General features: G+C 33.3%; 59 protein-coding genes, 1 tRNA gene and 1 pseudogene (1 of these 61 running past the window's edge). 44 read left to right on the forward strand and 17 right to left on the reverse strand.

All coding sequences use genetic code 11. The annotated features are described in order from the left end of the window. Both FC72_RS00890 and FC72_RS00895 read right to left on the reverse strand, forming a co-directional pair. Nucleotides 1-402, reverse strand: the 5' portion of a protein-coding gene (locus FC72_RS00890) for a MogA/MoaB family molybdenum cofactor biosynthesis protein (RefSeq protein ID WP_057763805.1). Its footprint begins 66 nt before the window's first position; 402 of the gene's 468 nt are visible here — the first part of the coding sequence; it begins with the start codon at nucleotides 400-402; the stop codon falls past the left edge of the window. Further along, nucleotides 399-1,115: a HesA/MoeB/ThiF family protein gene (locus tag FC72_RS00895; RefSeq protein ID WP_057763807.1), complete on the reverse strand. Its 717-nt coding sequence runs from the start codon at nucleotides 1,113-1,115 to the stop codon at nucleotides 399-401. Before FC72_RS00895 ends, FC72_RS00890 begins: the two co-directional genes overlap by 4 nt. A 113-nt stretch (nucleotides 1,116-1,228) precedes the next feature. On the opposite strand from FC72_RS00895, the gene FC72_RS00900 reads away from it, so the two are divergent. The 13 genes from FC72_RS00900 (at nucleotide 1,229) to FC72_RS00960 (ending at nucleotide 14,146) form a co-directional block, all read left to right on the forward strand. Further along, complete coding sequence (locus FC72_RS00900; RefSeq protein WP_057763809.1) at nucleotides 1,229-4,897, forward strand: nitrate reductase subunit alpha; 3,669 nt, start codon at nucleotides 1,229-1,231, stop codon at nucleotides 4,895-4,897. Beyond that, nucleotides 4,887-6,446 (forward strand): nitrate reductase subunit beta, encoded by a 1,560-nt coding sequence (gene narH, locus FC72_RS00905; protein ID WP_057763811.1) that lies wholly within the window; start codon nucleotides 4,887-4,889, stop codon nucleotides 6,444-6,446. Before FC72_RS00900 ends, narH begins: the two co-directional genes overlap by 11 nt. Further along, complete coding sequence (gene narJ, locus FC72_RS00910) at nucleotides 6,439-7,029, forward strand: nitrate reductase molybdenum cofactor assembly chaperone (RefSeq protein WP_057763812.1); 591 nt, start codon at nucleotides 6,439-6,441, stop codon at nucleotides 7,027-7,029. Before narH ends, narJ begins: the two co-directional genes overlap by 8 nt. Continuing rightward, the gene (gene narI, locus FC72_RS00915) at nucleotides 7,022-7,726 is read left to right on the forward strand and encodes a respiratory nitrate reductase subunit gamma (protein ID WP_057763814.1); all 705 of its coding nucleotides are present in this window, start codon (nucleotides 7,022-7,024) and stop codon (nucleotides 7,724-7,726) included. The genes narJ and narI overlap by 8 nt, the downstream gene beginning before the upstream one ends. Nucleotides 7,727-7,764: 38 nt before the next feature. Next, entirely contained in the window at nucleotides 7,765-8,718 is a 954-nt protein-coding gene (locus FC72_RS00920) for a FecCD family ABC transporter permease (protein ID WP_057763816.1), read from the forward strand. After that, on the forward strand, nucleotides 8,711-9,487 hold the full coding sequence (locus FC72_RS00925; RefSeq protein WP_057763818.1) for an ABC transporter ATP-binding protein: 777 nt from the start codon (nucleotides 8,711-8,713) through the stop codon (nucleotides 9,485-9,487). Before FC72_RS00920 ends, FC72_RS00925 begins: the two co-directional genes overlap by 8 nt. Before the next feature lie 2 nt (nucleotides 9,488-9,489). Next, nucleotides 9,490-10,521, forward strand: coding sequence for an ABC transporter substrate-binding protein (locus tag FC72_RS00930; protein WP_057763821.1), 1,032 nt, complete (start codon nucleotides 9,490-9,492; stop codon nucleotides 10,519-10,521). After that, nucleotides 10,518-10,928: a molybdenum cofactor biosynthesis protein MoaE gene (locus FC72_RS00935; RefSeq protein ID WP_057763823.1), complete on the forward strand. Its 411-nt coding sequence runs from the start codon at nucleotides 10,518-10,520 to the stop codon at nucleotides 10,926-10,928. Before FC72_RS00930 ends, FC72_RS00935 begins: the two co-directional genes overlap by 4 nt. After that, complete coding sequence (locus FC72_RS00940) at nucleotides 10,925-11,164, forward strand: MoaD/ThiS family protein (RefSeq protein ID WP_057763825.1); 240 nt, start codon at nucleotides 10,925-10,927, stop codon at nucleotides 11,162-11,164. The genes FC72_RS00935 and FC72_RS00940 overlap by 4 nt, the downstream gene beginning before the upstream one ends. A 28-nt stretch (nucleotides 11,165-11,192) precedes the next feature. Then, nucleotides 11,193-12,368, forward strand: coding sequence for a nitrate/nitrite transporter (locus FC72_RS00945; RefSeq protein ID WP_057763827.1), 1,176 nt, complete (start codon nucleotides 11,193-11,195; stop codon nucleotides 12,366-12,368). A 12-nt stretch (nucleotides 12,369-12,380) separates the two neighbouring features. Next, nucleotides 12,381-12,716: a metal-sulfur cluster assembly factor gene (locus FC72_RS00950; protein WP_057763830.1), complete on the forward strand. Its 336-nt coding sequence runs from the start codon at nucleotides 12,381-12,383 to the stop codon at nucleotides 12,714-12,716. A gap of 65 nt (nucleotides 12,717-12,781) precedes the next feature. Further along, nucleotides 12,782-13,207 (forward strand): GNAT family N-acetyltransferase, encoded by a 426-nt coding sequence (locus FC72_RS00955; RefSeq protein WP_057763832.1) that lies wholly within the window; start codon nucleotides 12,782-12,784, stop codon nucleotides 13,205-13,207. A 78-nt stretch (nucleotides 13,208-13,285) separates the two neighbouring features. Continuing rightward, nucleotides 13,286-14,146 (forward strand): aldo/keto reductase, encoded by an 861-nt coding sequence (locus FC72_RS00960; RefSeq protein WP_057763834.1) that lies wholly within the window; start codon nucleotides 13,286-13,288, stop codon nucleotides 14,144-14,146. A gap of 197 nt (nucleotides 14,147-14,343) precedes the next feature. On the opposite strand, the gene FC72_RS00965 is transcribed toward FC72_RS00960, so the two are convergent. Beyond that, the gene (locus tag FC72_RS00965; RefSeq protein WP_057763836.1) at nucleotides 14,344-15,474 is read right to left on the reverse strand and encodes an AI-2E family transporter; all 1,131 of its coding nucleotides are present in this window, start codon (nucleotides 15,472-15,474) and stop codon (nucleotides 14,344-14,346) included. Between the two features lie 143 nt (nucleotides 15,475-15,617). Next, nucleotides 15,618-16,610, reverse strand: coding sequence for a UDP-glucose 4-epimerase GalE (gene galE / locus FC72_RS00970; RefSeq protein ID WP_057763838.1), 993 nt, complete (start codon nucleotides 16,608-16,610; stop codon nucleotides 15,618-15,620). A 167-nt stretch (nucleotides 16,611-16,777) separates the two neighbouring features. Between galE and FC72_RS00975 the strand changes: the two genes are divergently transcribed. The 4 genes from FC72_RS00975 to FC72_RS00990 all read left to right on the forward strand — a co-directional run bounded on the left by FC72_RS00975 (nucleotide 16,778) and on the right by FC72_RS00990 (nucleotide 20,460). After that, complete coding sequence (locus tag FC72_RS00975) at nucleotides 16,778-17,440, forward strand: class A sortase (RefSeq protein WP_083480709.1); 663 nt, start codon at nucleotides 16,778-16,780, stop codon at nucleotides 17,438-17,440. Nucleotides 17,441-17,500: 60 nt separating this feature from the next. After that, the gene (recJ, locus tag FC72_RS00980) at nucleotides 17,501-19,810 is read left to right on the forward strand and encodes a single-stranded-DNA-specific exonuclease RecJ (protein ID WP_057763839.1); all 2,310 of its coding nucleotides are present in this window, start codon (nucleotides 17,501-17,503) and stop codon (nucleotides 19,808-19,810) included. Nucleotides 19,811-19,830: 20 nt separating this feature from the next. Then, the gene (locus tag FC72_RS00985; RefSeq protein WP_057763841.1) at nucleotides 19,831-20,349 is read left to right on the forward strand and encodes an adenine phosphoribosyltransferase; all 519 of its coding nucleotides are present in this window, start codon (nucleotides 19,831-19,833) and stop codon (nucleotides 20,347-20,349) included. 23 nt (nucleotides 20,350-20,372) lie between these two features. Continuing rightward, nucleotides 20,373-20,460 (forward strand) — tRNA-Ser (locus FC72_RS00990). A 163-nt stretch (nucleotides 20,461-20,623) separates the two neighbouring features. On the opposite strand, the gene FC72_RS00995 is transcribed toward FC72_RS00990, so the two are convergent. Then, a complete protein-coding gene (locus FC72_RS00995; RefSeq protein ID WP_057763842.1) occupies nucleotides 20,624-21,247 on the reverse strand; it encodes a hypothetical protein in 624 nt (207 codons plus the stop codon). Nucleotides 21,248-21,509: 262 nt separating this feature from the next. Then, nucleotides 21,510-22,133, reverse strand: a complete 624-nt coding sequence (locus FC72_RS01000; RefSeq protein WP_057763844.1) for a hypothetical protein — start codon at nucleotides 22,131-22,133, stop codon at nucleotides 21,510-21,512. A gap of 380 nt (nucleotides 22,134-22,513) precedes the next feature. On the opposite strand from FC72_RS01000, the gene FC72_RS01005 reads away from it, so the two are divergent. The 3 genes from FC72_RS01005 (at nucleotide 22,514) to FC72_RS01015 (ending at nucleotide 24,874) form a co-directional block, all read left to right on the forward strand. Beyond that, entirely contained in the window at nucleotides 22,514-23,125 is a 612-nt protein-coding gene (locus FC72_RS01005) for a GNAT family N-acetyltransferase (RefSeq protein ID WP_057763846.1), read from the forward strand. 14 nt (nucleotides 23,126-23,139) lie between these two features. Next, nucleotides 23,140-23,922 carry a type I methionyl aminopeptidase gene (gene map / locus FC72_RS01010; RefSeq protein WP_057763848.1) on the forward strand — a complete coding sequence of 261 codons (783 nt, stop codon included), beginning with the start codon at nucleotides 23,140-23,142 and terminating at the stop codon, nucleotides 23,920-23,922. 94 nt (nucleotides 23,923-24,016) lie between these two features. Further along, nucleotides 24,017-24,874 (forward strand): SDR family oxidoreductase, encoded by an 858-nt coding sequence (locus tag FC72_RS01015; RefSeq protein ID WP_057763850.1) that lies wholly within the window; start codon nucleotides 24,017-24,019, stop codon nucleotides 24,872-24,874. A 48-nt stretch (nucleotides 24,875-24,922) separates the two neighbouring features. Here FC72_RS01015 and FC72_RS01020 read toward each other — a convergent pair whose 3' ends face one another. Next, a complete protein-coding gene (locus FC72_RS01020) occupies nucleotides 24,923-25,666 on the reverse strand; it encodes a sulfite exporter TauE/SafE family protein (protein ID WP_057763852.1) in 744 nt (247 codons plus the stop codon). 73 nt (nucleotides 25,667-25,739) lie between these two features. On the opposite strand from FC72_RS01020, the gene FC72_RS01025 reads away from it, so the two are divergent. The 3 genes from FC72_RS01025 to FC72_RS01035 all read left to right on the forward strand — a co-directional run bounded on the left by FC72_RS01025 (nucleotide 25,740) and on the right by FC72_RS01035 (nucleotide 27,557). Continuing rightward, the gene (locus FC72_RS01025) at nucleotides 25,740-26,291 is read left to right on the forward strand and encodes a TetR/AcrR family transcriptional regulator (protein ID WP_057763854.1); all 552 of its coding nucleotides are present in this window, start codon (nucleotides 25,740-25,742) and stop codon (nucleotides 26,289-26,291) included. A 124-nt stretch (nucleotides 26,292-26,415) separates the two neighbouring features. Further along, on the forward strand, nucleotides 26,416-26,970 hold the full coding sequence (locus FC72_RS01030) for a M15 family metallopeptidase (RefSeq protein WP_057763856.1): 555 nt from the start codon (nucleotides 26,416-26,418) through the stop codon (nucleotides 26,968-26,970). A gap of 86 nt (nucleotides 26,971-27,056) precedes the next feature. Continuing rightward, on the forward strand, nucleotides 27,057-27,557 hold the full coding sequence (locus FC72_RS01035; RefSeq protein WP_057763858.1) for an acyl-CoA thioesterase: 501 nt from the start codon (nucleotides 27,057-27,059) through the stop codon (nucleotides 27,555-27,557). Here the strand turns inward: FC72_RS01035 and FC72_RS01040 are convergent, their stop codons facing one another. Beyond that, entirely contained in the window at nucleotides 27,558-28,127 is a 570-nt protein-coding gene (locus FC72_RS01040; RefSeq protein WP_057763860.1) for a TMEM175 family protein, read from the reverse strand. 138 nt (nucleotides 28,128-28,265) lie between these two features. Here FC72_RS01040 and FC72_RS01045 point away from each other — a divergent pair, with 138 nt between their 5' ends. Next, on the forward strand, nucleotides 28,266-28,694 hold the full coding sequence (locus FC72_RS01045; RefSeq protein WP_057763863.1) for a universal stress protein: 429 nt from the start codon (nucleotides 28,266-28,268) through the stop codon (nucleotides 28,692-28,694). Between the two features lie 225 nt (nucleotides 28,695-28,919). On the opposite strand, the gene FC72_RS01050 is transcribed toward FC72_RS01045, so the two are convergent. Further along, on the reverse strand, nucleotides 28,920-29,447 hold the full coding sequence (locus tag FC72_RS01050) for a phosphatidylglycerophosphatase A family protein (protein WP_057763865.1): 528 nt from the start codon (nucleotides 29,445-29,447) through the stop codon (nucleotides 28,920-28,922). Between the two features lie 20 nt (nucleotides 29,448-29,467). After that, a complete protein-coding gene (locus FC72_RS01055; RefSeq protein ID WP_057763867.1) occupies nucleotides 29,468-30,124 on the reverse strand; it encodes an HD domain-containing protein in 657 nt (218 codons plus the stop codon). A gap of 109 nt (nucleotides 30,125-30,233) precedes the next feature. Between FC72_RS01055 and FC72_RS01060 the strand changes: the two genes are divergently transcribed. The 3 genes from FC72_RS01060 (at nucleotide 30,234) to FC72_RS01070 (ending at nucleotide 32,925) form a co-directional block, all read left to right on the forward strand. Next, nucleotides 30,234-30,797, forward strand: coding sequence for a peroxiredoxin (locus tag FC72_RS01060; protein WP_057763869.1), 564 nt, complete (start codon nucleotides 30,234-30,236; stop codon nucleotides 30,795-30,797). A 352-nt stretch (nucleotides 30,798-31,149) separates the two neighbouring features. Continuing rightward, a complete protein-coding gene (gene pnuC / locus FC72_RS01065; RefSeq protein ID WP_057763871.1) occupies nucleotides 31,150-31,911 on the forward strand; it encodes a nicotinamide riboside transporter PnuC in 762 nt (253 codons plus the stop codon). 105 nt (nucleotides 31,912-32,016) lie between these two features. Next, a complete protein-coding gene (locus tag FC72_RS01070; protein WP_057763873.1) occupies nucleotides 32,017-32,925 on the forward strand; it encodes an alpha/beta hydrolase in 909 nt (302 codons plus the stop codon). 28 nt (nucleotides 32,926-32,953) lie between these two features. Here FC72_RS01070 and FC72_RS01075 read toward each other — a convergent pair whose 3' ends face one another. Next, a complete protein-coding gene (locus FC72_RS01075; RefSeq protein ID WP_057763876.1) occupies nucleotides 32,954-33,331 on the reverse strand; it encodes a hypothetical protein in 378 nt (125 codons plus the stop codon). 106 nt (nucleotides 33,332-33,437) lie between these two features. On the opposite strand from FC72_RS01075, the gene FC72_RS01080 reads away from it, so the two are divergent. Beyond that, entirely contained in the window at nucleotides 33,438-34,184 is a 747-nt protein-coding gene (locus FC72_RS01080; RefSeq protein WP_057763878.1) for a TraX family protein, read from the forward strand. Between the two features lie 37 nt (nucleotides 34,185-34,221). Here the strand turns inward: FC72_RS01080 and FC72_RS01085 are convergent, their stop codons facing one another. After that, nucleotides 34,222-35,400, reverse strand: coding sequence for a cation:proton antiporter (locus FC72_RS01085; protein WP_057763880.1), 1,179 nt, complete (start codon nucleotides 35,398-35,400; stop codon nucleotides 34,222-34,224). Between the two features lie 78 nt (nucleotides 35,401-35,478). On the opposite strand from FC72_RS01085, the gene FC72_RS01090 reads away from it, so the two are divergent. The 14 genes and pseudogenes from FC72_RS01090 to FC72_RS01160 all read left to right on the forward strand — a co-directional run bounded on the left by FC72_RS01090 (nucleotide 35,479) and on the right by FC72_RS01160 (nucleotide 49,980). Further along, entirely contained in the window at nucleotides 35,479-36,237 is a 759-nt protein-coding gene (locus FC72_RS01090) for a formate/nitrite transporter family protein (RefSeq protein ID WP_057763882.1), read from the forward strand. Between the two features lie 70 nt (nucleotides 36,238-36,307). Continuing rightward, the gene (locus tag FC72_RS01095) at nucleotides 36,308-36,913 is read left to right on the forward strand and encodes a pentapeptide repeat-containing protein (RefSeq protein WP_057763884.1); all 606 of its coding nucleotides are present in this window, start codon (nucleotides 36,308-36,310) and stop codon (nucleotides 36,911-36,913) included. 66 nt (nucleotides 36,914-36,979) lie between these two features. Next, nucleotides 36,980-37,441: a GAF domain-containing protein gene (locus FC72_RS01100; protein ID WP_057763886.1), complete on the forward strand. Its 462-nt coding sequence runs from the start codon at nucleotides 36,980-36,982 to the stop codon at nucleotides 37,439-37,441. Nucleotides 37,442-37,581: 140 nt separating this feature from the next. Further along, entirely contained in the window at nucleotides 37,582-38,535 is a 954-nt protein-coding gene (locus FC72_RS01105) for a quinone oxidoreductase family protein (RefSeq protein WP_057763888.1), read from the forward strand. A gap of 2 nt (nucleotides 38,536-38,537) precedes the next feature. Then, a complete protein-coding gene (locus FC72_RS01110) occupies nucleotides 38,538-38,987 on the forward strand; it encodes a MarR family winged helix-turn-helix transcriptional regulator (RefSeq protein ID WP_057763890.1) in 450 nt (149 codons plus the stop codon). 77 nt (nucleotides 38,988-39,064) lie between these two features. Then, nucleotides 39,065-39,607, forward strand: a complete 543-nt coding sequence (locus FC72_RS01115) for a 5-formyltetrahydrofolate cyclo-ligase (protein ID WP_057763892.1) — start codon at nucleotides 39,065-39,067, stop codon at nucleotides 39,605-39,607. Between the two features lie 393 nt (nucleotides 39,608-40,000). Next, nucleotides 40,001-41,293: pseudogene (locus FC72_RS01120) on the forward strand (C40 family peptidase). Between the two features lie 327 nt (nucleotides 41,294-41,620). Beyond that, nucleotides 41,621-42,616, forward strand: a complete 996-nt coding sequence (locus tag FC72_RS01130) for a tRNA dihydrouridine synthase (RefSeq protein WP_057763898.1) — start codon at nucleotides 41,621-41,623, stop codon at nucleotides 42,614-42,616. 95 nt (nucleotides 42,617-42,711) lie between these two features. Continuing rightward, nucleotides 42,712-43,692: a LacI family DNA-binding transcriptional regulator gene (locus tag FC72_RS01135; RefSeq protein ID WP_057763904.1), complete on the forward strand. Its 981-nt coding sequence runs from the start codon at nucleotides 42,712-42,714 to the stop codon at nucleotides 43,690-43,692. A 130-nt stretch (nucleotides 43,693-43,822) separates the two neighbouring features. Continuing rightward, on the forward strand, nucleotides 43,823-45,175 hold the full coding sequence (locus FC72_RS01140) for an SLC45 family MFS transporter (protein ID WP_057763910.1): 1,353 nt from the start codon (nucleotides 43,823-43,825) through the stop codon (nucleotides 45,173-45,175). A 15-nt stretch (nucleotides 45,176-45,190) separates the two neighbouring features. Further along, complete coding sequence (locus FC72_RS01145; RefSeq protein ID WP_057763911.1) at nucleotides 45,191-47,434, forward strand: glycoside hydrolase family 65 protein; 2,244 nt, start codon at nucleotides 45,191-45,193, stop codon at nucleotides 47,432-47,434. Nucleotides 47,435-47,512: 78 nt separating this feature from the next. Next, entirely contained in the window at nucleotides 47,513-48,184 is a 672-nt protein-coding gene (gene pgmB, locus FC72_RS01150; protein ID WP_057763913.1) for a beta-phosphoglucomutase, read from the forward strand. A 5-nt stretch (nucleotides 48,185-48,189) separates the two neighbouring features. Next, nucleotides 48,190-49,185 (forward strand): aldose epimerase family protein, encoded by a 996-nt coding sequence (locus tag FC72_RS01155; protein WP_057763915.1) that lies wholly within the window; start codon nucleotides 48,190-48,192, stop codon nucleotides 49,183-49,185. A 12-nt stretch (nucleotides 49,186-49,197) separates the two neighbouring features. Then, nucleotides 49,198-49,980, forward strand: a complete 783-nt coding sequence (locus FC72_RS01160; RefSeq protein ID WP_083480707.1) for a Cof-type HAD-IIB family hydrolase — start codon at nucleotides 49,198-49,200, stop codon at nucleotides 49,978-49,980. 205 nt (nucleotides 49,981-50,185) lie between these two features. Here the strand turns inward: FC72_RS01160 and FC72_RS01165 are convergent, their stop codons facing one another. After that, entirely contained in the window at nucleotides 50,186-51,181 is a 996-nt protein-coding gene (locus FC72_RS01165; protein WP_057763917.1) for an aldo/keto reductase, read from the reverse strand. 91 nt (nucleotides 51,182-51,272) lie between these two features. Further along, the gene (locus FC72_RS01170; protein ID WP_057763919.1) at nucleotides 51,273-52,493 is read right to left on the reverse strand and encodes a M20/M25/M40 family metallo-hydrolase; all 1,221 of its coding nucleotides are present in this window, start codon (nucleotides 52,491-52,493) and stop codon (nucleotides 51,273-51,275) included. A 102-nt stretch (nucleotides 52,494-52,595) separates the two neighbouring features. On the opposite strand from FC72_RS01170, the gene FC72_RS01175 reads away from it, so the two are divergent. Continuing rightward, a complete protein-coding gene (locus FC72_RS01175) occupies nucleotides 52,596-52,790 on the forward strand; it encodes a hypothetical protein (protein WP_057763920.1) in 195 nt (64 codons plus the stop codon). 35 nt (nucleotides 52,791-52,825) lie between these two features. On the opposite strand, the gene FC72_RS01180 is transcribed toward FC72_RS01175, so the two are convergent. Further along, entirely contained in the window at nucleotides 52,826-53,008 is a 183-nt protein-coding gene (locus tag FC72_RS01180) for a hypothetical protein (RefSeq protein ID WP_057763921.1), read from the reverse strand. Between the two features lie 170 nt (nucleotides 53,009-53,178). Between FC72_RS01180 and FC72_RS11050 the strand changes: the two genes are divergently transcribed. Continuing rightward, the gene (locus FC72_RS11050) at nucleotides 53,179-53,310 is read left to right on the forward strand and encodes a hypothetical protein (protein ID WP_263852837.1); all 132 of its coding nucleotides are present in this window, start codon (nucleotides 53,179-53,181) and stop codon (nucleotides 53,308-53,310) included. Nucleotides 53,311-53,371: 61 nt separating this feature from the next. On the opposite strand, the gene FC72_RS01185 is transcribed toward FC72_RS11050, so the two are convergent. Together FC72_RS01185 and FC72_RS01190 are read right to left on the reverse strand one after the other, a co-directional pair. Next, the gene (locus tag FC72_RS01185; protein WP_057763922.1) at nucleotides 53,372-53,869 is read right to left on the reverse strand and encodes a hypothetical protein; all 498 of its coding nucleotides are present in this window, start codon (nucleotides 53,867-53,869) and stop codon (nucleotides 53,372-53,374) included. After that, on the reverse strand, nucleotides 53,853-54,491 hold the full coding sequence (locus FC72_RS01190; RefSeq protein ID WP_057763923.1) for an ATP-binding cassette domain-containing protein: 639 nt from the start codon (nucleotides 54,489-54,491) through the stop codon (nucleotides 53,853-53,855). The genes FC72_RS01185 and FC72_RS01190 overlap by 17 nt, the downstream gene beginning before the upstream one ends. Nucleotides 54,492-54,870 lie beyond the last annotated feature (379 nt).

Raw genomic sequence — 54,870 nt, forward strand, 5'->3', positions numbered from 1 at the left:
GCAAGCGTTTGTGGATCCTGGAAGTAGGTAACAAATTTGGTCACTGTCAGTTATTCCAGCAGTGGCACCTGAAACTAAAGCTTTTAAACCAATATCAGCTATACTTATTTGACGAAAATATTCGCCAAATCCTGGAATGACTTTGATAAATTTTGGCTCAAGCGTATCAATTGTGACGTCACGACGAGCGATACCTGTTCCGCCATTTACCAAAATCAATTTACAGGATGTTACTAATAGTTTGTTATAAGCAGAAGTTATTTGTTCGGCGTCATCTTTAACAATATATTTTTTAATAAAGTTATTACCGGCGTCTGACATAGCTTCTTGAATATAAAGACCTGATTTATCAGTATCTTCAGTGCGAGTGTCACTTACTGTGATAATTCCAAAATCAATCATTTATTTACCTCCAGGGCAATCTTTTCTTTTTTAACTTGAATCTTTCTAAAGTCAAAATTCCAATTATCTACTACTATAAGAGTACCGGCGTTGACTTTTTTTGGAGCAGTTAGATATTTAAGAGCCATTGATGCTTGCAAACTACCAGTAATAGCGACGATCATTGGGTTTGTTCCAATATTTTTACTTAGGCCAAGTTGCGCAACATCCTCTTTTGGGTATAGGCATTCAAGACAAGCTGAATCTTTATCAATAAACATGACTTGACCTTGATTAGCTGCACAAGTTCCAAAGATATGTTTGATACCTTCTTTTTGGCAATCTTCATTAATTTGATACTTAACCGGAAAATTGTCAGTACAGTCAATTACTAAATCATATTCCTTTGATAATATATCGGAGGAATATTTTTTATTTATAATATTAATTTTAACATTACTATTTGCTTCTTGAAGATGTTTTCTAATTGCTACTAACTTATTAATTCCGACATCACTTTCAATGTAGAGATTTTGTCTATGTAAATTTGTTAGTTCCACATCGTCAAAATCTAAGAGTGTGATTTCTCCAATACCAGCCTTTACCAATTCCGATGAAACAAAACTTCCAAGTCCGCCAACTCCAATTGCCAATACATGAGAGTTTTCTAATCTTTTTTGACCAACTGTACCAATTTGTTTGATTTTTAGTTGTCGATCGTATCTATTTGTCATATTGATCACCTGCCTGTACAAAATGTTAGGGAAAATCCTAATCAAAATCAATTAGGATAAGTGCTAGATTTATAGTTAGAACAAAGTATGTAGAACTAGGTGGGAATTTACATATGCTAAAATCGAGATTTTTTAAAAAAGTAGAAAAGTTCAATGGTAACTTTACTCAACTAGAAGAAGATTCACGTCGTTGGGAAAAGCTATACAAAGAACGTTGGTCGCACGATAAGGTAGTTAGAACTACTCACGGTGTAAACTGTACCGGATCATGTAGTTGGAATGTTTACGTTAAACAAGGAATTGTTACGTGGGAACATCAATCAACTGACTATCCATCTTGTGGACCTAATATGCCAGAATTTGAGCCTCGTGGATGTCCTCGTGGTGCTAGTTTCTCATGGTATGAATACAGTCCTTTGAGAATCAAGTATCCATATATTCGTGAACGCTTATGGAAGATGTGGCAAGATGCCAAGGATAAATTCGATAGTCCTATCGATGCTTGGGAATCAATTGTTACTGATCCAGAAAAGACTAAGGCTTATAAGAGCGTTCGTGGACATGGTGGGTTGATCCGTGTTAAATGGGATGACGCTACTGAATTAATTTCAGCCATGCTGTTATATACGATCAAGAAATACGGTCCTGATCGAATTGCTGGATTCTCTCCAATTCCAGCTATGTCAATGCTAAGTTACGCTTCAGGTGCAAGATTCATGTCATTAATTGGTGGAGAAATGTTGAGTTTCTATGATTGGTATGCCGATCTACCACCAGCATCACCACAAGTTTGGGGTGAACAAACTGACGTACCAGAATCAAGTGATTGGTATAACAGTCAATATCTAATGATGTGGGGCTCAAATGTTCCATTAACTAGAACACCAGATGCTCACTTCATGGTAGAAGCTAGATATAAAGGTACAAAAGTTGTTTCTATTAGTCCTGACTATGCTGAAAACGTTAAGTTTGCGGATAATTGGTTAGCTCCAAATCCAGGATCAGATGCTGCATTAGCCCAAGGATTTACTCACGTTATCTTAAATGAGTATTACAACAATCAACAAGTTCCATACTTTACAGATTATGTTAAGAAATTTACTGACTTGCCATTTGTCATTATGCTTGATCAAAGTGAAAAGAATGATGAGCATGTTGTTTCTGGCCGTTTCTTAAGAATTTCTGATTTAAAGGATACTAATGAAGCTAATCCTGAATGGAAACCAATGTTAGTTGATGAACCAACAGATAAATTGGTAGTACCAAATGGAACTATTGGTCAAAGATGGGATAAGAGTGAAAAATGGAATCTTGATTTGACTTCAGAATTTGGACGAGAAATCAGTCCTAAACTTTCATTCTTAGGTGAAGATTACAAAGTAATTGATATGCCAAACTTTGATAGTGAAGGTAATTCAATTTACAGTAGAACTATTCCTTGTCGTGAGATCACTTTGAAGGATGGCTCTAAGAAATTTATCACTACTGTATTTGATTTAGTTATGGCTCAATATGGTATCAAACGTAAGAAAATTGATATTTATGCAGCTAAAGGATATGACGATGCTGATAGTCTTTTCACACCAGCTTGGCAAGAAAAAATTACTGGTGTAAGAGCAGATTTGGTAGTTCAAATAGCTCGTGAATTTGCACAAAATGCTGCTGATACAAAAGGTAAGTCGATGATTATTGTTGGTGCTGGTATCAACCACTGGTTCAACAGTGATATGACATATCGTGCCATCATTAATATGTTGATGTTAACAGGATGTATTGGTGTTCAAGGTGGCGGCTGGGCTCACTATGTTGGACAAGAAAAACTACGTCCGGCTGAAGGTTGGGCTAATATTGCTTTTGCTAATGATTGGCAACCAGGTGGAGCACGTCAACAACAAGGAACATCATTCTTCTATTTTGCTAGTGATCAATGGAAATACGATGAGCTAGATAATGAAGGTATGAAGTCACCAATCAAGACTATTAAAGATGGATACAAACACCCAGCCGATTATAATCAAATGGCCATCAGATTAGGTTGGATGCCATCATATCCACAATTTGATCGTAATAATTTGAACTTTGTTAAAGATTATAAGACCACTGATATCAAGGAAATTTCTAAGAAAGTCGTTCAGGAATTAAAAGAGGGTAGTTTGCATTTTGCCGCCGAAGCTCCTGATAAAGATATTAATCAACCAAAAGCACTATTTATTTGGCGTTCTAACTTATTCTCATCATCTGGTAAGGGTCAAGAGTATTTTATGAAACACATTTTGGGATCTGAAAATGGTCTTTTGGCTAAGCAGAGTGAAAACTTTAAGCCAGTTGATATGGAATGGGATGAAAAGAGTGTTACAGGTAAATTGGATCTGGCAGTTGCCTTTGATTTTAGAATGGTAACTACACCACTTTATTCAGATATTGTGTTACCAGCAGCAACTTGGTATGAAAAAGAAGATCTTTCAAGTACTGATATGCATCCATTTATCCATCCATTCAACAAAGCTGTTGATCCACTTTGGGAATCACAAAGTGATTGGCAAGCATTCAAGCATATTTCTAAACGTTTCTCAGAAATGGCTAAGAAATACTATAGTGAACCACAATATGACTTGAAGACTCAACCACTTGGACATGATTCAATGGGTGAAATCTCACAACCATACGGTAAGATCAAAGACTGGAAACGTGGAGAAATCGAACCAATTCCTGGTAAGACTATGCCAAGTCTTTCATTAGTAAAACGTGATTATACAGCCGTTTATAATAAATATATTGCCCTTGGACCAAATGCCGGTGGTAAAGTTGGATCAAATGGCTACAGTTATAGTGTTGCTGATGAATACAACGAATTGAAAGATATTATTGGAACTTATACTGATGGTGTCGATAAAGGTTATCCAAAACTTGATGAAGATAAGAATGTTGCAGAGTCGATTCTTCACTTATCAAGTGCTTCAAATGGACATGTTGCCAAAAAGGCTTGGGAAGATGCGGAACAAGTTACTGGTAAAAAGCTAACTGATATTTCTGCTGGTTTAACTGAAAAGCAAATGACTTTTGCTAATATAACTGCTCAACCTAAGGAAGCAATTCCAACTCCAATATTCTCAAGTGCTAAACATGATGGTGACAGATATTCACCATTCTCAGTAAATATTGAAAGAAATGTTCCATTTAGAACTTTGACTGGTCGCCAACAATTCTATTTAGATCACGAAATATTCCAAGAATATGGTGAAGAATTAGCAACTTACAAGCCAACTCTTCCACCACATGTCTTAGGACCAGCTGATACAAAGGTTGCGCCAGCAGATAAAGAATTAACACTTCGTTATTTGACACCGCATGGTAAGTGGAATATTCATACAACTTACCAAGATAATTTGTACATGTTGACCTTATTTAGAGGTGGTCCAACAGTTTGGTTAAGTTTGGATGATGCTAAGAAGATCGATATTAAAGATAATGATTGGGTCGAGTTATACAACAAGAATGGTGTCGTTACTGCGAGAGCAGTTGTTTCACAACGTATGCCTGATGGAACAATGTATATGTATCATGCTCAAGATATGGAAATTGAAGAACCATTATCAACAATTACAGGTAACCGTGGTGGTAGTCATAATGCCCCAACTCAAATTCATGTTAAACCAACCCAAATGGTTGGTGGATATGCTCAATTGAGTTATGGATTCAACTACTATGGACCTATTGGTAATCAAAGAGATTTATATGTAAATGTTAGAAAATTAAAGGAGGTCAAGTGGCATGAAAGTTAAAGCACAAATTTCCATGGTATTAAATTTGGATAAGTGTATCGGCTGTCATACTTGTTCAGTAACATGTAAACAAACTTGGACAAATCGACCAGGTGCTGAGTACATGTGGTTTAACAACGTCGAAACAAGACCTGGTGTTGGTTATCCTAAAAAATGGGAAGATGAAAGTCACTACAAAGGTGGCTGGAAACTAAATCGTAAAGGTAAATTAGAGTTACGTGCTGGTAGCAAATTGAATAAAGTTGCTCTAGCTAAGATTTTCTATAATCCTGATATGCCTAATCTTGACGATTATTACGAACCATGGACTTATGATTATCAAACACTTTTTGGAAAAGAATCAAAGCATCAACCAGTTGCCCGTGCAAAGTCACAAATAACTGGTGAATATATGGACTTAACTAATGGTCCTAACTGGGATGATGATTTGGCTGGATCAGATCGTAGTTTTGGTGAAGATCCTAATATGCAAAATATTGAATCAGATATCAAAGGTAACTTTGAAAGAACATTTATGATGTATCTTCCAAGACTTTGTGAACATTGTCTAAATGCAGCTTGTGTTGCATCATGTCCAAGTGGTGCCATGTATAAACGTGATGAAGATGGTATTGTTTTGGTCGATCAAGAACGTTGTCGTGGTTGGAGATTTTGTATGACAGGTTGTCCATACAAGAAGGTTTACTTCAATTGGAATACCAACAAAGCTGAAAAATGTACTTTCTGTTATCCAAGAATCGAAGAAGGATTACCAACAGTTTGTTCTGAAACATGTGTTGGTAGAATTAGATATATTGGTGTAATTCTTTATGATGCTGATAGAGTTGCAGAGGCTTGTGAAGAACCAGATGATACTAAACTTTATGAAGCTCAATTAGGATTGTTCCTTGATCCTAATGATCCAGAAGTTGTTGAACAAGCTTTGGCTGATGGTGTTGATATGGAGACAATCAGATGTGCTCAAAAGTCACCTATCTATAAGATGGCAGTCGAACAAAAAATTGCTTTCCCATTGCATCCTGAATACCGCACAATGCCAATGGTTTGGTATGTGCCACCATTGTCACCAATTATGAATTATTTTGAGGGGAAAAATTCTATTAAATATCCAGAAATGATTTTCCCTGCAATTAATGAAATGCGTATCCCAGTTGAATATTTGGCAAATCTTTTGTCAGGTGGAAATACTGAGGTAATTAAGAATGCATTATACAAATTAGCTATGATGAGATTGTATATGAGAGCTAAGACAAGCGGAAAAGACTTTGATCCTGCAAAACTTGATCGTGTCGGCTTAACTGAAGATTCTGCAACATCACTTTATCGTTTACTTGCTATTGCAAAATATGAAGATAGATTTGTTATTCCAAAGAGTAAGAAAGAAAAAGTTGCTCCTGTCGCTGAAGACCAGGGTGGATTAGGCTTTGAACAATGTAATGGTTGTGCTTTGGCACCGGTTCATGGAAGCATGCTTCGTAAAGCAAAAGCCGGAGAATCAACAAAAGATATTTACGCAGAAAGCTTCTACGGAGGAATTTGGCGTGATTAATATTGAAAAGTTGAACTCCCTAAAACAAGGTTTTGTCTATCTTTCTAGATTATTGGATTACCCGCAACAATCTATCTTAACTGATGATTTTGTAAACGAATTTAAAGCTGATTATGCTGAAACACCATCTAAAGATAAATTGCTAAATATAATTTATAAAATGCAAAGATATTCTTTAGAAGAATTAAAAACTCATTACGTTTCACTTTTTGAACTAAATAACCGTTATACTTTATATATGAGTTATTATAAAATGACGGATTCAAGAGAACGAGGACAACTATTAGCTAAGCTAAAGATGCTTTATGAAATGTTCGGGGTAAGAATAAATGGAACTGAAATGTCTGATTACTTACCTTTGATGCTTGAATTTTTAGCTTTTAGTGATTGGAGAAATGATGACCGTCAACAAGATCTAAAATTACTATTTTCTGTAATTGAAGATGGTACTTATAACTTGTTAGAAAATTCTAAAGTACAGTCTGAGGATATATACTTTGAAATTATTAAGGTTGTTAGAGCTGAGTTTAAGTCTTGTCTTGAAGAAGATTCTGTTCAAGAGGGGGAAATGAGTAATGGATAATGTTTGGGGTTATATCTTATGGGTAATATTCCCTTATGTAGCTTTAGGATCATTCTTCTTTGGAACGATAATTCGTTTGGCACTTTATGGCGGTAATATTACTGCCAAATCAAGTGAATTGTTGGAAAAGAAGCAATTGATGATAGGGAGTATCTTATTCCATATTGGTATTATCTTTGTATTTTTTGGACATGTGGTCGGCATCTTTATTCCTAAATCATTTACGGATTTTTTAGGAATTCCTAATGAGGTTTATCATATAGGAGCACTAGTTATGGGAGGGACCGCTGGATTTATGGCTTTAGCCGGGATGATAATTTTGTCTTATCGTCGCTTTTCCAATAAGCGTGTCTTCAAAACTAGTTCATTCAGTGATTTAGTAGTCAATGTTTCCTTTTTGATAGTAATTGTTTTGGGATTAAGTGCTTCATTGATCGAAGGAACTGTTTTTCACCCAGAATTTAATTACCGTTTAAATCTTTCAGTTTGGGCTCGACAATTATTTTATTTCCACCCAAACTATCATTTGATGTTGCAAGTACCAATCGTGTTTAGAATACATGTTATATGTGGATTATTGATCTTTGCCTTTTTCCCATATACAAGATTAGTTCATGCTTTAACATTGCCTTGGCAATATATCTTTAGACGTCCTATCGTTTACAGAAAAAAGGGATTAAGAGGGAGATCAAAATAGTAATCAGAAAACATCGAAATAAAATTTTAATTACACTCATGTTTGTCTTACTTATAATTCTAATATTTTGTTCGATGATGATTGGACGATACAACTTGTCGATGACCGAAGTTTCTAGATTCTTTTTGGGACGTGCTAATAGTGCTACCAAATTAATTTTGGATCTTAGATTTATTCGAATTATTGCTGTGATTTTAGTTGGCGCTGGTCTGTCTATGGCTGGCGCCACTTTTCAATCTGTCTTTAATAATGGACTTGCTTCACCTAATATATTAGGTGTTTCAACAGGTGCTAGTGTTGGTGCAGCAATTGCTATCCTAAATAATGCACCAATATATGTGATTGAATTGGCTGCTTTTATTATGGGAATAGTAACAGTTGTGTTGACGATCGTTATAGATAGTTTTATGCATAGTAAATCTAGTATTGGATTGATTTTGTCGGGTATTATTATGTCTGGTCTTATGCAATCAATATTAGGATCAATGAAATATATTGCAGACCCAGAGGACCAATTACAAAGTATTGTTTATTGGGAAATGGGTAGCTTTATGAAAGTCGACAAACAAGCCTTATATTCAGTGGGACCAATCATTCTTGTAGGGATAATATTTCTACTAATAACTAGATGGAGATTGAATGCACTTACGTTAGATTTGGCCACTGTTAAAACAATAGGTATCAATCCTAAGCTGAATCGAAATATTATGATAGCTTTTGCTACCTTGTTAACGGCCGCTGCAGTTTGTCTGTGTGGCGTCATTGGGTGGATAGGTCTAGTTGTTCCACATATTAGTCGTCAATTAGTTGGCGATGATAATAGGTATGCGTTACCAATGTCCGCAGGTGTTGGTGCGGTTTTATTAGTAATAGCCGATACATTGGCTAGAAGTGTTTCTGTTAATGACATACCATTGAGTATTGTTACTGGATTTATTGGAGTTCCAATATTTATATTTATCTTGATAAAAGGAAGGAATATCGGTGTTTAGTTTAGTAACTGATAATTTATCGTTTGCGTACAAAGATTCAAATACTATTGATAACGTCAATCTAAAAGTAGAATCAGGCCAGGTATTGGTTATTTTAGGTCCTAACGGTATCGGTAAAAGTACACTTATAAATTGTTTGAGTGGTGTTTTTTCCAAATACAAAGGTAGTATAAAGTTAGACAATGACGAATTAAAAAAGATAGATAGTAAGAAATTATCACATAAACTTGCATTGGTTAGTCAAGGAGTCAATATCAATACAAATTTAAGTTTGTTTGATTATTTATTGCTTGGCAGAAGTTCATTTCATTCTATTTTTAGTCAGCCGAATAAAAACGATGAGATTTTAGTAGATTCAATCATTACTAAAATAGGCCTAGAAAGTTTGAAATTCACTAGTATGCAAAATATGAGTGGTGGTCAAAAGCAATTAGCTAATATTGGCCGTGCATTGGTTCAAGAACCAAAATTGTTGATCATGGATGAGCCTACATCTGCTTTAGACTATAAGAATCAGGTCAAGGTTTTGAAGTTGGTCAAATCTTTATCAAAGCAAGGAATAGCAATAGTTATGAGTACTCATGATCCTAATCAAGCAACCATGGTTGCAGATAGTGTTGGATTATTAATGAGTAATAAAACATATAATCAAGGATCAACAAATGTCATATTAAATGATCAATCTTTATCTAAGTTGTATCAAACACCGATTATTTCAACATTTAGTGATGATTTACAAAGAAATGTTTTTGGGATAGAAATGGGGTAATCATGAAAAAGTTAAATACAATAATAGTTTTGACCATTTCGATACTTTTCTTATTTGTAGGCGGATCAAAAGTACAAGCAGCTTCAACAAGAACAGTCGTCGATAATACTGGTAAAAAAGTTAAAATACCTAAAAAAGTAAAACGCGTGGCTGATTTATGGCACGCTAACAACCCTATTTTTTTGATGCTTGGTGGTGAAGATAAATTAGTAGCTACCACGAAATTGATTCACGATAATGCATTATTGACGGATTTGTATCCTAGTGTAAAAAAACAAGCAGTGCCATTTAACGGTGAGAGTTTTCAAATGGAGGAACTTATTAAACAAAAGCCTGATGTAGTTATTAGTTCAGATCCCGCACAGATTGAAACTATCAAAAAGGCTGATATTCCAGCAGTTAATTCAATGTTTCAAGATTTCTCTGGATTAAAGAAAACGGTTGCATTAACTGGTGCTATAATAGGTGGAAGAGCCAATAAAAAGGCCAAAACTTATAACGCACAATTAAATAGCGATATCAAAGAGGTTAAACATAGAGTTTCTAAAGCTAAAAGTAAACCCAGTGTTTTACATATTGTAGACAAGACTGATTTAACTAAAGTTGATGGTAAGAAAACAATTGTGGATCAATGGATTAGTACTGCAGGTGGTAAAAATGCAATTAAAACAAAGGGAAATATGATTCAAATCTCTGCCGAAGAAATTATTAAATCTAATCCGGATATTATTATTATAGGTGGAACTACTAATAAAAAAGCTTTAAAGCTTCTAAAAAAAGATTCCCGATTTTCATCATTAAAGGCTGTAAAGAATAAAAAAGTATACGGTAATCCAACCGGAATCTTTGCATTAGATAGATATAGTGCAGAAGAGGATCTACAAATATGGTGGGCTGCCAAATTGTTCCATCCCAAACAAATGAAAGATGTAAATCTAAAAAAGAAATTCAGTAATTTTTATGTGAAATATTTCGATCATAAGTTTACTGACAAACAACTGGATAAAATTTTATCCGGGGAGGTCATTAAATGAGTTTAATTAAGATAACCGACCAACCAATCAATACAGATGAACTTACTAAGAGTTTGATTCATCCGGAATTTGGTGGGGTAGATATTTTTATCGGAAATATTCGTAAATTTACTGATGAAATAGAAACCGAGAAGATCGAGTATACTACCTATAAAAAAATGGCGGAAAAAGAAATGCAAAAATTAGCTGATAAAGTTTTAGCTAAAGGGATGGATGTAGTCATGGTTCATCGAGTTGGTGAATTAAAATTAGCTGATGTTGCTGTGTTTATTGGTGTTGCCGCTCCTCATCGAGCGGAGGCGTTTGAGAATTGCCAGTTTTTAATAGATCAATTGAAAGAAACTGTGCCAATTTGGAAGAAAGAATACGATAAAGACAAAATACGTTGGGGAGGTTTAGGCGAATGAAAGTAAAGCTATTTTCAATTTTGGCTGAAGAGATCGGTTCAACCGTTGATCTGAATTTGAGCGATAGTTTTTACGCTAAAGATGTTAAAGATGACATTAAAAAGCTATATCCAGATTTTTCAGAAATTTTAGATCAATCCTTAGTTGCTGTTAATGAGGAATATGCCGATGATGAGGCTTTTAAATTAGCTGACGTAACAGAGATAGCAATTATTCCACCCGTTAGTGGGGGCTAGAATTTTATAACGAATGGAGATATTTATTATGGGAAGTAGTAAATCCAGATCTTATTTTGCTTTGGCAATGGGAACGTTAGCGATGATGGTGTGCTTTATGGTATGGCTTAGTTTAGCACCTATGATCGATATAATTCTAAAGAATGCAGGTGTACAAGTTTCAGAGTTACAAAGATCTTTGCTCTTAGCGACACCTATTTTGCTTGGTTCTATTATGAGAATTCCAATGGGAATTATGAGTGATAGATTTGGTGGTAAAAAGACTTATATAATTTTAATGCTATTTTTAATTATTCCAGTCTTGATGATCCCAAGAGTTCATTCATATGGGATGTTAGTATTTACCGCTTTACTATTAGGTATGAGTGGTACATCATTTGCCATTGGTGTCTCTTATGTAACAAGATTTTTCCCACCAGAAAAGCAAGGACTAGTATTGGGTATTGCTGGTGTAGGTAATATTGGTACAGCATTTTCATCATTCTTTTTCCCAAGATGGGTTAAAGTTATTGATCTAAATGGAGTGTTTTATGTTTTGATTGGACTATTGGTCTTGTTTATTATTTTATTGCTCTTTAGTCCTGAGTCAGAAACAAATAAGAACGCAAGTATAGTAGCATCATTATCTGTTGCTAAAGAACGTGACACTTGGTTATTAGCATTATTTTATTTCTTAACATTTGGTATGTTTATGTCGATGACTAATTTATTATCAACATTTATGGTTGGTTTGTTTAATGATAGTTTAGTCGATGCTGGACTATGGGCTGCATTGTTTGCCGTAATTGGTACTTTAGTACGTCCAGTCGGTGGTTATTTATCAGATAAAATCAGACCTATGTCATTACTTCGTTATGATTTTATTTTAATTATCATTGCTGCTGTAGTTTTGGGTATTTTCCTAGAAACAAAGGGAATATTTACAACGATTATTGTTGCTTTAGCCGTTTTAGTTGGTTTAGGAAATGGAATTATCTTCAAGATGGTACCATTCGTATCGTCGGGTAATACTGGTGCTGTTACAGGATTTGTTGGCGCAATGGGTGGACTTGGAGGTTATTTCCCACCAATTATTCTCGGATTGATTAAACAAATGACCGGAAGTTATAAAATTGGAATATATCTGATAGCTATTTTTGGTATAATATGTTTAGTATTACTACAGAAGATATATATTTCTGGTAGTAGAAGAATCGTTAGCTAAAGGAGTCCAATTATGAGTGAAGAACAAGCACAAGATCCAAAGGTTCAAGCAGAAACAGAACAAGTAATGGAAGCATTGGAGAGCGTTATTGATCCAGAATTGGGAATCGATATTGTAAACCTTGGTTTAATTTATGGAATTGACATCAAGGGAGATCATTGTACAGTTACAATGACCTTAACAACTATGGGTTGTCCTTTAAGCGATATGATCAATGATGATATCAATAAAGCGGTTAAATCCGTCGATGGTCTAGAAACTTGTGAAATCAATCTTGTTTGGTATCCAATTTGGGATATGAGCAAGATGAGTCGTTTCGCACAAATTGCATTAGGAATTCATGGATAAAAGATACAAAAGTTGTAATCAATTGATTGCAACTTTTTTTATATTAATGTAATAAAGGGGAAAATATGTTAACTTACTTTCCAGCTAGTGAAAAAGATTATTCAGTTTTAACAAATATTTGGAGCAGATCTGTATTAGCCACGCATAATTTTTTGAAGGCCGAAGATAAAAATGAAATTCAAAAAATGCTTCCTGAATATTTCAAGCAAGTAGATTTGCTCAAGTGGCAATTGGATGAATCTATTGTTGGTTTTTCCGGTACGGCAAATCAAGAATTAGTCATGTTATTTTTAGATCCAAAATATTTTCGTAAAGGCTATGGACATCAAATTCTTCAAAAACTTATTGACGATGGAATCAATAAGGTAAGTGTTAACGAACAAAATGTTGGTGCATTTAACTTCTATAAGAAGAATGGATTCAAAATGGTTTCTCGTTCAGACTTAGATGGTGATGATCGACCTTATCCCATTTTGAATTTACAATTGTAAAATGGTCGAGTCCTTTTAGAAGAGTTTAAAAAAGAAAAGTTGTAACATGGTAGTTATTGGGATTGAAAGGAGTCGGAAATGACTAAAATTAGTAGTTTAACAGATACATATACATTGAGTAATGGTGTAAAAATTCCTATCGTTGGATTTGGAACTTGGCAAACACCAGACGGAGAAGTTGCTAAAGAGAGTGTTAAATCAGCAATTGAAGCTGGCTATCGTCATATTGATACAGCCGCTGCATATGGTAATGAGGACAGTGTTGGTGAAGGTATCAAAGCATCAGGTATCAAACGTGAGGATCTATTCTTAACAACTAAATTGTGGAATGATGACCATGGTTATGAATCAACTAAAAAGGCCATGGATAAATCCTTATCAGAATTAGGTGTCGATTATGTTGATCTATATTTAATTCACTGGCCAAATCCAGTTAAGTTCCGTGATAATTGGAAGGAAGTTAATGCTGAAACATGGCGTGCAATGGAAGAGTTGTTAAAAGAGGGTAAGACTCGTGCCATTGGTATTTCTAACTTCCGTCAACATCATATGGACGAACTTTTAAAGACAGCTAAAGTTACCCCAATGGTTAACCAAATCTTCTTAAATCCAAGTGAGTTACAACCAGAAGTTGTTGCTTATAATGATGCTCATAATATTTTGAGTGAGGCTTATAGTCCACTTGGAACAGGAAAGATATTTGAGGTTTCAGAATTAAAAGACATGGCTGCAAAATGTGGTAAGACAGTTGCTCAACTAGTATTACGTTGGTCACTACAACATGGTTTCTTACCACTTCCAAAGTCAGTTCATGCTGATAGAATTAAGGAAAATACTGATATTTTTGATTTTGAAGTTTCAGATGCAGATATGAAGACAATTGATGGTCTTCATGGATTAGCAGGAGAAGTTCAAGACCCCGATAAAGTTGATTTTTAGGTATTAAAAAGGAGGCTGTGACATATGTCATAGTCTCCTTTTTCATTTCTGAACCTTTTGTTCCACTCTTGTTCATATTATTTGATTATTTATCATAAATGGTCGTAAACTAACGGTGAGGAAGAGATAGCTTTCTTCCTTATGAGATCCGTGTTTACCAAGCGATAGAAGCGATATTTCATATAGATGCCGACTCATCAATCCTGAGTCGGTATTTTTTTATGTTCTTTTTTAAGAGTGGCGTTTCTAACTAGTTGATATATTGTTGCCACGATAGGAACGCTCAATAACATTCCTACAATTCCTGCTAATCCTCCACCAACGGTAATAGCAACAAGGACTAGAATTCCAGGTAATCCAATAGATCCGCCGACAACACGTGGATAAATTAAGTTGCCTTCTAATTGTTGTAAAACAATTATATAAATAACAAATAAGATACCTTGAATGGGTGAGGTAACGGCAATCAATACAAATCCAACAACTCCACCGATCCAAGCACCGATCATTGGAATTAATGCTGTCATACCGACTAAAGCACCAATAGATAAGGCATTTGGAAAACGAAAGATCCACATACCTAAAGCACAAAGTGTTCCTAGGATAAAAGCTTCAGTTACTTGACCAGCAATAAAACTTGAAAAAGATTTATCGGCTATATGTAAAACATATCTAGTTTTTCTCATTATTTTTTGAGATACAAAGGCATCAAAAACTCGATTCAATCTTGAACCAATTACTTCCTTGCCACTAACCAAATATATGGCAAATGTTAAGGCAAGTATAAAGTTAAATATACCTTTTGATAAACTTCCAAAAATTGAAATTGTTGAAGAGAATACACCAGATAAGCCTGAAGATATAAATTTCATTATCTTTGATTGAATTGTATTCCAGTCTATTTTAGTAGTTTCAAGTTGTGAAGTAATGGCACTGGCCTGATTAGAATTATTTAACCATTTATTCAATTGGTCGATAACATCAGGTAAACTTGAAAAGAAACTACTGATAGCTGTTATAAATTGTGGTAATACTAGCCTTAATACCCAAGCAATGATTGCAATTATCAAACAAAGTGAAATGAGTAAGGCGATTGGACGTCTAGAATTTTTTGCTAGTTTGTTTTTAGATTTGGGCCAAAACCATTTTTCCAGTTTTGAGGATAACAAATTGATACAATATGCTAGTGCTGCTCCGATTATTAATGGAAAAGAGGCACTGTATAACACTTTAAAAATATTAAATATTTGTGCAGGATAAACTATTAAGATTAAAAAAATAGCGATAACAAGACCGTATCGTATAAACTCGTGTTTTGTAAGCTTCATAAATAATCTCCTCAAGTTGAAGTCATTAATACTTAACATTTTAACATTAGTTTCAGTTATGCCGACTATTCAATTGTTTAGTTTTAAAATAAAACAAGGTGATAATCAGGAAAATTTTTCTTCCTATTATCACCTTGCTTATTTTAATTTTCTTTATATCCATTTAAATGTTTTTTCTTAAAATTCCAAGCATCTTCAATTATTTTGTGAACGTTATCATATTTTGGAGACCATTTTAAGATTTTACGAGCCTTTGTCGAGTCGGCAATCAATGTACTTGGATCACCAGCACGTCTAGGTCCGATTTCGGCAGGTATCTCTTTACCAGTGACTTCACGAGCAGATTTGAGAATTTCTTTATTGGAAAATCCAGTCGATGAACCTAGATTGAAAATATCACTGTCATTTCCAGCACGTAGATACTCCATTGCCAGACGGTGGGCCTCAGCTAAATCTTCAACGTGAACATAGTCACGGATGTTTGTTCCATCTTCTGTATCATAGTCGTCGCCAAAAATTGTGAGTTTATCTCTTTGACCAGCTGCTACTTCAAGGACAACAGGAATCAAGTGAGTTTCAGGATTATGATCTTCACCAATTGAACCGTCAGGTTTTGCTCCAGCAACATTGAAGTATCTTAAGGCAACGTATTTAATACCGTAAGCAATTTCTGACCAATGAATGATTTTTTCCATGGCTAATTTACTTTCACCATAAGGATTAGTTGGGATCGTTGGATCAGATTCTTTAATTGGAATCTGTTTAGGTTCGCCATATGTGGCGGCAGTTGATGAGAAGATGATGTGTTTTACATCAAAGTCACGCATTACTTCTAGTAAAGAAATCATTCCAGAAGTGTTGTTATCAAAATACTTAAGCGGATCTTTCATAGATTCTGGTACAATTGAAAAGGCAGCAAAATGAATAACATCAGTAATATTTTCTGATTGGAAAATTTTTATTAGAAATTCTCTATCACGGATATCACCTTGATAAAAAGTTGCATTTTCGTTAACAGATTGAATATGTCCAGTTTCTAAATTATCAGCCACCACGACGTTGTAGCCCATATCGCAAAGATGATCGACTGTGTGAGAGCCGATGTATCCAGCTCCACCTAAAACAAGAATGCTCATAAAAGCACCTCCAAAATTATTTAAACTCTAAATCTATTATAGCTTATAATAACATTTTAATAGAATTACCTTGAATTAACCTTAAAGTTTATCTTAATAATTTAACTTTTTAATAGATATGCCTTATTATGATTGATATAACTAATCAGCCGAATGGAATGAAAATTATGAAAAAATTTTTCTCGATCTTTGGGACGATTTTATTATTATTGATTGCCTTAGCATTGATTTTTAATGAGCCAATCAAGGAATATGCCGTTAATTACATGGCAGAACAACATATGAGTTCTTTGACCGCAAAAAAGGTTAAAGCAAATGAGAAGAAAAAGGGTCAATATGACTTCAAAAAAGTCAAGCCAATAAGTGCATCACAAGTGGCCAAAGCTTCTGTAAAAAATACTGCTGCTCCGATTGGAAAGATGGCGGTACCTTCAGTTGGATTGTATCTTCCTATTGTAAAGGGATTAAGTGATGATGCACTTTCTACCGGTGGTGGAACAATGAAGGAACATGAAAAAATGGGTAAGCTCAATTATGCATTAGCTGGCCATTATATGACGCAAAACGGGGCACTATTTTCACCTTTGGAAAATGTTCAGCTAGGTGATCTAGCTTATATAACTAATATGAAGAAAGTTTATGTCTATAAAGTTTTCTATAAAAAAATAGTTGCTCCAACTGCTGTTTATTTATTGGATGATGATGAACATAAAGTCTTGTTAACTTTGATAACTTGTGCAGATGGTGGAACTAATCGCTGGGCTATTCAAGCTTCGTTGGTAAGAACTCTTCCAGCAAATAAAACCACGTTAGCCACATTTTCAAAATAAGCCGATTAGGCTTATTTTTTTGTTTTCTTAATATATAATAAAGTAATAGTAGGTGATGTATTGGTTTCTAAAAACTGGATAAAAAGAAAAGAATTATCGCCAAATGAAATTGACGATTTTTCAAAAAAACATAAATATAATAAAATTCTGTCTGAATTACTATTAGAACGTGATTTGACCGATGAACCAAAATTAGAGGAATTCTTAAACGCTGATATAAGTCGATTGCAAGATCCATTTGGATTACATGATATGGATAAGGCTCTAGAAATCATCGATGAGGCTGTTGAAACAAATAGTAAAATAGCTATTTATGGTGATTACGATGCTGATGGAGTAACAAGTACCTCAATTATGAAATTGACGCTAAAAAAACTTGGTATTGATCCAATATTCTACATTCCGGATCGCTTTAAAGATGGTTATGGCCCAAATCTTGACGTTTATAAATTTTTAGCTGAGCAGAATATTGATTTACTTATTACGGTTGATAATGGTGTTAGTGGTAAAGACGAAATTAAATATCTAAAAGATCAGGGTATTAAAGTAATCGTAACTGACCACCATGATTTGCCAAAGGAGTTGCCAGAGGCAGATGCTATCGTGCACCCAACAATCCCAGGTGCGGAATATGTTTGTCCTTATCTTTCTGGAGCTGGCGTGGCATTCAAAATTGCAGATGCTTTATTGGGCGATGACGCATTGGAATTGATTGATCTGGCCGCCATTGGTACAGTTGCTGATTCAGTTCCATTGTTGGGCGAAAATCGTGTGATCGTTACCGAAGGTTTAAAGAGAATGTCTCAAAATAACCATGTTGGCTTAAGTGAATTAATCAAAAAATGTAAGTTGAAGATCAACAACATGAGCGAAGAAGATATTGGATTTAAACTAGCTCCCAGGATCAACGCTTTAGGAAGATTAGCTAATGCTTCATCAGGTGTTGAATTATTAACAACAGGAGATGCTAGTTTTGCAAAAGAAATAGTTGATGAAACTGAAGAAATAAATAAAGAACGACAAGGTATTGTTTCGAAAGTTTATGATGATGCACAATCTCAAGTTGAAGAGCAAAAAGATAATGGTGTTTTAGTGTTAAGTGGAAAAGACTGGCATCAAGGTATATTAGGAATTGTAGCTAGTCGAGTGGTCGAACAGACACATAAACCTACGTTAGTTCTTCAATTAGATGGTGATTCAGGTATTTATAAAGGATCAGGACGTAGTCCAGAAGGATTCAATCTGTTCACTGCGTTAGATAATTATCGTGATATGTTTGTGGCGTTTGGTGGACATGCTCAAGCTTGCGGGTTTTCAGTTGAGGAGAGTAAATTAAACGAACTAACTGAAAAATTACAATCAGAGACAAGTAAACAAGACTTTGATGTCAATGGATCTGTTGATGAAGTTTTTGATTTGGAATTAAATATTTCTGACTTAGATTTTGATTTGATAAAAACAATATCTAACCTAGCACCGTTTGGTATGGGTAATCCTAAACCAGTTATTAAGCTGAAAAATGTTGGCCTCAATCAAATCCAGTCGATCGGTAAAGATGGTACTCATTTAAAGGTGAAAGTAACCGCTAATAATCATCAAGTAGATGCCATAGGTTTTGGAATGTATCAAAAAGCAAAGAATCTCCCAACAAATATTTGTGATGTTTACGGTGAATTAGGTGTAAATGAATGGGCTGGTCGCAAAAATTTACAGCTGATGATTGATGACTTTGAAGTATCAGCTGAGGGTCAAAAGATGGCTCAACTTAAGTCAATTTATTTGGATTATCGTAATAAACGAATAGCTCCATCAATATTGGATAAATTCGATAGTGTTGTTTTCTTTAATAAGACATATTATGAAGTAGTTAAGAGGCATGATGCCAAGGCAAAATTAGTAATGTATGATCAGGATTGTAGCGGTGAAAATATTCTAATCTATGATCGTCCTCATGATATTGAATTATTTAAGAATTTTATTAAGAAAAATAAAACTAAACATACGGCGTTATATTTCCACACTGATTTAAATAGTAGATATTTCACTCCGGATATGGATAAGATGAAGATGTTCCTTAAATATCTATATACACATCAAAATATCGAAGAAAATGATATGCAGATGGTTGCAGATTATTTAAAAATACAAAAAAGTGATATAGATTTCTATTTAAAAGTGTTTTTTGAGTTAGATTTTGTTAAAATAGTAAATGGTTTTGTTGAAAAAGCTAATGCTTCAAAACAACGTGAATTAACTGAATCTCCGACTTATTTAAAGAGATTAAAACGTAATGATGTTGAAAAAATATTAATTGAGTCTGACTTAGGCAGTCTTTTATCGTGGATGAGTGAGTATGATTGCCATAGCTAGATTGAATGGAGAAATTTAAGATGGATATTGATTTTAAGAAATATGTTGCTGATGTTCCGGATTTCCCAGAACCAGGTGTACTATTTCGTGACATTTCACCATTGATGTTAGACGGCAAAGCTTACGCTGCTGCTACTGATAAAATAGTTGAGTATGCCAAAAGCCGTGGGGCTGAAATGATTGCAGGACCTGAGGCTCGTGGATTTATTGTTGGCTGTCCAGTGGCTTACAGATTGGGAACTGGTTTTGCTCCAGCTCGCAAAAAAGGTAAGTTACCTCGTGAGACAGTTTCTGTTACTTACGACCTAGAATATGGTCAAGGCTCTTTGTATATGCAAAAGGACTCGATCAAGCCAGGTCAAAAAGTATTAGTTGTTGATGATTTAATGGCAATTGGTGGCACATTAGCCGCTACGATCGACCTTGTTGAAAAATTGGGCGGAGAAGTTGTCGGAACAGCATTTTTAATTGAATTGAAGGACCTACATGGTCGTGATAAAATCAAAGGGTACGACATGTTCACTTTGATGCAATATTAATAGCGGGCTAATGCCCTTATTATGGAGAGTTGGCAGAGTGGTAATGCACCGGACTCGAAATCCGGCGAACCCGTTAGTTCGGGCGCGCAGGTTCAAATCCTGTACTCTCCTTAAATTGAATAGAATAGAACGGAAGTTCGTAAAATAAAAAGTGGGAAAGCTGTTATATTAGCTTTCTCACTTTTTTGTTTTGTAAAGAATAGAATAGAAAGTAAAAACGTTTTGCATATAATTTTGCACGTCTAAGACTTAGATTTATTTTTGCGGTGGACTGTTACTGTATTTGTCCTTGCCATGATAAATTATTGAAACCAACGGTAACATTTATTCCATCATGTTTAAGACCGACACCTATTCTTAATTGTGCGTTTTGTCCTTCTGTCAATGTATCAGGGATGCCATTATCACGATTAGATGATTGGGTGCCGATAGTTCCATTAGAATCAGCTACAGATAATTCAGAACCGTCAAAATCATCGAGTGGTACAGTACCTTTGATAGCGGTAACAGTATAGTTAACTAGCACATACTGTTTCATACCCTCATAATTATGAGAAATATCAGTAACCATATCATTGTTTGCGTCTACTTTTTGTACAGAATCAATTTGTATTTGTGCTACTAAATTACCCTTACCAACCATATCACTTTGACCAAATATCATTGTTTTTTTAGAACTATCATTTGAAGATGAAGAACTCTCGTTATTTGGTGAGCTTGATTTATTATTGTCTAAAAGTTCATCTGTATTGGTCCTAAATGGTTTTACAGTTAATATTTTTGACTTTTTATATCCATTTAAGAAAACTGTCAATTTGTATTTTCCAGAATAATACAACGTTAATGTTTCATCACCTGACTCAGCTTTTTTAGTGCCCATTTTAGTATTATTTGACATATCAATTACAGTGTATTTATTACCTGGATTAGTGTGAAAATTAAATTTTGCTTCGACTTTTTTATTTAACGTTACCCTAGAATTATCTACTTTAAGAAATGGTTTTTCGTTGCTTTTAATATTTTGAAAAATAGAAAATAAAAAATAAATTCCAACTATGATAAGTAACCATATCCACCATTTTTTGTAGAACGTTTTTTCCGTTTTCTGTTCATTCGCAATCTTGATCCAGTTTCCATATTTATCCCCTAAATAATTAAGCTTATTTTTGCCATTTGAATTCTTTAAAATTAGTCATTTTAGATCTACCAGTGTAGTTACCATCTTCATAGACTATGGTGTTCATTCCGTCCTTATATTTATAAGATTTTTTTGTATTTGTTTCAGATAAGATTTCAATAATTATATTTTGAGCTTTCAATGCCACCTCTGATTTATTAGAATTGGATAATGTGTCAAATTCCGTAATCATATATACGTCAATTCTATCAGAGTCAACTTGTTTAATTTTTGCTATATACGTTGACCAGCTGAAATTCTCATTAGGAGTTCCAGTGTCAGTTGGTTTACCATTTTCGTCTAAACTACCATTAGCAAATCCTTGATCTTGCTTTAAAATTTTAGCAGCATATTCGTTGGTTTCAGAGTATTTGGAAACACGTTTTTTACTTTTTAATTTAGGTTTCTTAGGCTCAGATTTTTTTATTTCAGTTTTTTGTTCAGATTGATGGTTATCAGTTTTCTTTTTTGGTGACACTATTGTGAATAGTGACATTACTATAAATATCATTAATATGATAAACCAGATCTTTTTATAAAATGGTTTTTTCGATTTTTTTCTGCGTCGATGTATTTCTGATCTAGAATGAAACTGATTATTATTCATATTTATAACCCCCTGATAGTGAAATTATATCAAATATGACAACTCATAAGTGGTACTGCAACTATTTTTTGGGACAATAAAGGTACTTATTTTGTTGGGTTATCGTAAGGTTCCCCTTTATGGGACATATTTCTAATAATCCATCTAATTGTTTAAGAGTATCCATAACAAAGATTCCATAGTATCTTTGGATGACTTGATATTTTATATGTAATTATTTCGATATTAAAAATGTCTAATATTGAGGACAAAAAGCATATCTGTGCAAGTGACAAGTGTGTAATATCAGTATCAAATTATATACTCAGTATTCATCACTTATTTTTTATATATTCACTAAGTGTTATGATTCTAACTGCATAGATTAAACTGGAGGTAACATGGTAATTAAAATCCAAGAATTAAAAAAGCAAGACTTGTCCAAGCTAGCAAGTTTTTCAGCAGTAGGAATGAATTTTGATAGATATACTGATTCTAAAATTGCTGAAAAATTGTATGCCGAATATTTTGTTCGAGATGCCTGGATCAATTCAACCGTTGCTATTGCAGCTTATGATGAAGATGAACTTTGCGGAGCAATAATGGCTAAATTTGATAATGAAGTAATTCTAGGCCAAAGTATTTTTGATAGATTTTATGTAGATTCGTTCAAGAAAGCTATGGGATTAGTATTTGATCGAAATTCTAATGTATATGAACAGATAAATCAGACTATGTTGAATAATTTAGAAATTAATTTACATATGGATGGTGAAATACTTTTGTTTGCAGTTGATCCTAAACAAAATAGCAAAGGTATCGGAACAAGATTATTAAATGAATTGGAAAATCAATATTCTGGTAAACAAATATACTTGTTTACTGACAGTAATTGTTCATATCAATTTTATCAACACCGAGGATTTAATCAGGCAGATGCCAGAAGAATGGTGGAACCTGGAAGAAACAATGGCGACAAAATGACGTGCTTCTTATTTAATAAACAACTTTAAAGGGGGATTTTGGATTGATAACATTAAAATCAGATAGAGAAATAAAGGGTATGGAAAAAGCTGGCGAAATCTTAACTGGCTTATTTCATGAATTAGAAGACTACATTAAACCAGGTATGAGTACGTGGGAGATCGATAAGTTTTCATATGAATATATTGTTGGTCATAACGCTACTCCAGGTGAATTGAATTTTGAAGGATATAAGTATTCGACTTGTATAAGTGTCAATGACATGATTTGTCATGGATGTCCAAGTAAGGATATTATTGTAAAAGATGGGGACCTGATAAAATTAGATACAGTTATTGAGTTTGATGGCTATTTAAGTGATGCTTGCCATGCTATTGTTGTTGGTAATGCTTCACCAGAAGTGCAAAAACTAATGGACGTAACTTTAAAATCGCTGTATTTAGGTATTGATCAAGCTGTTGTCGGTAATAGAATTGGCGATATTGGAAATGCAATTCAAACTTATGCAGAGAATTTAGGTTATGGGGTCGTACGAGATTATATTGGACACGGAATCGGACCAACTATGCACGAATTACCTGATGTTCCACACTACGGAAAGCCAGGACATGGGACTCGTTTAAAGGCCGGAATGACTATTACGATTGAACCGATGATAAATGTCGGTGATTTTAGATGCAGTGACCCAGCAGAAGATGGTTGGACGATTTATACGGTGGATGGAAGTTTAAGTTGCCAATATGAACATACTATTGTAATTACTGATAATGGACCTAAGATCTTAACATCATTTGATAAAACAAGGGATGCTAAATATTTGTATTAAAGAGTTTCTGAATAATACTCAGAAGCTTTTTTATTTGCAAAGCTGTAACAAATAAAGTAACATGTAATTATCAACTTTTGAGGAGTTGTTAAATATGAAATATTTTATTACTGGTGTAACCGGTCATTTAGGATCACAAATTTTAAAAGAAGTAATGAAACTCGTTCCTGTATCTAATATAAGTGTTGGGGTACATACTGTAAGTAAAGCTCAGAATTTATCTGATAAAGGGTTAGAAGTTTTACCAGTTGATTATATGAATGAAGATATGATGATAACTTCTCTAACTAATAAAGATGTTTTTGTTTATGTACCAAGTAAAAGTCATGATAGCTTTAGTCGAGTTACAGAATTAGAGAATGTAATAAATGCGGCGGAAAAAGCTAAGGTTGGACATATTTTGGCTATGGGATTTATTGCAGATCAAGAAAACAATCCATTTGATTTGTCAGCTTTTTATGGTTATTTACCACGTCGCTTAGCAGAGTCTGATTTGAAATTTACTATTATCAAAAACGCCTTGTACGCTGATCCATTAGTTCCATATTTACCTGAATTAGTTGAAAGAAAAAATGTAATCTATCCAGTAGGTAATCAAGCTTTAACGTTTATTAGTTTGGAAGATAGTGCCAAAGCATTTGCTAAAGTTGCAACGTCTGATGAACTGAGAAAAGATGGAAAAATATATACTTTAACTCAATCTAGAAATTATACTATGACTGAACTAGCGGGTGTTTTATCCGAAGTGTCAGGACATGAAATCGGATATCAACCCGTTACATTACAAGAGTTTTCTGATATGTATAACCAAGGTGGAGAAGGCCATATGCTGGGATCTATGTACCATGCAGGTGCTATGGGACTGCTTGATGTGGTAACTGATGATTTTCAAAAGATAATGGGTACTCCAGCAACTGATCTCAAGTCATTTTTAAAGTCAAAATTAAATTAAAAAAAGTACAGAATATATGATGTTCAACATCAATATATTCTGTACTTTTTAAATAATCATTTTAATACCCATAAATATAATTAATACTGACATTAACGGTTTAACATAAGTGTTAAATTTAATTGGATTTACTTTTGATAATAATCTAGGTGCTACGATAGCTCCGATAATTGCACCGATCATCAAACTGATACCTATAGACCAATCAATATTTCCATTCAAATGGAAGATCAATCCAATTGCACTAGTTCCAACTAATACGTATGATGATGTCGCTACGGCTCTCACCATATCGAGGTTAAGTAATAGTAAACCTGCTAGTATAGGTCCACCACCACTTAGACCAGCAACACCAACCATTAATCCGCTAATGACACCAAATAATGTTGCTTTTAGATTGTCAAATTTAGATTTTTTCTTGTTTTTACTTGGGAAAATAAATTGAACTAATATTTGGATACCAAGAATAATTAAAATGATAGCGATTATCCAAGTATAGATAATTTTTGGAATGTATGGAGATAATAATGAACCTACAATAGTTGCTGGAATGGCGGCAATAATCATTCTATTTCCTACTTTAAAACGAATATTTCCGGTTTTGTAATGTCCAATTGATCCGACCACTAAGGATGGAAAAGCAGTGAACAGTGATGTCGCTGCGGCTACTGGTCCACTGAGATGAAATAAACTAGTTAAAACACCCAGATATAGAGCACCACCTCCACCACCGGTAGATAACACTAATAGTCCTATTAGAAAGCCAATTATTATTAATGATAAATAGGTCATGAATACATCTCCTTGCTTACAATTAGTAATTCTAATTTACAAAGTGTAAAATGTAAAGTGAGGAGTGTCGTTAATGGTACAAAAACGTGATTTATCAAAGCAAAGAATTATACAAACAGCAAAAAATCTTATTTCAGATAGTGGATCCCAGGCCGCAACATTTGCAAGTATCGCTAAAGCTTTAGATTGTAGAACACAAGCATTATATTTTTACTTTAAAAATAGGGATGAATTGAATCAAGCAATAGCACAAAATTATTTATTATCATTAAAAGAAGTCTTAAAGACTGAATGTTTAGGATATAGTGGCAAGAATGGACTGATAAAGATGGCAAAAGTCATGCGTGAATATGGGCTTAATAATTTATCATTATCAATTCTTACTATGGAGTCGCTAAATTTATCTACTAAAGAATCTTATAAAAATATTGTTGATATCAATTCAATGATGAGAGTATTCATGAAAGGTTTTGTTCAGGATTCAGCCAAAGAGATGACCATTACTAGAGGAATTCGCGGATTGGTGATCGGTGAAGTAGTGAGTGAGAGTGTAGGGATGTTTCATAATCCATTAGTTAAGAACACTCAAAGTTTTGAGGAAAATCTTCACAAAATAATTGGCTAATTTAATGATCTAGTGATTTTTGTGTAGCGCTTACATCGTTGATATAACACATGAGCATGAAAAGTGATTACTCATAAATATCTTAGTATACTGAAGACTAATACGTATTTATGGAGGGTACCCTATGTCACAAGAAAAATCAGGTTTTACTAATATCCAAACGTTAGACCCTAGTATTATTGTTGACTTAAGATATGCGACCACAAATAATTTTACAGGACAAGTTGTCTATGATTTTACAACGGCAATAGCTAGAACAGGTACAGCAAAAAAGTTAGCTAAAGCAAGTTCAGACCTTAAGGAACAAGGTTATAGATTAAAAGTTTGGGATGCATACCGCCCCGTTTCTGCGCAGGAAAGGTTGTTTGAAGTTTATCCAGATCCTTCATTTGTAGCAAAACCCAATCCTAATTTTTCGCATCAAAAAGGTGTTACGTTTGATTTAACTATTTGTGATTTGGAAGGGAATGAAATGCCAATGCAAACAGAGTTTGATAATTTTACTTCAGCGGCTTTCAGGAATGCCAAAAGAGAAGCAATTCATGACAAAAATTATCAAATTTTGAATAATGCCATGATCAAAGCGGGCTTTGTAGGATATGAAAATGAGTGGTGGGATTATCGTGATAATGAGATGGATTCATATGGTCCAGCCAGTGCTGATCCTAATGAGTATTAATTTTTACTTCACAATGTTAAAAGAATGTGATTAATAGTACAATTAACTCATAGTGTTAAAAATATAATAAGTGAAGGAAGTTAAATATGAGTTCAATTGACTGTTCAAGAACCTTGTCTATCAGTAATCATCGAGTATTTTCATCAGATCTTAATGAGCATAATACTGTATTTGGTGGTAAGATCCTTTCGACGATCGATGATAATTCCTCAATTCCAGCATCTAGAGTTGCTAGAATTGAAACAGTCACCGCTTCAATAGATCAAGTTAATTTCATTTTACCTTTTAAACTTCAAGACTCCATGTGTACTGAATCGTATGTTTCAGGTGTAGGTAGTCGGTCAATTGAGGTATTTACGAAAATTATCGGTGAACATTTAAAAACAGGCGAAAGATTTTTAGGATTGACATGTTTTTCAACTTTTGTTGTTATAGATAAAAATATTGAGTTACCAAGTATTCACCCTGATAATCCAGAAGCAGAATATGTTTGCCAAGGATACAAAAAGCGTCAGGATGAAAGAATGAAGAAACTGCTTACACAAGAAAAGTTTAATGAGAATATAAGTTTAGATTTTCCTTGGTAATTATACTTTTCTCAGTATAAAAGCTACTGTCGAACGTATAAATAAGCTTAAAATTACTAATATTAATAAGCTAGGTGGGTAAATTCCACCTATTAATAAGTAACCAAAACTACTGATCAGCATAATCAATGCTGATCTTTTTTCTTCTAAATCATGTTTATTAATTTGTGTGCTATCAATTAAAATCAATCTAAATAACAAATATTGGAAGAAATTAGCGGAAGTCAGTATTAGAGCAAAAGTAATGACAGTAATTTTTGAGAATAAATTATTATTTAACCAAGCAGTAGCAAATGGTATTAAAGAAACGGTTGTTAAAAAGCACATATTTAAAATCATAAGATGACTCTTGACTTCTTTAATTGAGTTAAACATTTCTTGATGAAAAAACCAATACTGAGAAACCACGTCAACACTGATTAAATAAATGATAATTTCTTTTATTAATTGATGTATTGATGTTGCTGATACTGACTCTGGAACTTTTATATTTAAGACCATAATTGTTAATACAACAGCAAATATTCCATCCGAAATGGCATCTAATCTGCTCTTAGAATTTTTAAACATAATTGACACCTCGTACGTAGAATCTTACTACCTATCGTCTAGATGTGCATCTAACTTGACTATTGACTAATTAGTGATTTCTTGTTAATGATACTTCGATTATATAGTCTTTTATTAAAAGACTAGGAGGAGATAACTATGTTTAAGACAATTTTGATAGCGTTAGATGGTAGTCCAGTATCGTTTAGAGCTTTAGAGATGGGAATGGAGATGGCAAAGAAATTTGATTCTAAGATTGTTGCCACTTCAATTGTTAATGTCGATAATCTTCCCGTAAATGTGGGTGTAGATTATATGCCGGATTTGGTTCATGATGTTAAAAAGCAAAATAATCAAATACTAAGAACTGCAGAACGTCAACTGGTAAATTCAAAGATGTTTTATGAGATTGTTTCAAGAGAAGGTGACCCAAAGTCCTTAATAGCAAAAGTAATTCCTGACAATATTAATGCTGATTTAATTATTATGGGAAAAACAGGAAAGGGTATGATGACTAAAATATTTATGGGATCAGTTGCCAGGTATGTTTCTGAGAATTCAGAACTTCCTGTTTTATTGGTAAATTGAAAGAGTGCCACAAAAGGTGGTCTGCCACGGGAGCATAGCCTAGAGGTTGCAGCCTTTTGTGGCACGTTTAGGATGTAAAAGTTTGTAACTACAAAATTCATCATAATCGTGAAGTGATACACAACTTTTCCGATTAAAATAAATGACTCCACCAATCCAATTTTGGATTGATGGAGTCATTTGTTTTAATACTTGAAAGCTAAACGTGTATCATTGCATTTTCTTTTATTTAGCTTCGTTAGATAGTAATTCTTGAACAGCCTCTTCATTATGTGCTAGCCAGCCACATGCAGCAGCAGCTATAGCGCCAACTAAATCATCTAGGAAAACATTAATTTTTCCGGTAGACTTGTCATTTAGTTTTGATAAAATACCGTGTTTTAATTTATCAACATAACCATAGTTTGTTACAGAAACTGATCCATAAAGACTGGCTAGAGTTATTGCCATATTTTCATCAATGCCATATGTTGATTCATCAGTTTCCATAATTCGTTGCATAGGAGATGATAGTAATCCCTTTTCTGCAAGAACATCTAGCTCAATACCTGTCATAATGGCATTTTGAGCCTCACGTTTATGGAGGACTTTGTTGATAGCGTGGATTGCCAATTCTTCATCTAGTCCATCTACATAATCTTTTTCTAAGAATATAACTATTTCTGCAATATCTTTTAGATGCACGCCACGTTCTTTTAAATTTCTAACAATGTGGTTGTAATATTCTTGATCCTGTTGTTTGAATGATGTCAAAATTAAACACTCCCTCAGGTTTATTTTTCGCCGTTCCATTCATTCTTAAATTCATTTAAAAATTCCATCATGAACTCTTGGCGTCTTTCAGCTATTTTTATAGCAGTATCTGTATTCATCATATCTCTTAATTTGATTAATTTCTCGTAAAAATGGTTGATAATAGTTTCGTTGCTTAAATTTCTATATTCTTTTTTATCCATATTGACCCTAGGTTGAACCGCAGGATCATAGATAACTTGTGCGTTTGCACCACCGTAATAAATGGCTCTAGTAATTCCGATTGCGCCAATGGCATCTAAACGATCAGAATCTTGGACGATTTGTCCAGCTAGAGAAAGTTTTGGAGGATTTTTACTTAATGTTTTACTAAATGATAAATTATGAGTTATATATATAATTTCGTCAATTTGTTTGTCTGTTAATTCAATGTTTTTAAGAAAGCTGGCTGTCTCATTTTCCGATTTTTTTGGGTCATCAACTAATTTGTCATCAGCGACATCGTGTAAGTAAGCGGCGCCGTAAGTAATAAGTGGGTCTGCTTTTTCAGTCAAAAGGATCTTGTCGACATTTTTAATAACACGTTCAATATGGTCAAAGTTATGCCCAGTAGTATCATTATGCATTTTTTTGAATGCAAAATTTTTAATTTCTTTTATTTGCTGTTTTAGTTCCATAATTATCTCCTGTTTTTATATAAATATCTTATCAAATATGAAATATATTTAGAATTAATAGTGATAGAGTATAAGTGTAACTAATTAAGTAAATTTGGGAGGACTAGTAATGAATTACATTAACAAAGAATTACCTGATTTTGATGTTAAAGCTTACCATAATGGTGAGTTGGTGAATTATAAGAAGAGTGATCTTTTAGGAAAATGGTCAATTTTATTTTTCTATCCAGCTGATTTCTCTTTTGTTTGTCCAACCGAACTTGAAGATCTAGAAAGTTCGTACTCAGAATTTAAGAAAAACAATGCAGAGGTTTATTCTGTTTCTGTCGATAGTGAGTTTTCACATATGTCGTGGGCTCAAAATACAGAGACTATTAGTAAACTAGAATATCCAATGCTATCAGATCAAAAACATGAATTGGCTGATTTCTTCGATTTAATTGAAGAAGATAGTGGACGTGCATATCGTGGAGTATTCATTATTAATCCTGAAGGAATTATCAAATCATATACGATTAATGCTATGGGTATTGGACGTAACGCTCAAGAGATCCTTAGAACTTTACAAGCTGCACAATTTGTTGCTGAAAATGGCGATAATGTTTGTCCTGCTAACTGGCATCCCGGGGAAAAGACAATTAAACCAGGGGCTGACCTTGTAGGTAAAATTTAAATTAATTTAAAAGCCGGAAATCCTCCGGCTTTTTTAATTATCCATATATTGTGCCTGATACACAGTTTACCACTTCATATGGTATATTTAATCTTTAAAAAATTTATACAGTGATAAATTTTATATAACTCCTTGTGCCCCTAAGTATATTCAAATTCGATAAAATAATCACAAAATAAATTGTTTAAAAAGGCTTGATTTGGGTATGGGTGTTAGTGGTATGATTTTAACCGTTGTCTGTCAGGTGAACAGACGTTTGATTGTATGGACCGATTTATTTTATATATCCTAGGTTAATTTAATGAAGTTCTGTCACCAATTCGAGGGGGAATGTTTTTGATGCATTCTCAAAATGAGGAGAAGATTTTTTATGACGAGTATTTTCAGCCCCAAGTGGTACGTTGAACAAATGAAACATTGGAGTTTCAAGAGCTATATGCTTCTTATGTTTGGTTTAGGTGCTATCACTGCTTCAACACTTTCAAGCCACATCACAACCATTGCGATCCTAACTTGGTTTGCAGGTGTGCTTGGATTTACATGTACAGTAGCTATTACAAATGCTAAACCTTTAAATGGTGTTTTAGGTCTAGTTTCAGCTTTGATCTATATCATTGTAGCTATAAATGCTAAAAACTTTGCTGACGTTGTTTTACAAGCTAGTTATATTGTACTTTTAGATATTCCAGTTTTAATTAGTCCACAATGGGCTAAGGATGCTGAAAAACATATTCATGGATTAACAGCTCCCAAATGGTTGTTAACGGCATTATTCTTCTTTGCATCATGGGGATTACTATATTTGATGGATACACAGATCTTTATTAGTCCAAGACCAATTATTGATTCAGTTGCTAGTGCTATTGGTTTTACTGGTGCATTGTTGTGTACATTACGTTTCCGTGAACAATATTATTTCTGGACAGCACAAGGTGTTATGTCAATTGTTTTATGGGGAGTTACTGCTATGCAAGGTGACGCAAGTCCTGTATTGTTCCTAACATATATTATGTACTTTATGAATGATATGATTGCATTCTTTGATTCACATACACATTGGTTCCATAAACCAGCCGCTGTAAATGAAGAAAAACTTCAAGAACAAGCAGATTAATATTTTTAAAAAGTTCATTTTTGTTAACGCAAAGATGGACTTTTTTTGTTCCCTAATTGTCAATTTTAGTTTAGAATTTATTAAAATTGAAAAAAGGATATAAAAATGAAAAAGGGATTAAAAATATTTTTAGTAGTTTTAATTGGTATTTTACTTGCTGCCGATTTAGGTGGAGGCGCCTATTTGTTTAATTTTGCTTTTAAAAAGGGTAATTATAGTAGCAAAGATGCCAATATGGAATTAAAGGGAAATGACAAATGGTTTGCTTCACAAAAACAAACTATTTGGACAGAAAAATCAAAAGATGGTTTAAAGTTAAAGGCACGTTATTTACCAGCAACCAAGAAGACTAATAAAACTGTGGTAGTTATTCATGGGTATGGTAGTGCCAGCAAGTACATGGGATCTTTTGTTAAAATCTTTCATGAGGCAGGTTATAATGTCTTAGCTCCAGATAATCGTTCTTTTGGGATGAGTGAAGGGGAATACGCAGGCTATGGGTGGTCAGATCGTAAAGATATTACAGGTTGGATCAATCGAATTAATAAGAAGGATCCTCACTCACAAATAGGGATGTACGGTATTAGTATGGGTGCGGCAACTGTTATGTATACATTAGGAGAACATCCCAAAAATGTAGATTTTGCGATTGCTGATTGCGGTTATTCAACAATATCTGGTGAGTTGAACTATCAGTTAAAAGAAATGTTTAATTTACCTAGTTTTCCATTAGTTCAGACAGCAGCTATTTATTCGAAGATATTTGCGGGATACAATTTTTATCAAGCTGATACAAAGAATACGTTGAAGAATAATCATGTACCACTATTCATTATCCATGGCTCAAAAGATACTTTTGTACCAGTATCTAATGCATATATCAATTATAAAAATGCCAATGATTCTAAGAAATTATGGATTGTTAAAGATGCTGAACATGGAAAGGCATATAAAACAGATAAAAGAGAGTACACTCATAAAGTTGATGATTTTGCTCAAAAGTATTTCAAATAAAAAGACGGCCTGGGCCGCCTTTTTTAGTTTATAAGGTAAATGTATCCTGATAATCATCGACATTGTTATGGTATTTTACAGATACGGTATTTATCAATTCAACAGGTACGTGTCGTACTTGTTTGGGATTTATTTTAGTGTTTACTAAACCGTTAAATTCTTCATCATTGAATAAAATTGAATCAATTATTGCTGAAGATTTACCAGTGTTTTTAATTAATATATTATTATTAGAATAAGTTACATTTAGATAAGGACGCTGATTTAACTGAATTAAATTATTTTGTTGTTTTATTGAATTATTGACTTTAAAGATATTAATTGATATCAAGATGATACCTACTATTAAAGATACGGCTATTACAATTAAAGAAATAGAAATAGTGAATTGATTGAATAATGTCATGTTTGACTCCTTACGATTTTGTAAGCTACTCGAACATATCTGAAAGCTCTATTTACTCTCTTCTATTTATCAATAATAATATTAATGATAGATAGAGGAGAGATAAATGCAAAAGTTTACCTATGATCGAGAAGTTTTTAAAATTATATTAATGCTACTTATGGTATTAGACCATATACCATATTTTATTTCACCATATTTGGCAGATACTTTCCACCTAGTTACTAGAGTTGTAGCGGTTGGTTTTGGATATTTAGTAATTGAGGGTTTGAGATATACCCATAGTAAAAGAAATTATTTGTTAAGACTACTTAGTTGGGGAATTTTCATGGCGGTTGGGAATTTTGCTATGAATCAGTTTTTAAAACCTGAATATAAAATGTCCATTTTAGGTGATAATATTTTCCTAACTTTAGCATTAGGAGCCGCATTAGTAATGCTTTGGAATTCAGATAGTCGCCGAAATAAGTTTATTTCCTTTACATTATTGCTTATTGGGTGTGTTCCCCTATTAGAGGGTAGTTACTTATTACTACCATTCATGTTTATTACTAATCTTACTTATGACGATTCTAAAAGAAGAGATTTATCTTATTTAGTCTTAGCTTTCTTTTTTTCCATAATTGAGATGTCGATGACTTTACCAGTTATCGACTTCAGTAACTGGGTAAACATTTACGACGGAATTGCCATGAATGCTAGTAGTATGTTCTTTATTTTGATTATACCAATGCTTCATTTATATAATGGCAGACAAGGCAAGATAGGAAAGAACTTTAAGTATCTATTTTATATCTTTTATCCAGCTCATCTTTGGATAATACATATTTTAGCCAACTATATGATCAAATAAAATTTATAAAAGTTGTTGTCCAAAAAAGCAATGCCAATTATTCGGCATTGCTTTTTTCACTTTTTGCGGAGGCAAGTATTTTATTAAATATCATTGGGCAAACTATACAGGTTATGATAGCAGCTAAAGTAATTGCTCCATTTTGTGCTTCCGTAATAATTTTAAGATTTTGTCCGACTTGTAAGATTGGTAATACCAAAGTTATCGTCGTTGACATTAATATTGCTGCTGCAAAAGAAAATTTACTTCCAAATCTGTGACGCAATATTAGGAAAATTATTGATTTTGCAAGAATAAAGGCTATAAAGAAGATTGGAATTAAAATAATTGCTTGTTTATCTTGCAACATTGTTCTTAGATTCAAATTGACTCCTGTAACAATGAAAAATATCGGAACAAAAAATCCATATGCCATTGAACTTAACTTTTCTTGAGTATCTGGTTTGGGATTAAGTAATTTCATTACAGCCCCGGCTAGAAATGCTCCTAGAATACTTTCAGCACCGATCTGTTCTGCTACGGTAACCAAAGTGAAAATTAGGAAGAAAGCTAAACGAATATCTAATTGAGTTGTTGACTTATCAACCTTGTCAAAGAATGAGTAAACTTTTTTGAATCGGCTTAATAAGATAATTGCCACGATAAAAATTGTAGGCAATAATAGGGCAGAAAAATAGTTCTTTTGTTGAATTGCTGAATAAATTGTTAAAGCTACTAGTGGGATAAATTCACCCATAGCTGAAATTAGTAATAGTGTTTGTCCGTATTCGATCTTTAATAATCCAACTTCAGTTAGTAAGGAAATAATAACACCTAAAGCAATCGTGCTGACCAAAATTGTAGATAGAATAATATTATTGAACAAACCAGTGTAATAAAGAATTAGACTTAATACGATCGACATCGCTAAAACTGACATAAAACTTCCAAATGCCAATCCTAATGGTGATTTTTTCCCATCCGAATCACCCTTTTTTTCGAATAGAGAAAAGTCGATCTCCATACCACCTAGGAAGATAAGCATAATAACACCTAGGTTTGCAAGATATGTCAATGTATCGCTGGGCTGAATTATGTCAAACCCTGTTTTACCAATAATAATTCCCATTATAATCTCGGCAACGGTTCCAGGTATTCTTGTAATACGAAATCTTGCCATGATCAACGGGGTAGCCAAAGCGGCAAACAAGGTAATTAAAACTGAAAATTTACTCATAAGGTTTCCTTCTTTTGTATAATTAAAAATTATATGAATAAGGTTATTTTAAACCATTAATGGGGGATGAGTAAAAAAATGTATAGTCCAGAACAAATTTTAGAACAAAGTATTGATAAGGGTACTAAAAAGGTCCAAAAGACGATTTTAGCAAAATTAATTCTAGGATTTGTTGGTGGAGCAATGATAGCACTGGGGTTTTTGGCTGATATTAGGGTTTCTGCTTCTATTCCGACTAATTTATCAAGTATTGGTGCATTAGTTGGTTCAGTCGTATTTCCGATTGATTTAATTGTTATTTTGTTGGCTGGCGGAGAACTTGTGACTGGAAATATGATGGCTGTTAGTATGGCTATGTATGATAGAAAAGTCTCAGCTCTAGACTATGTTAAGAACTTGTTAGTTATTACTACCGGTAATATTATCGGAGCAATTTGTATTGCATTTTTTTTAGGACATTTTGTAGGTTTAACTCATATTGGAATATTTAGAGATGCAGTAATTAATATGGCAACTGCTAAAGTTGCAAGTCCCTTTTGGCAAAGTTTTGTTTCGGGAATTGGATGTAATTGGTTTGTTGGAATTGCTGTCTGGTTATCGTTTGGGGCAAAAGATGGTGCTGGAAAAATACTTGGAATTTGGTTTCCAATTATGATTTTTGTGGCTATTGGACTACAACATAGTATTGCAAATGCTTTTTTGATCCCAGCGGCCATCTTTGAAGGTGGATTGACATGGATAGATTTTATTAAAAATATTATTCCAGTTTATTTGGGAAATATAGTTGGTGGAGCCATATTTGTTTCAGGAATATATTATTTGAGTTATAGAAAATAGAATTTGAATAATGAATTTTTAGAATGTTATTCTATAATCATTGAAAAAATTTATCAATGGAGTGGAATAAGTGGTTGAACCAATTGAAAAGGTAGTTAATGAGACGTTAAATTTGAATCAAATTGAAGATGGATATTATTATCAAACATGTCATTTTAAATCTTATAGTGATTCTATGAGTTTTACTGATATTATTTTTGATCATTGTGAGTTTGACCAAACAGACTTTAGCCGAATAAGTTTTGGTAATATTGAATGGCATCATAGCCAATTGGCCGGTGCAAAGTTCGATAGATGTAATTGGTATAATTGTAAAATATCTAGTATGCAATTATCAGGTGCCGATTTTAATAATGGATACTTTAAAAATACACATTTTCGTGATTGTAAGATGCCTTATGCTAATTTTACTGAGAGTAAATTTGAAAAGATAAGTTTTTTTAATTGTGATCTTACAGGAAGCTTTTTTCAGGCTCTAAAAGTTAAAAAAGGTATTTCTTTTACTGGATCGATATTGAATGACTCAAATTTTGGTGAGACGAAACTTAAGGGATTTGATTTTAAAGACGCAGAATTTAACAATATAGTTATTAGCCCGGAACTAGCAAAAGGATTGGTGGTAAATCAATATCAAGCAGCGATCCTGATTGGATCTTTTGGTATCAAGGTTGAATAATAAAAAATTATTATTCTAAGTGGTATACTGATTTACATCATTTTAAATGTTTGAGAGGGACTATATATGGCAGATACAAAGCTATCACTTATTAATAAACAATTAGATGCTTTACTTTTCAATGAAACAAATTTAGTTGCTAATCTTGCAAATGCAAGTGCATTGATCAATGACACATACAGTGACTTAAATTGGTCTGGATTTTATTTATATAATAACGAGACTGATGAGTTGGATCTTGGCCCGTTTCAAGGTAAAGTCGCATGTATGCATATTAAAAATGGCTCTGGAGTAGTTGGTACAGCCTTCAAAGATCAAAAGATCCACCGTGTTGCTAATGTACATGATTTTCCTGGCCATATTGCATGTGATAGCGCCAGTAATTCTGAAATCGTTGTACCAATAACTAAAGATGGAAAAAAGATCGGTGTTTTGGATATAGATTCGCCATCATTAAACAGATTTACCGAAGAGAATGAACAAGAATTGAAGCAATTTGTTGAAGTATTAATAGAACATTTAAATTAATCGTTATTAAAACTAACCATTTGGTTAGTTTTTTTTTGAATAAATTTATTTGCATTTTGCACATATCGGTGTTAATTTAATTAGGTGCAAAACACACATATTATACAAAACATAAATTTTAAAAATGGGGTAACAATATTATGAAAGCAGCAATTATTAAAGAAAAGGGAATGAATCCTGTTTACGGTACATTCCAAGAACCAAAAACTAATGGCAATAATATAGTAGTAGATGTCACTGCATCAGCATTAAGTAATTTGACAAAGATGCGGGCAATGGGTAAACACTATTCAGCCAGTCCTGTGTACCCAAATTGCGCCGGAACAGATGGTGTAGGAGTTGTCGATGGAAAAAGAGTATATTTTCTAGCTACCAATGCTCCATTTGGTACTTTAGCTGAAAAAACTCTTATTAATAAGGATTTAATGATTTCATTACCAGATGGTATTGATGACGTCACTGCCGCAGCAATTGCTAATCCTGGAATGTCATCATGGGCTGCATTAGTTGATCGTGCACATTTTAAGGCTGGACAAACGGTTTTGATAAACGGGGCAACAGGTACGGCAGGAAGTTTAGCTGTAAAAATTGCCTATCATTTAGGAGCAAAAAAAGTAATTGTGACTGGAAGAAATATAGATAAACTAAATAAGCTAGGTGCTGATTCAGCAATCAATTTTGATATGACAGATGATAATGGCATTGGTAACTTTACTGAAGCTCTGGCAGATGAATGTTTAAACGGAATTGATGTAGTTTTAGATTATTTATGGGGTGATAGTGCCTTATCCATTATGACTGCCATTGCAAAATTTAGTAAAAATAACGGAACAAAGTTTATTAGTATTGGTGCAGCTTTAAAGCAATCAGATATATCATTACCATCGTCAGTTTTAAGATCATCTAAAATTGAAATAATGGGCAGTGGTGTTAAGAGTGTCGATATGTCACAACTAATCTCAGCAATTGATGAAGTATTTAAGTGGGCAGCTGAAAATGGTATTAATATGGATACAAATAATTTTGATCTGTCAAAAATAGAAGAAGCTTGGAAGGCACCACTGTCACCACGTGTAGTTGTGAAGGTGAGCTAAAGATGGAAAAAGAATTGATTCAAGCTTTAGTAACAATTGTTTCATTTTTTAATAGGACTGATAGAGATAAGGCATTCATAAAAGATGCAGGAGTTGATTTAGAAGCAACATCTTTTCAATTATTTGTAACAATAGGGCGTATGCAACCAACTAATGTTAGCGATTTAGCCAATATACTTGGGAAAAGCCATTCGAGTGTTAGTCGTCAAATTGATAAACTAGAAGAAAAGAAATTAGTTGTTACAAAAGCTGCGACAACAGATGCAAGGATAAGATTTATTCGATTAACAAAATCTGGAGAAGAATTGAAAAAGATACTAGATGCGGAAAGAATAAATAATATAAATAAAGCTTTAGCTGAATGGTCAAAGGAAGATAAAAATTCATTACTTGTTAATTTAAGGCATTTGGCTGAAACATTGAGTACATTTGATAAAGAAAATCTATATTAAAGACAAGCTTAATTGTTCCAATATTAAATCCATTAAGTGTAAACTAAATTTGAGTTCTGATTTGGAGGGAAAGTAATATCGATAAGAAAACATTGCGCCAAAAGCAGATTACTAAATTGAAAGAAAATCAAGCAAAGACACGACTTGAGGGTATTGAGTTATTAAAAAGGCTTGAAGTAACTCCTGAATGGAAGAGTGCAAAGTCTATTGCAACCACAATCAGTGGACCATTTGAAGTTCCAACTACACCAATTATTGAAGCAGCACAAGCTGAAAATAAGAAAGTATATTTACCAAAAACAATGCCACATCGACAAATGGCATTCTTACCATTTACAAGTAAGGACAATTTGGTGCGAAGTGATTTCGGAATACTTGAACCAATTTACGAAGAAGAATTAGTTAATCAATCACCAGATCTAGTTATTGTTCCAGGACTAGCCTTTGCTAAAGATTCAAACTATCGAGTTGGTTTTGGTGGAGGATATTACGACCGTTTCTTAGCTAATTATGTAGGTAAAACAGTCGCTTTAGTTCCCGATGCAATGAGTTTTGGTACAGCCAGTTGGAATATAAAGGAACATGATATAAAAATTCAGAAATTGATTTTTGCAGATTAAAGAGAGCGAAAAGAAACATGTTCAGCTTTCGAGCATTAAGGCAAACTAGCCTAGCAATCCAAAGGATTGTTAGGCTAGTTTGTTTTAAGCGGAAAAAGCTATGTTTCTTTTCGCGTTTAAGCAGCAAGTTTGAGAAAAAATAAGTAAAGCAATTCTATTTAAAATTGTTAAGGCCGGTTTGTTTTAAGTAAAAAAAGCTATGTTTCTTTTCGCGTTTAAGCGACATATATAGGAACGACTCTTCTCCCATAATAAAACACTTATTGATTGATTCAGGATGAGATGATAATCTTGTGTAGTAAAATATTCAATTTATAGGATGAGTTAAGAGGATCAATAATGGATAAGAAAATAATTACAGCCCTTGTAGTGGGCGCTAGTTTTGCGGGTGGAATGCTAATCAATTCAAATATAGTACGAGCAGATTCTGAATTCAGCGGTATTGTTAATACTACTAAGATTACTTCACTTTATAATGATGATGGCAAATTAGTAACTAATCGTGCGTTAGCTGCAAATACGCCTTGGTTAACTGACAAAAAAATTCAAATTGGTGATATGGGTGACTTTTATCGAGTATCGACTCATGAATTTGTTAAAGCTGGCGATGTACAGTTACAACACGGTCAATCAGAAAATGGAATTGTTAGAGCAGGTTCAAATGGTGCTTTAGTTTATAATTATAGTAATGGGGATTATAAAGCAACCGATAGAAAACTTTCAGCTAATAGTTCATGGAGATATAACCATACTGATATAGTTGGTAGTAAAACTTGGTATCAAGTTAGTTCAGATGGTTGGATCAATAGTGATGATGCATCAACTTCAACTGCAATTGACAATACTGGTGTAGCTAAAATAAATTATGCTCCAGATAGTGGAATAGATTTATGGCAAGGATATGGAACAAATAAAGTTGCAACTGGACAGAAATTGTATAACGGATCAGAGTGGCGTTTTGATTCAAAAGTTATTGATGCTAATGGCGATGCTTGGTACCAAGTAGGAAATAATCAATGGCTTGAAGGAACATATCTTCAAATAACTAATGAGAAATTCGATCAAGCTGCTGCAGAAATTTGGGATCCAAACTTTGCTGCTGTAAAAGTAAATAATGATACAACAATTTATAATAATAATGATTATAATTCTGGTAAGAAGGGTAGTGCTTATGCAGGCCAAACTTTACAAGTTGATTCAACATTGCAAAATGGGAATGTAACTTGGTATGAAGTAAGTAATGGTGGTTGGATACCTTCATCAGCCGCTACTCAAATAACTACTTATCGTTCACCAATAATTTTGAATGGAAAAACAAAAGATCAAGCAATTAGCGATGTTATTGCAGCAGCTAAGCAAGAACTTGGTAAGCCGTATGTATGGAATGCTAAGGGACCAGATAGTTTTGATTGTTCTGGTTTGATGCAATATGTCTTCCGTCAAGCAACTGGTCAAAATATTGGTTCATGAACAGTACCACAAGAAACAAGTGGAATTAAAGTGGCCTTGAGCGATATGAAGCCTGGTGATTTGGTATTCTGGGGACCAGCCGGAGTTACATATCATGTGGGATTATACTTAGGAAATGACCAATACTTAAATGCTTTAAGACCAGGTACCAATGTTAAAATTGATACTATTTCATCTGATTTTATGCCTTCATTTGGCGTTAGAGTTATTCAATAGGATAAATGGGAGTGTGACAAAAGGCGGTTTGCCACCGGAGCATAGCCTAGAGACACGAATGATTGGCACTATCAATCATTTGTGGTTCGTAGCTATGTGGAGGTTGCAGCTTTTTGTTGCACGGTTAGGATATAAAAGTTCGTAGACGAAAAAAGGGGTTGTGACTTATGTCACGCCCCCTTTTTTATATATCAATTTTTATAAAATCTTTTCCATTTATTACATTGAATATTAATGATTGAAAGATTTAAATATTAGATTCTTATCAAATAAACTAGTAATATATTAACGATAGAAAATTTTTAACAATTAAAGAGGTAATCCAGTTTGACAGAATCAATATTTTGGTCAGAAATATCATCTAAAGCAAAATCAAAAAATCGTCCATTTTTTACTATGGCACCAATGGAAGCAGTTAGTAATACAGTTTTTAGGCAAATAATTACTAAGGCTTATGCACCAGATGCCTTTTTTAGTGAGTTTGTATACGCCAAAGCCATTACAAATCCTAATACTAAATTTCCCGTTCATGGCAGACTTTATATGGAACCTGAAGATAAAATTCGCCCAGTTGTTCAACTTTGGGGAAATGAAGCAAATGATTTTGAGTCCGCAGCTGTTTCATTGAAAGAACAGGGATTTCAAGCAATAGACATTAATATGGGATGTCCAGATGGAACAGTCATTAAAAATCATGGTGGAAGTGATTTGATTAGAAATCATAATTGGGCTAAAGAAGTGATTGCTGCAGCTAAAGTTTCTGGATTAGCAGTTAGTGCTAAGACACGATTAGGCTACAGTAAAGTTGATGAATTCAAAGATTGGATACCGTTTTTACTAGAACAAGATGTTGATGTTTTGACTATTCATTTACGCACAAAAATGGAAATGAGTAAGGTACCAGCTCATTTAGAAGTTATTGATGACATATTAAAAATGCGTGATGAAATAGCCCCACAGACTTTGATTCAAATTAATGGAGATATTCCGGATTATCATGCGGGCTTAAAATTAACTAAAGATCATCCAGGGCTGGATGGAATTATGATCGGTAGAGGAGTTTTTGCTAATCCATTTGCTTTTGAAGAAAATCCAACTGAACATTCATTGGATGAACTTTTGAGCCTGTTGCAAATGCAATTAAATCTTTTTGATGAATTTTCGACACATTATGATGTGCCACGTTTCCCGTCACTAAAAAGGTTCTTTAAGATTTATGCAAGACCAGAATTGGGTGCAACAGATTTGCGAAATGCGATGATGGACACTAAATCTACTGATGATGTACGTAAGATATTAGCTGATAAAGATAAGTATTTGTAAAAACTGTTCTAGAAATCGATCTAATTTGTATATTTTCATTCAAAAAATATATTAAGATAGAAGTAAGCGTAATTATACAAGTGAGGTTCGATAAAATGATTACAATTAGGGATATAGCTAAAAGGGCTGGTGTATCAGCCTCTACTGCCTCAAGAGCTTTAAATAATAATTCTCGTATCAGTGAAGCTACAATTAAAAAAGTTAAGAAAATCGCTAATGAGATGGGATATTTACCGGATTATAATGCTAAAAATCTAACTAACGGTGAAGCAAATGCTGTTGGCGTTGTATTTCCAGTAGGTAATGAAACAGCAAGTAATCCATTCTTCATTAATATTTTGTCAGGTATAAATTCTGAATTGGTAAAGCGTCAGTATTCATTATCAGTAGCGATTGCTAATACTAAAGAGGGATTATTGGAAAATGTGCGATCAATGGTACTTCAAGGTAAAATTAAACGTTTTGTTTTGCTTTATTCAAAATCAAACGATATTGTTAGCCAGTTTTTAAGAGATAAGAAGTTGAGATTTGTAGTTATTGGTCAACCAACGTTAGAAAGAGATTTTTATGTTGATAATAATAATGTTGAAGCAGGAATAACTGCTACAAAATTCTTATTAAATAATTTGCATGTCAAAAATCCTGTATTTGTTGAATCTGCTAGGGATTGGACTTATGAGCAGCAAAGATATCAGGGATTTAAAAAGGTTAGTAATGAGAACCTAGTTGATTTTGATAAGGTTAAAGTATCTTCAAAAAATGTTGAAAGTATTGATGATTTTATATTTAAACATCCTCAAGTTGATGGTATCGTGTCAACTGATGATTTTAGAGGACTAAGATTTTTAAACCATTTCAAAAGAATTTATCCTAAAAAGGATCTTTCGGTCGTTGGTTTTAATAAATCGTTTCCAGCTGCTCTGGTACAAAGTGAGTTTCATTCGATAGATGTATTTCCAGAGCAAATGGGTATAAAAACCGTTATTTTGTTGTTTAGTGATCTAGAAAATCCAGAAATTAATTTAAAAAGGCATTTAATTGTATCTCATCAAATAAGTAGTTATACCGGTATTTAGGAGGGAAATCATATGATCAATGATTTCCCTTTTTTTATATTATTTTGCGCAAACGGTTGCACAAAAGATGAAAGCGTTTTATAATGTAAGCGTAATCAAAAATGATTAGTCAGAAAGAGGGATATTAAATATGGCAGATAATAAAAAGCCAAAAGAAGGCCAAGGTCTTCCAAAGCTGTCGCCAAACACCATTTGGATGTTAAGCTTTGGATTTCTAGGTGTTCAAATGGCATTTACTTTGCAAAGCTCACAGATGAGTCGTATTTTTCAAACAATTGGAGCCGATCCAAATAATTTAGGATGGTTTTTCATCTTACCACCATTAGCTGGATTAATTGTTCAACCAATTGTTGGTTATTATTCAGATAGAACTTGGGCACCAAAGTTAGGTGGTAGACGTTTACCTTACTTGATTTTAGGTACAATTGTTGCCGCAATCGTTATGTTCTTATTGCCAAATTCTGGATCTATGGGATTTGGATATGCATCATTTGCTGCATTATTATTCGGTGCTATTACAGTTGCATTTTTAGATTTATCATCAAACGTGGCTATGCAACCATTTAAGATGATGGTTGGTGATATGGTCAATGATGATCAAAAGAGTTACGCATATGGTATTCAAAGTTTCTTATCTAATACCGGTGCCGTTATTGCCGCTATTTTTCCGTTTGTTTTAACAGCCTTTGGTCTTGCTAATACAGCCAAAAAAGGTGTTGTACCACAGTCAGTTATTTGGTCATTTTATCTAGGTGCTGCTATTTTAATTATTTCAACATTATTTACAATGGCTCGTGTTAAAGAATATGATCCTCAGACTTATGCTAGATACCATGGTATTTCAGAAGATGCTAATAAAAAAGGTGGAAATTGGTTAGATCTTCTTAAGAAAGCTCCTAAAATTTTTTGGACAGTTACTTTAGTTCAATTCTTCTGTTGGATGGCTTTTCAATATCTATGGACATATTCAGCAGGTGCAATTTCAGTTAATGTTTGGAATACATCTAATGCAAGTTCTGCAGGATATCAAGCTGCTGGTAATTGGTATGGAGTTTTAGCTGCTGTGCAGTCGATTGCAGCCGTTGTTTGGTCATATGTTTTGGCTAAAATTCCTAATAATAAACATAAACTTGGATATAGCTTGAGTTTACTATTAGGTGCAGTAGGATTCATTTCAGTCTTCATGATTCATAGTCAGTATGCATTGATTGTTTCATATGTTTTAGTTGGTATGGCTTGGGCTGCTATGAATACATATCCACTAACAATGATCACAAATGCATTATCAGGTGAGCATATGGGTACATATTTGGGATTGTTTAACGGTTCGATCTGTTTACCACAAATCGTTGCTTCATTGGCAAGTTTTGGTCTATTCCCATTATTTGGTAATTCACAACCACATATGTTTTTGCTAGGTGGAATCATTATGGCAATTGCCGCATTAACAGTTGGATTTATTAAAGAAACTTATAAGGCATAAAGGAGAATTATATTTATGAAGAGAATATTTGAAGTACAACCTTGGGATGTTGTCACACACAAATTTAATCCTGAAGACAAACGCTTACAAGAATCAATGACAAGTCTTGGAAATGGATACATGGGTATGCGTGGATTCTTTGAAGAAGACTATTCTGCAGATACCTTACAAGGATTATATCTTGGTGGAGTTTGGTTCCCTGACAAGACACGTGTTGGTTGGTGGAAAAACGGATATCCAAAATACTTTGGTAAGGTTATAAATGCAGTTAACTTTATTAAAATGAATTTCTTGATCGATGGAGAAAAATTGGATTTAGCTAAAGATAAATTTAGTGACTTTGAAATGGATTTAAATATGAAGGATTCAGTTTTAACTAGATCTTTTATCGCAGATAAATCAGGTAAAAAAGTAAAATTTGTTTTTGAACGTTTTTTGAGTGTTGATCAAAAAGAACTATCCGTTCAAAAGGTCAGTTTTGAAAATCTTTCAGATTCAAAAGTAGATATTAAAGTTATTTCTTCTATTGATGCCGATGTTAAAAATGAAGATGCAAATTATGATGAACGTTTTTGGGATGTTTTAGATGTAACTGACGATAGTCTTGTTGCTAAAACAAAACCAAATAACTATGGCACACCTCAATTCACTTCAGCTATGCAAATGAGTCATGTTACTGGCTTAAAAGAAGTCGATCAATCAAAGACAGATACACAGACAAGTAAAACTTTTGAGATAGAACTTTCCCAAAATGAACAAGCATCAATTGAAAAACGTGTTATCGTAACAACTTCAAGAGATTATGATACAGTTCAAGAATTGACTGATGCAATGAATAAACTAACAAAGAAAGTTTCAAGTAAAACTTTTGACGAATTATTTACAGCTCATCGTGATATTTGGGCTGAACGTTGGAATAAGTCTGATGTTCAAATCAAAGGTGACGTTGAAGCACAACAAGGTATGCGTTTTAATCTATTTGGCTTATTCAGTACATACTACGGTGACGATGCTAGATTAAACTTTGGTCCTAAAGGATTTACTGGTGAGAAATATGGTGGAGCTACTTATTGGGACACTGAAGCATTTTGTATTCCTGTTTACTTAGGTATTACTGATCCTAAGGTAACAAGAAACCTATTAATGTATCGTTATAAACAACTTGATGGTGCGTATGTGAACGCTAAAGAACAAGGATTAAAGGGAGCACTATTCCCAATGGTGACATTTAATGGTATTGAATGTCATAACGAATGGGAAATAACTTTTGAAGAAATCCATCGTAATGGTGATATTGCCTTTGCTATTTACAATTACACCCGTTATACAGGTGATAAGTCATATGTATTAAATGAAGGTAGTAAAGTCCTAACAGAAATTTCACGTTTTTGGGCAGATCGTGTCCACTTTAGCCAACGTAATAATCAATATATGATTCATGGGGTTACCGGACCTGATGAATATGAAAATAATGTTGACAATAATTGGTATACAAACTATTTAGCACGTTGGACACTTGAATATACCCTCAAAGTTCTTAGTGAAGTTTCTCCAGAACAGGCTGCTAAACTAAACGTTTCAGATGAAGAGAAGAAACAATGGCAAGATATTGTTGATAGAATGTATCTTCCATACGATAAGAAATTAGGAATTTTTGTACAACATGATGGATTCTTAGATAAAGACATCAAACCTGTTAGTGAATTACCAAGTGATCAATTGCCATTAAATCAAAATTGGTCGTGGGATAAGATCCTTCGTTCACCATATATTAAACAAGGTGATGTTATTCAAGGTATCTGGGACTTTATGGATGACTTTACGGAAGAAGAAAAAAAGAGAAACTTCGATTTCTATGAACCTCTAACTGTACATGAATCAAGTCTTTCAGCTTCAATTTATTCAGTTCTTGCTGCTGATTTACACTATGAAGATAAAGCGGTTGCATTATATGAAAGAACCGCTAGACTAGACTTAGATAACTATAATAATGATACCGATGACGGTTTGCATATCACTTCAATGACTGGTGGTTGGATCTCAATTGTTCATGGATTTGCAGGGATGCGTGTTCATGATGATGGGACATTGAGTTATAAACCATTCTTGCCAAAGAAGTGGGATAGTTATTCGTTTAGACAAGTATTTAGAGGACGTGTTATCGAAATAACTGTTGATGGTTCTGGATCTCACTTCAAATTAATTTCTGGTGATCCTGTATCAATCAAAGTAGATGACAAATTAGTTGAATTAAATTAAGGAGTTGTGAGGGAACGCCATTTTGCTTAGTGTGCAAAAAACGTTTCGTCACGCTTTTTTTATAAAGGAGAGTTTATTATGGTAAAGTTTGAGCAAATTAAGGGATTCGTTTTTGATTTAGATGGAGTTATTGCTGATACATCAGTCTATCATGCAAAGGCATGGCGTCAATTAGCAGAAAAGTTGGGTGTTAATTGGTCTAGTGAGTTGGCCGATGGTCTTAAGGGAATTAGTCGTATGGATTCTCTGAATCTAATTTTAAAAACTGGTGAAATCGAAAACAAATACAGTGAAGAGGAAAAGGAAACTTTTGCTGCTGAAAAAAATACAAATTATTTAAATCTTTTAAAGAATATGGATGAAACAGCTATTCTTCCAGGTATTGCTGACTTTTTAAGAGATCTTCAAGAACATGATTATAAATTGTCATTAGCGTCAGCTTCTAAAAATTCACCTCTAGTTTTGAAACAACTTGGTTTGTCCATGTACTTTAAGAATAAAATTGATCCAACAACTTTGAAATATGGTAAACCTGATCCAGAAATATTTGCTCGTGGTGCTGAAGTTTTAAATTTGAAACCTGAGGAATGTGTCGGTATTGAAGATGCAAAAGCAGGAGTTCAATCCATCAACGGTGCAGGAGAATTATCGATTGGAATTGGTGATAAAAATATTTTGAGTGAAGCGGATATAAACTTTGCTGATACAAGTGAATTAACTCTTGAAAATATTAAAAAGGCTTTGGATTAATTGAAATGGAAGTAACTAAAAGACAATTTGGTACATATAAAGATGAACCGGTTTATTTGTATACTATCGAGAATAATCAAAAGACTAAAATAAGTGTTTTGACTTATGCAGCTACTTGGCAAAACTTTGAAGTAAATGAAAATGGTGTAGATCATTCATTGATAAGTCATTTTGATAATTTGGATGATTATATCAAAACACCTTATCAAGTTGGTAAAACTGTTGGCAGAGTTGCTGGTAGGATTGGTAACGCTAGCTTTAAAATTGATGATAAATTTTATAAACTGCCTCCAAATGATGGAGAAAATTTGATTCATGGCGGAAGTAATGGTTTTCAAAATTTTAATTTCACTAGTACAGTGATTGACAATAAAGTGGTTTTAACACATAAATTTTTGAGTGCTGATGACGGTTTTCCTGGCGATTTAAGTCTAAAAATCACCTACAGTTTAAGTCCTGAAAACGAAGTTAAAATTTCATATTCTGCTATAAATACAGAAAAGACGCTTTTTAATCCGACTTGTCATGTTTATTTTAATGTGACCGATAGTGAAGATGTTTTTGGACAAGGCGTTAAAATTAATTCGAAGTCTATGTTAGCAGTTGATTCTAGTAAAGTTCCAACGGGTGAAATATTGCCGTTAACTAGTGGATATGATTTTAAAAAATTCAAAACAATCTCTAAAGCTCTGGATGATTTAAAGTCTGATAATGGTAAACTAGAATTTGACGATACGTTTGTTACCGATGAAAATTTTGTGGCGACTATTAAATCTAATAAGAGAGCTGTTGATTTTTCTTCCGATCGTAATGGATTAGTTATCTTTACGGCTAACCCTAATGATCCAAAGAAAGCCGATGAAAGACAATATAATTCCCTAGCAATGGAGATGCAAACTTTACCAGATGCTATCAATCATTCTGGATTTGGAAATATAATTTTGCCTCGTGGTAAAGAAGTCACTTATACAAACAGTTATAAGTATCGTCAAATTAATTAAAGGACAGATTTGATGAAGCTTGTAATAACCGATTTAGATAGTACTTTTTTAGATAAAGATAAAAATTATAATGTTGAACATTTTGATAAAATAAAACAGGAATTGAAAAAACGTAATATTGATTTTGCCGCATGTACAGGCAAACAAGCTGAAAAAGTAGAAGAGATCATGGGGTCTGACATCTGGATAGTTGGAGATGGCGGCGCTAGAATTAAACATGACGGAAAATTTTATTATAAGAATTTAATTCCTAATAAATTAGGTCAAGAATTTATTTCTGCATTACAAAATTTAAAAATTGATTTTAATATCGTTGCTTCAACAGAAGATCGAAGCTATATCCCAACAGGTCGTAGTGAAGCTGAAATTAATCGTATTAAGAAAAGTTACCATTTGGTAACTGAAATTTCAGATTTCAAGAAAATAACTCAAGATTTTACAAAAATATCAGTATATGATGCCAATGCTAACACATTTGATTATTGTCATCGTTTGGATAATTTTAAAGATCGATTATTTATTGTTGCTCCTGAGCCAACTTGGATAGATGTTTCAAATTTTGGTGCACATAAAGGGACCGGAATTGAAAAACTTCAAAGTATTCTCAATTGTAGTAAAGAGGATACAATTTGTTTTGGTGATGGATATAATGATTTAGAGATGTTCAATCAGTCTGGTATTAAATTTGCCATGGGTAATGCTTTTGACGATGTTAAGGATAAAGCTGATTTTGTAATTAAAACTAATAATGAAGATGGTGTTTTGCGTGCACTTGATAAATTATTGATGATATAAATATGAAAAAAGAAGGGGCTGTGACATATGTCACAGCCCCTTTTTTACATTTCCGAACTTTTATAGTCTAAACGTGTAACAAAAGGCTGCAACCTCCACATAGTTACGAACCACGAATGATTGATAGTACCAATCATTCGTGATTCTAGATTATGTTCCGGTGGCAGACCGCCTTTTGTCACACTCTCTTCTTTTGTTTGTGTCTTTACTTGATTAATTTATTTATTTCACTAATTTCATCATTTGAGAAATCAAGATTATCTAATGCCCTTAGATTTTCATCTAAGTGATCGTTATTAGTAGTTCCAATAATAACACTAGAAACTACAGGATCCTTTAATAACCAAGCAAGTGACATTTGGCTAAGCGTTTGGTCACGATCTTTTGCTATATCGTTTAATTTATTTAATTTAGCAACTAGAGCATCAGGTCCATCATTCAATAGTTCAGAATTTGTATGATGAATTTTGAATGAATCAGTAATTCCATTGAGATAACGGTCTGAAAGTAAACCTTCACAAAGAGGACCATAAGCAATCACTCCAGCACCATTATCTTCCAATAGTTTGGATAAGCCACTAGTTTCAACATGGTTATTTAATAAGTTCATACTCATTTGATCTAAGACAAATGGAGTTCCGAGTTTTTGGAACATGGCAATTGCTTGTTTTAATTCTGGAACCTCATAGTTAGAAACACCAACGTATAAGGCCTTACCAGAGCGAACAATGTCATCTAAAGCTTTTACGGTTTCTTCAATTGGAGTTTTATCGTCATATCTGTGAGCATAGTAAATATCAACATAATCTAAGTTGAGTCTTTCTAGAGAATCATTGATACCTTGAAGTAGTGACTTTCTTGAAGTTCCAATACCATAAGGGCCATCATGAATCTCATAACCAACTTTTGTAGAAATTACTAACTCATCACGATATGGTTTTAAGTCATTTTTTATAATTTGACCAAGTAATTCCTCTGAAGTACCAAAGCCTGTACTACCATCACCATAGTGGTTAGCATTATCAAAATGAAATACACCTTTGTCAAAAGCGTGTAAAATTAGATTTCTTCTTTCACTTAATGGATCAGCACTACCAAAGTTACGCCATAGTCCTAATGAAATAGGGGGTAACATTAAACCTGTTTTACCAGCATGACGAACAGAGTAGTTTTCATAGCGATTTTTTGAAGCAACATACATTTTATCTTCCTCCTCAGTATTCCATACTATTAATACTAATCTATTGCAAACGGTTACTCAAGGAAGAAGGGTATTGTCATGAATTAATGATTTATTCAAAATATTTAGTAGCAATTTTTTTGTAAATGTTGATGTATTGCAAATAGTCATCTTCAAAGACAAATTCGTTGATTTGATGAGCACTTTCATTACCAGGACCAGCAACGATTACTTCTAAGTCTGGATTGGCTCTAACAAATTGTGAGGCATCTGTACCACCTGGGGCACCAACGGCTAATGCACCTTGTTCAAATGTTTCTTGATAACTTTGTTGTGCTATTTTTATTAAGTTAGAGCCTATATCAGTTTTAACAGGCCAATTGCTGCTTTTTTCTTCAAATTCTAATGACATTCTAGGAGATTGGTTTAGTTCACTAATAATATTTTTTAGATCTTCTGCTAATTTATCATTGTTGTATTCTGGAATAGTTCTAATTTTGACGTTCATCTCAGCATAATCAGGAATTGTATTGTCTTGATCACCTGCTTTCATAATTGTAACTGCAGGAACTGTCTTTCCAAGAATATCATCATCATCTGATAAGCTTGCAAAATATTCTTTTTGCTTATTATAAAAGGTAATTAAATTATCCAGTGCATTAATGCCTGCTTCTGGCATAGAACTATGGGCTGCTTTTCCTCTGGAAATAACTTTGTAATCAATTGAACCTTTGTGAGCACAGTATAGTGCATGACGACCATAGGATGAAGGATTTGATTTTGGGTTTTTAATCAAACCACTGTTAATTAATTGATCTATTACGAGTTTAGATGAAGCATTACTTGGTTCACCAACTATTAAGGCATTCAAATCGTCAGCATATCCATTTTTAGATAGTTGCTTTGCACCAATTTCACCTAATTCTTCACCAACAGTAGCGATAAATTTGATATTTCCTTTAAAGTTTTCGTCTTCATTTAGTTCTATCATAGCTATAGCTAATCCAGCCAAGCCAGATTTCATATCTGATGATCCACGACCAAATATTTTTCCGTCGATATGCTTAGGATTAAATGGACCATAGTTCCATTCTTTGTCGTTTACAGGCGCTACAACGTCTTCGTGCCCGGTGAACCCAATAGTTTTACCAGCTCCATTATTAATAGAAGCAATAAGATTGAAGCGATGTTCATCATTTTTAACCAGTTCTGTTTTTATTTGATATTTATCAAAGAGCTTTTCTAAATAGTTTGCTACTAGTTCTTCATTTCCGTTTACAGTCTCTAATTTTATTAAGTCATCTAAGATCGATAACTTCTCTGATTTTTCCATTATGAATCCTCCCAGAATCAAGTATCATGTATAATAGTAAGTGTTGAACAACTATATTTTAGTATTAATTAATTAAAAAAGGTAATAAAGGGTGAACATAAATTGAATTTATTGATGAAAATTGATCGTTGGTTAGGTGCAATTTTAGTAATTGTGGCAGTGCTAGGATATTTCTTTCACTGGTTTACAAATCAATTATTGTTAAGTGCATTTGCTGCAGGTATTTTATTAGTTATAATTTCATTTACGTCTGATAAGGGACGTGCTTCAAAAAGCAGAGAAAACAAAAAAGACTAGAAATCATAAAAGATTTCTAGTTTTTAAATTCAACGTTAATTAACCTTTTTACGTCCTTCTGGAGTATATCGGCTGGCTTTATATCGTTTATATAAATAGTAGATTCCAAAAGCAACAGCGGCCATAATTAACAGTGGAATTCCAATGTAGAAGAAAATAGCTAATGCAACTGCGACAATTAGGAACCATTTTAAGAATCTCAAAAATAAATCGAACATTTAGTTCTCCTTTTTATAAGTTTACAAATACATAATCATTTATATTACTTGTTAAGTCAAGTAAAACGATTTAAAAACAAAATGGTTGACTATTGGTATTGACCCTAGTATAGTAGCCACTATCGCTACCTCTTAGAGATATAACTTTGTAAGAAGGAGGTGTGAATAATATGAAATATAGAATTCTATTAAATACTAATGATCAATTATTCACAGCAATTGATGTTAAAAATAGCAATCACTTTGGCAACGGTACAACCATTGAAAAAGCTATTACTGATTTAAAGACTAAAGTTGCTTAACCAAGGACTATAAGAGAGTCCAAAAAGGCCACTATCAGAAAAAATCTGGTAGTGGCCTTTTTTAGTTTAGGAAGAGTGAATATTTAGTAAATCTATTATTATCTGAAACTAGAAAATAGAAATGACTATTCTTATCCAACTTATCTTTTTTAAAAGATACTTTAGCAGTCATATCTTTACCAGATGAATATTTCTTCATATCAAAGATATGATTATTGAAATCTGTGATATTTTCGTTGTTAATATGCTCGCTGTAATTGTAAGGACTAGCGATCCACATGTTTTCGAAGAAATCATTACTTTTTTTCATACCATAAAAACCTGGCTTAGTTTGTTTGATATTCAAGATAACGTTAATACAGTTTTTATCAGTTGTTGTATCTAGAATTTTAAATTCAACATTGTTGGTTTTTACTTTTTGATTTTTTGATATTTTAATTTCTTTAGTGTCTTCGTAACCTGCATTCATCCTTTGATATTGCAAAGTAAGAAAGAAAAAGGAGATAGTAGTAAAAATAAGTAAAGAGATGATCTTTAAGTTTTTACGATATTTTTTCATTGATAGCTCCATTTCTAACGACAAAAGGTCTGGTAGATACTTGATTGATAAAATTGGAGTCATGAGATGTTATTAAAAATGTGGTCTGATTACTTTTAAACTCCCTTATTATTCGAACCAATAAATCAATACTTTCTTCATCTAAGGCGTTTGTTGGTTCATCTAATACTATTAATTCATTATTACCTAATAGAGCTTGAGCTATTCCAACTTTTTGTTTCATACCTAGAGAAAAATATTTGATTTTACGATGAATGTTTTCCTCTAAGCCCAATAATGTCAGTAGTTCTTTGATATCATCATCACTGATTTCATCTTGTAGTTGAGCTAATAATTTTAAATTTTGGAATGCCGTGAGTTTTTCAATTAAACTAGGGTTTTCGATTAATATTCCTGCACGTATAGGATATGTATCTTGGATATTGATTTGTTGGTTATTAATTAAAATTGTTCCGTTTGTTTTAATTAGTCCTAAAATTGCTTTTAAAATAAGAGTTTTACCGGAGCCGTTTATTCCTTCAAAAGTCGCAATGTCACCTTTATTGATTTTTAAGGTCACATTATTAATTAGCGTTTGTTTCTTTACCTGCTTACTTACTGCATCTAATTTTATAAAGCTCATTTAGGTCTCCTTTTAAAAATCTTTCTTTGAGATTGTTTTATGAATAACGGTTATAAATATTCCTGACAAAATAATTAAGATAAAAAGTCTGACTAATATTCCTAATAAACTTTTAGGTGTCGTAAAGTAATAAATTAGATAATCAATTTTGATTTTCAATAAGTAGTACTCAATGCAATTAATTCCAAATGCGACTATAAAAGCTAATATTTTATTGTTTGCTATTACTAGCACGCTTAGTTCTATTAAAGATAGAAATAACATAGAAAAATATGCGTACAAATATAATATTAAAATTTGAAAATTAGTAGAAAGAATGAAAAATGTCAAGGGCAGTTTAAAAATGTAGGTTTTCGGCAGAAAGAAATGTAGGTTTTCG

Source organism: Companilactobacillus tucceti DSM 20183 (genome assembly GCF_001434665.1).
Classification (GTDB): domain Bacteria; phylum Bacillota; class Bacilli; order Lactobacillales; family Lactobacillaceae; genus Companilactobacillus; species Companilactobacillus tucceti.

Coding starts and splice junctions, on each gene's coding strand:
- FC72_RS00935 (WP_057763823.1), top strand. CDS start 10,518: ATGAGTTTAATTAAGATAACCGACCAACCAATCAATACAGATGAACTT.
- narH (WP_057763811.1), top strand. CDS start 4,887: ATGAAAGTTAAAGCACAAATTTCCATGGTATTAAATTTGGATAAGTGT.
- FC72_RS01140 (WP_057763910.1), top strand. CDS start 43,823: ATGGCAGATAATAAAAAGCCAAAAGAAGGCCAAGGTCTTCCAAAGCTG.
- FC72_RS01105 (WP_057763888.1), top strand. CDS start 37,582: ATGAAAGCAGCAATTATTAAAGAAAAGGGAATGAATCCTGTTTACGGT.
- FC72_RS01100 (WP_057763886.1), top strand. CDS start 36,980: ATGGCAGATACAAAGCTATCACTTATTAATAAACAATTAGATGCTTTA.
- narI (WP_057763814.1), top strand. CDS start 7,022: ATGGATAATGTTTGGGGTTATATCTTATGGGTAATATTCCCTTATGTA.
- FC72_RS00920 (WP_057763816.1), top strand. CDS start 7,765: ATGTTTGTCTTACTTATAATTCTAATATTTTGTTCGATGATGATTGGA.
- FC72_RS01005 (WP_057763846.1), top strand. CDS start 22,514: ATGGTAATTAAAATCCAAGAATTAAAAAAGCAAGACTTGTCCAAGCTA.
- pgmB (WP_057763913.1), top strand. CDS start 47,513: ATGGTAAAGTTTGAGCAAATTAAGGGATTCGTTTTTGATTTAGATGGA.
- FC72_RS01185 (WP_057763922.1), bottom strand. CDS start 53,869: ATGAAAAAATATCGTAAAAACTTAAAGATCATCTCTTTACTTATTTTT.
- FC72_RS01015 (WP_057763850.1), top strand. CDS start 24,017: ATGAAATATTTTATTACTGGTGTAACCGGTCATTTAGGATCACAAATT.
- FC72_RS00945 (WP_057763827.1), top strand. CDS start 11,193: ATGGGAAGTAGTAAATCCAGATCTTATTTTGCTTTGGCAATGGGAACG.
- FC72_RS00960 (WP_057763834.1), top strand. CDS start 13,286: ATGACTAAAATTAGTAGTTTAACAGATACATATACATTGAGTAATGGT.
- FC72_RS00940 (WP_057763825.1), top strand. CDS start 10,925: ATGAAAGTAAAGCTATTTTCAATTTTGGCTGAAGAGATCGGTTCAACC.
- FC72_RS01085 (WP_057763880.1), bottom strand. CDS start 35,400: ATGAGTAAATTTTCAGTTTTAATTACCTTGTTTGCCGCTTTGGCTACC.
- FC72_RS01080 (WP_057763878.1), top strand. CDS start 33,438: ATGCAAAAGTTTACCTATGATCGAGAAGTTTTTAAAATTATATTAATG.
- FC72_RS00965 (WP_057763836.1), bottom strand. CDS start 15,474: ATGAAGCTTACAAAACACGAGTTTATACGATACGGTCTTGTTATCGCT.
- FC72_RS01045 (WP_057763863.1), top strand. CDS start 28,266: ATGTTTAAGACAATTTTGATAGCGTTAGATGGTAGTCCAGTATCGTTT.
- FC72_RS01090 (WP_057763882.1), top strand. CDS start 35,479: ATGTATAGTCCAGAACAAATTTTAGAACAAAGTATTGATAAGGGTACT.
- FC72_RS01145 (WP_057763911.1), top strand. CDS start 45,191: ATGAAGAGAATATTTGAAGTACAACCTTGGGATGTTGTCACACACAAA.
- FC72_RS00930 (WP_057763821.1), top strand. CDS start 9,490: ATGAAAAAGTTAAATACAATAATAGTTTTGACCATTTCGATACTTTTC.
- FC72_RS01135 (WP_057763904.1), top strand. CDS start 42,712: ATGATTACAATTAGGGATATAGCTAAAAGGGCTGGTGTATCAGCCTCT.
- FC72_RS01160 (WP_083480707.1), top strand. CDS start 49,198: ATGAAGCTTGTAATAACCGATTTAGATAGTACTTTTTTAGATAAAGAT.
- FC72_RS01165 (WP_057763917.1), bottom strand. CDS start 51,181: ATGTATGTTGCTTCAAAAAATCGCTATGAAAACTACTCTGTTCGTCAT.
- FC72_RS01180 (WP_057763921.1), bottom strand. CDS start 53,008: ATGTTCGATTTATTTTTGAGATTCTTAAAATGGTTCCTAATTGTCGCA.
- FC72_RS01170 (WP_057763919.1), bottom strand. CDS start 52,493: ATGGAAAAATCAGAGAAGTTATCGATCTTAGATGACTTAATAAAATTA.
- FC72_RS01075 (WP_057763876.1), bottom strand. CDS start 33,331: ATGACATTATTCAATCAATTCACTATTTCTATTTCTTTAATTGTAATA.
- FC72_RS00975 (WP_083480709.1), top strand. CDS start 16,778: ATGAAAAAATTTTTCTCGATCTTTGGGACGATTTTATTATTATTGATT.
- FC72_RS00900 (WP_057763809.1), top strand. CDS start 1,229: ATGCTAAAATCGAGATTTTTTAAAAAAGTAGAAAAGTTCAATGGTAAC.
- FC72_RS01040 (WP_057763860.1), bottom strand. CDS start 28,127: ATGTTTAAAAATTCTAAGAGCAGATTAGATGCCATTTCGGATGGAATA.
- FC72_RS01020 (WP_057763852.1), bottom strand. CDS start 25,666: ATGACCTATTTATCATTAATAATAATTGGCTTTCTAATAGGACTATTA.
- FC72_RS00950 (WP_057763830.1), top strand. CDS start 12,381: ATGAGTGAAGAACAAGCACAAGATCCAAAGGTTCAAGCAGAAACAGAA.
- FC72_RS01000 (WP_057763844.1), bottom strand. CDS start 22,133: ATGAATAATAATCAGTTTCATTCTAGATCAGAAATACATCGACGCAGA.
- FC72_RS01055 (WP_057763867.1), bottom strand. CDS start 30,124: ATGGAACTAAAACAGCAAATAAAAGAAATTAAAAATTTTGCATTCAAA.
- FC72_RS01025 (WP_057763854.1), top strand. CDS start 25,740: ATGGTACAAAAACGTGATTTATCAAAGCAAAGAATTATACAAACAGCA.
- FC72_RS00895 (WP_057763807.1), bottom strand. CDS start 1,115: ATGACAAATAGATACGATCGACAACTAAAAATCAAACAAATTGGTACA.
- FC72_RS01190 (WP_057763923.1), bottom strand. CDS start 54,491: ATGAGCTTTATAAAATTAGATGCAGTAAGTAAGCAGGTAAAGAAACAA.
- FC72_RS01030 (WP_057763856.1), top strand. CDS start 26,416: ATGTCACAAGAAAAATCAGGTTTTACTAATATCCAAACGTTAGACCCT.
- FC72_RS01070 (WP_057763873.1), top strand. CDS start 32,017: ATGAAAAAGGGATTAAAAATATTTTTAGTAGTTTTAATTGGTATTTTA.
- FC72_RS01035 (WP_057763858.1), top strand. CDS start 27,057: ATGAGTTCAATTGACTGTTCAAGAACCTTGTCTATCAGTAATCATCGA.
- FC72_RS11050 (WP_263852837.1), top strand. CDS start 53,179: ATGAAATATAGAATTCTATTAAATACTAATGATCAATTATTCACAGCA.
- FC72_RS00955 (WP_057763832.1), top strand. CDS start 12,782: ATGTTAACTTACTTTCCAGCTAGTGAAAAAGATTATTCAGTTTTAACA.
- FC72_RS00995 (WP_057763842.1), bottom strand. CDS start 21,247: ATGTCAAATAATACTAAAATGGGCACTAAAAAAGCTGAGTCAGGTGAT.
- FC72_RS01155 (WP_057763915.1), top strand. CDS start 48,190: ATGGAAGTAACTAAAAGACAATTTGGTACATATAAAGATGAACCGGTT.
- FC72_RS01110 (WP_057763890.1), top strand. CDS start 38,538: ATGGAAAAAGAATTGATTCAAGCTTTAGTAACAATTGTTTCATTTTTT.
- pnuC (WP_057763871.1), top strand. CDS start 31,150: ATGAGGAGAAGATTTTTTATGACGAGTATTTTCAGCCCCAAGTGGTAC.
- galE (WP_057763838.1), bottom strand. CDS start 16,610: ATGAGCATTCTTGTTTTAGGTGGAGCTGGATACATCGGCTCTCACACA.
- FC72_RS00985 (WP_057763841.1), top strand. CDS start 19,831: ATGGATATTGATTTTAAGAAATATGTTGCTGATGTTCCGGATTTCCCA.
- FC72_RS01060 (WP_057763869.1), top strand. CDS start 30,234: ATGAATTACATTAACAAAGAATTACCTGATTTTGATGTTAAAGCTTAC.